This is a genomic window from Brevibacillus sp. HB1.1, assembly GCF_013332445.1.
In the GTDB taxonomy this organism is placed as follows: domain Bacteria; phylum Bacillota; class Bacilli; order Brevibacillales; family Brevibacillaceae; genus Brevibacillus; species Brevibacillus porteri.
On record NZ_JABMIV010000002.1, the window covers coordinates 922,628 to 980,298 of the forward strand.

Consider the following 57,671-nt stretch of genomic DNA (forward strand, 5'->3'; position numbering starts at 1 on the left):
GTCTATTACTCTCCAAGGAAGCCATTCAATGGTTTACCGCATTAGACGGATTGGGTATGCTGTTGGGCGGTATTTTGGCTTCCATTTACCTGGATCGCCTGAATGGTCGTTGGGTCATTACAGGTGGATTGATTTTCTTCGCTCTTTCCGTCGCGGTAGAAGTTCTCTCTGTTTGGGTATACGTCACCGCAGCGATGCGCTTTTTCACTGGAATTGGGATGGCATTTTTACAGATCGTGATCGGTATGTTCATGATCAAGCTCGTGGATGAAGCGTATATCGGACGAGTGAATGGAACGATTTCACCGCTCATGGTCGGACTCATGATGATCGGTTCCTTTGTTGCAGGTCCGCTCATGCAGATGACTTCGTTGATTACGGTATTTCTGATCGCATCTGTCATCCTTCTGCTCGCTGCATGGGGATGTACACGAATCAAGTGGGATTCGGCCGAAGTTACACCAGATGGAGCTAACCATCTTCTCGAACACAAACAAGCGTAAACTCTATCGTAAGAGAATGCGCCCAAGCAAAAAAGCTGTCCACCAAGCGGACAGCTTTTTCTAAAATAATGCTATGTTTTCACAATGAGGAGTGGTGTTTTCGTACGATGAATCGTTTTAAATGTAACACTGCCAAGTAGCGTACCTGCCACTGCACCTTGGCCATGATGACCGAGCACAACCAGTCCAGCGTCGATTTCTTCAGCCGTCTGGCGGATCACAGTAGCTGGATCTCCAACCACGACCTTGCTTTCAAACGGGATTGAGGCAGCTGCAAGCATCTCCTCGCAAGGTTTTAACGTTTCACGTCCCCAACCTTCGAGAGTATTCATGTTATCCCAGCCTACGCCATATACACCTGCGTATGTGACTGGTGGGATGACAACAGACAAGAGTGTAAACGATACATCCGGGAGGTGCTGCCCCATCTCGACGGCTTTTTTCGCAGCTTCCATCGAATGATCGGAGCCATCTACTGCAATGAGTACTTTATTCCAAGGGAAGCGGCTATCATCTGTCTCCTCCGCAATGAGGAAGACCGGAACTTTGACATCGTGGAGTGTCGGATAGCTGACACTTTGCAACAGGAAGCCTGTAATGCGGCCGTAGCCATGTGTTCCCATTACGATGGCAGCATAGTCATTCGCAGCGTGCTTTGCAATGACTTCATGCGGCTCTCCGAACTCAATCTCCAGTTCATACGTAATACCTGCTTCTTCTACGATCGACAGGAATTTTTTGAGATCATCTCTTGCTTCATCCAATTGATAATCTTCTACAACATCTCGTCCCAACCTTCTGACAACATTGCGTGAAGGGAACGGTGAGATAGCATGAAGCAATGTGATATCATGCTTATTTTTGGCGTAGGCCAGCGCGAAGCGGACCGCCTGAATGGACTGCGCTGAGAAATCGACAGGGACTAGAATACGGGACATAATGACACGTCCTTCCTCTTTTTCATCTGGCAAATGTAGTGTAGCTCTATGTATCCATCTGCCTTGAGTCCATTGTAGCCCTGTGAGCCCTACGTGTATGTAGGGGTTTTCCCTGATCTTGGTAGGGATATTCCCTGATAGGGAGTCCTATTCTTTCCAGGCCCTAGTCCATGACAGCTGTGATAAAAATAGTAGGCTTTTCACTCAAATCAATGTCCGTGATCTCATGATCATCCACCATCCGCCGATTCGCCTGCTGGTCTCTTCGAATGACCCGAACGACTGGGCGCGAAGGTAAGCCTCTATTTTGGTCAATGATCACACCGATCTCTCCTGTCGACAGCTTCAGCGAGGTTCCTGTCGGGTACATAGCAATCGAGCGCAAAAAGTGAATGACCATTTTATGATCAAAACGTTTCTCCGCGAGCCCCATAACTTTTTCGCAAGCCTCATACGCAGGCAACGTCTCTTCTTCCTCTGAAAAAGGAGAGATGAGATTATCGTAGTAGTTACAAATCGCAACAATCTTGGCGAAATCATGAATCTCATCGCCAGTCAGGCCTCGTGGCTGCCCACTACCATCCACCCATTCATGATGCTGCAAAGGGACGTGAGCGGAGACAATGCTCATCTCATGTTTTTTTCGCAACAGATCAAAGCCCAGCCACGTATGATGATTGGTCTTGCTGTTCTTTTTGTAGGCTGGAGCTTCCTTGTCGACTGACAGCTTTCCAATGTCATGCAAGAGCGCTCCGATGGCGAGCTCTTTTAGTTGAGCCGTATTATAGCCTAATCCTACGCCCATTACTGTTGCCATCATGCACACATTCAAGGAATGAATGTACATAGCGTTGTCGGTCGTGCGAATTTCTCCTAGATTCAAGAGCACGCGACGATTTCTCAAGGTTTCGTCGATGATACTTCCCACTGATTTTTGAATACCGCGAACATCAAAATTTTTTCCAGTCTGCACACACGAAATCGTTTGCGACAGATTGCGGATGGCGTCCTTCCGAGTGGTCTCTGTGATGACCTCCTGCTCCTTCACTTCATCAAGCAGCGGGTCTTTGATACTTAACATCGTGACGCCAAACCGACGCAATTTATTAATCATTCCGACTGTCAGCTGGACACCTGCATGCAAGAGCGTTAAGCCTTCACTTGTATAAATGCTTCGAGCCAAAACATCTCCTGGCTCTACTAGGTCTACATTCACATATTTCATGGGGTCTTTCCTCCTGATTCCATCCTCCCCTGATGCTTCTTCCCTATCTTCGCTTTGGAAAAACCTGTTTCGCATGATTTTGCCGAAAAAACATCCGTAATACCAGATGCCTTCTCATTTTTCACCTGTTCCTGCCAAGACCAAGCCATGTACAAAGTCCAGAAAATTGGGTACGAGCATCCTGGTAGCCTTGTCTGTAATAATGCTCCAGCTTCTCCTCTTGACGTTCAAAACCTCGTAGAATGGTACCCACTGGTGGTGCGATGACAAACGCTTTGCCTTCCTTCTGCATCTCTTTGACCTTTTCAATCGTCTCGTAATAGATACGAAAATGACGAATGAATGCTTGGCACAAGCGCGTACTTCTGGAAAAAAGACGCTCGACACGCCATAGCTGGCGCATCCACTCACCCGGAGGACAAGAAGAAGTAAGCACAATAATATGCTTTTGATTGCCATCAAGTATAGACTTCATGAAAGGGACCGGATGCACGATGCCACCATCCCATAGCTTACGTCCGTTGATCGTAACCTGGGGTGATAGAAACGGAAGACTGCACGAAGCCCGAATCACATGGAAAATATCCTCACAGTCGTCTTTCGTAAAGTAAACGGCCTCTCCTGACCCGCAATCCGTTGTGACGACGACAAATTGTTCCTTCGCTTCGCGAAACCGATCAATGGCGAACGGCTCCAGCTTGTAGGGCATCTCATTGAAAATAAAATCCATGCCAAATAGCGAGCGCTTCATGATCAAATTTTTATAGTGAAAGTATCGGGGATCGCGAATGTATTTCGTATGATAAATCTTGCCCAATCCACTCTGCCTCGCCAAGTATGCCGCTCCATTGCACGCACCTGCTGACACGGCAACCACATACGGGATGTATAGCTCCTGCTCCATGAAGTAATCCAGAACGCCAGCGGTATAAATCCCACGGCTTCCCCCTCCCTGCAAAACGAGCCCGACCTTTTCCATACCAATCACCCATTTTGATTTCGTTTACCCGTAGTATGAATGGTTGCCCAATGAAACATGCAGGGCGGGATCGTGCCAATCAAAAAACGACCCTCAAACGGGGTCGCCACTCAATCGTCTTTTTTCATCATGCTGTACTCATCACGGACCATTGCTACATTTTCCTCTTGTTGCGTCAACTCCAGCTTATAGAGGATATCGGCAAGCACCACGGCATAGATCAAGGTTAATTCCCCGGTATTGACCGGCTCTCGAAAGTAGCTCCCGATCATTTCATAGCCTTTTCGCTTATAGGATTCGGTCTCTTCCTCTTCCAGTGCTTCACATAGCTCTCCAATCAGATCATCCAGTGCCAGCCTTGCGCGCTCATAGACATCTGGCTGGTCATGTGATACAACGTCTGACTCTTTCCTCGTACCCACTTACCCCCTCCTCCTTCTACTCCTAGAGTGGGGCACGCGAAGAGGCTTTATGCAGATTCTTGTTTCGGTTTCTTCGCAGGTGGAACTCGGATTCCCGTCAACGCCTGAAACAGTACGCGTTGATACTTCATCTCCGCATCAGGATCAGGCCGATCCAGTAGTGTTCCGAGCACAGCTCCTAAAAAGCCGAGTGGTATGGAGACCAATCCAGGATTCGTCAGTGGAAAAAGTGGCTCCGCACGGATAAGTCCGGTGAGGGGATGCATAACAGTCGGTCCTAAAATGACCAGTACCACTGATGCCGTTAACCCAGTCAGGACGCCACAAATGGCTCCTCGCACGGTAAACCGCTTCCAATACAACGTAAACAACAGCAGTGGCAAATTGGATGATGCTGCTACAGCAAACGTCAGCGCAACGAGAATTGCCACGTTCATTTTTTCTGCACCGATAGCCAACCAAATGGAGATCACGCCCACTGCCACTGACGAAAGCTTTGCCATGGTGACCTGTTCTTTTTCCGATGCCACCCCTCGTCTGATCAGATGACTGTAGACGTCATGCGCAAACGCAGAAGAGGCAGAGAGCACGAGTCCTGTCACGACTGCCAATATCGTCGCGAAGGCAACGGCAGCAATGTACGCCATCAAAAACTCTCCACCGAGAGCATCCGCCAAGAGCGTGACGGTCAGATTCCCCCCGAAGCCCACATTTTTCAATGCCTCGTAGCCTACAAACGTGCTCGCCCCGAAGCCGAGAAAAATCGTCATCAAATAAAAGGCGCCGATCACCCACGTAGCGGTGTAAATCGAATTACGTGTCGTCTTTGCGTCCTTGACTGTGAATAACCGGGAGATAATATGGGGGAGTCCGGCGGTACCGAGAATCAAAGCCAGATGCAGGGAGATCGTTTCCAGCGGATCATGAAGTTGATTACCCGGCTGTAAGAACTGTTCCTGAAGAGGTGTAATCGTACTCACATGTGAAAACATCTCGGAGAAGCTCCAATCAAAACGGGCAAACACGATCAGACTTAGGATCAATGTCCCTGTCAGGAGCAAAATCGCTTTAATAATCTGAACCCACGAGGTCGCCACCATCCCGCCGAACACGACGTAAAATGTCATCAGGCTCCCGACAACGAGGACAGCCGCATCGTAACGCACTCCCAATAAATAATGAATGAGGGCACCTGCCCCAACTAATTGCGCCAGCATGTAAAAAATCGTAATTAATAGAGTCGTACAGGCAACAACACCACGCAGCCAAAGACTGTCAAACCTGACGGCAATTGCGTCTGCCAACGTATAGCGTCCCAAATTATGCAACGGCTCCGCAACTAAAAACAAAATAATCAGATAAGAGACAAAAAAGCCGATCGCATACACGAACCCGTCAAAGCCGTACATCGCAATCGTTCCTGCAATCCCCAAAAACGAGGCAGCACTCATGTAATCGCCTGCAATGGCAATGCCATTTTGTAACCCGTTCAAGCGATTTCCTGCTGCATAAAAGTCTTTCGTCGTCCCCGTCTGTTTGGCAGCTGAATAAGTGATCGCCATCGTTCCGATAATGACGGCAAGGAAAAAGATGATCGTCGTCACGGACAATACCTCTCCCTTCTTGCAAAAATGAAAAAAAGACCAGGGGTTAACCCCAGCCTTCTCTTCGTGGCATGAGCTTCCTACGATTACTGTTTCTACGCTGAATCTTTCATTCCTGTATTCGCTTTCACCAAAATTTCATCGTACTTCTTATCATCACGGGAGCTGGACATCAAGGTTCCGATCCATGCTGCCAAAAACCCTAAAGGGATCGAGACAATGCCCGGATTCGGCAACGGGAACAGCGCTTCGCCGACCAAAATGGCTTTTCCAGCTACAGGATTCCAAACGTTCGGACTCAACGCAACCAGAATGAGAGAGCTGAACAAACCAACGAGCATCCCGCTGATTGCTCCTGCCGTATTGAACCTTTTCCAGAAGATCGTGAATAAAATCACTGGTAGATTTGCACTCGCCGCTACTGCGAAAGCCAGCGCAACAAGGAAAGCCACGTTCAGATTTTGCGCAAACAAGGCAAGCAAGATGGAGACAATCGCGACACCGATTGACGCCCATTTGGCCATCTTCATTTGCTCCTTTTCTGTTGCTTTTCCTTGTCGTAATACGTGTCCGTAAAAGTCGTGCGCAAAGGCAGAAGCGGCAGTCAGCACCAGCCCAGCCACTACCGCGAGAATGGTAGCGAAGGCAACCGCCGATACGAAGGCAAACAAGAAGTTACCACCTAGTGCTTGCGCTAGCAGTGGAGCTCCCATGTTACCTGCGGGGTCCATATTCCCCGCTCCTACAAACGCTGCCGCTCCGAAGCCGAGGAAGATCGTCATGACATAGAAGGCACCAATGATCCATGTCGCGTACACAACTGATTTGCGAGCTGTCGTCGCATCTTTTACGGTGAAGAAACGAATCAAAATATGCGGCAATCCAGCTGTTCCGAGCACAAGCGCGAGATTCAGTGAAAGGGTATCGAGCCCCACTTTAAACTTGTTGCCAGGATTGAGGAATTGTTCTCCCAATGGGGTCACCGTCTTCATTTGCTCGAACATTTTCAAGAGATTAAAATCGAATTTGGCAAAAACCATCATAGAGATGATGAATGTCCCGACCATCAACAAAACCGCTTTGACGATCTGCACCCACGAGGTTGCCGTCATCCCGCCGAACACGACGTAGATCGTCATCAATGCCCCTACGATCAAAACAGATGTCGTGTAATCCAGCCCCAAAAGCAGCTTGATCAAGGCCCCTGCTCCGACCAATTGCGCGATCATATAAAAAATCGAGATCGCAATCGAATTGAGAGCGGCAACACCACGAACCTTTTTATTGTCAAAACGCGCGGCAATCATATCTGCCATCGTGTATTTTCCTAAATTACGCAAAGGCTCTGCTACCAAGTAGAGCACAACGAGATACGCGACAAGAAAGCCGATACTGTAGAAAAAGCCATCAAACCCACTCAGCGCAATCATCCCGGCAATCCCCAGGAAGGAAGCAGCGGACATGTAATCTCCCGCAATCGCGAGGCCGTTTTGCCAACCCGTCAAGCCTCCTCCAGCGGTATAAAACTCACTAGTCGTGTTCGTCTTTTTCGAAGCGTAAAAGGTGATGACAAGTGTCAAAAGAACAATGCCGAGAAAGAGTAAAAATGCAGTAACGTTCATTAGCCCCTTCCACCTGCCTCTTGTTTGATTTTCTCAACGAGTTGATCAAACTGCTCTGCCCGCCTGGTGTACAGAATACAGAGACCCCATGTCATAACGAACTGAGCAAAGGCAAATACCCACGCCCACGAAATGGCTCCAAACGCTGGTTGGTTCAGTACGGTGAAGTAAGAGGTTAAAATCGGAAGGGTAAAGTAAAACACGAAGAAAAAAATAGAAGATGGCAAAATAAACGCTTTTTTTCTTCTTAAGAGCTCTTTGAAAGTGGCTGACTGAATGACTTTTGCATAATCAACAGCATCCTTCTTTTGATCCTCGGCTTTTTTTGCCGAAGCGGATTTGCCCATGGGAACCTCCCCCTCATCTACAAAAATGTAAGCGCTTCCTACATTGTAGAGAATCCTTTTCTAACCGTGTATTTTTCTGCGTAAGATGTCGGGGAGAGTGTGTCAGTGGCAGATTTTTAGCCACGATCTGCAAACGATTGATCATCAGGCTTACTCCTCAAGACGTTTGAGCAAATCCTTGGCAGAGGTCCGAGATACGGGAATACGCGGTCTTCCTTCTCCCTTCAAAATCAGGTTGTAAGCACCGTTGAACCATGGTTCGAGCTCGCTCACAAATTGAAGATTGACCAAATAGCTCTTGTGAGTACGGAAAAAGTCGTATGCGAAAAGCTTATCCGCCAGTTGTGTCAGGGTCATCCGCGTCGAGTACGTAGCCGTTTGGGTGACGATTTGCACATATCGCTCCTCCCGCACTGCATATACAATCGTCGCTGGATCAATGACCACTAATCTGCTATTGTCTTCTACCAACAGCTTGGTTCGTTTTGTCTGGACAGGCTCTGCTTTCGGTTTGACCAGACGCTCGCGTATTCGTTGCATCGTTTCTACCAGGCGCTTGGGCTCCGTAGGCTTCAACAAATAATCGACGGCGTACAGCTTAAACGCATCGATGGCAAATTCCTCGTACGCGGTACAAAAAACGATGAGGGGATGCTGCTTGCGTGATGTGAGCATTCTTGCTGCCTGAGCTCCTTCCAGCTCAGGCATTTTCATATCCAAGAAGACGACATCCGGTTCGTGCACATCGACCATTTCCAACAGCTCTCGCCCGTTGGTGGCATAGGGCAACAATTCTACGTCTCCTTCTTGTAACAATAAATAGCTCAGTTCTTCGCGTGCTAGTCGCTCGTCTTCTGCAATCATGACGCGTATTGGCATCAGGCACTCACCTCTGTTGTCATTGGAATGGTAAAGGTAATCGTACTGCCGCCTTCTTGTTTATTGGCAAAATGAAGATGGGCCTCTTGCCCGCACAAGCTGATCAGACGTTGGTTGACATTATGGATGCCAATTCCGTTGCCCTCCTTACTCTCCATTGGCACCTTTCCCAGAACTGGCAGCAAGTTGTCGGGAAAGCCTTCGCCATTATCTTCGATTTGAAAAACAACGTGCACATCCTGCCGTTTCACATGGAGTATGATCTCACCGCCGTTCGTGATGTCGCGAACACCATGCTGAATGCAATTCTCAAATAACGGCTGCAACGTACCAGGAGGAATAAGAGCTTCCTCTACCCCCGAATCAATGATCGTGCGAACGGCGAATTGCTCGGAAAATCTGATTTTGATAATTTCCAAATAAGCATGTAGGTGATCCAACTCCTGTCTCACAGTGACAAGCGGACTCGCTGTGAGCTTCAGGTTGAATCGCATGAACACACCAAGCTGAATGGTCATATGCCGGGCTAGCTGCGGATCAATTCGTATCAAGGTTACAATTGAATTCAATGTGTTGAACAAAAAGTGAGGATGAATCTGTGCCTGTAGCATCCGCAACTCTGCATCCTTCATTAAACCTTTCATTTGCTCCGTGAGAGATAGGGTCAATTGATTGGAGATCAGGTTGCCAAGCCCTTTAGCTAGTGCTTCCTGGACTTTTCCTATTTGTTGTGGCCTCCGATAATAGAGTTTGATCAGACCGACGACGCTGTCCCCCTCTTTAATCGGCACGAGAATCGCTGCATGCAGGTTACAATTTTTGCGCTTGCACCCTACGCTCTCTCGCGTGAATCCCTTATCGATTCCACCGCTATACAGAGCCCGCTTATCGAGCTCACTATTAAGTGCTTCTCCCGGATGATGATGATCTGCCCCCACTCCAACGTGCGCAAGAAGCTGTTCTCGATCGGTTACCGCAACGGCTGCTGCTTTCGTTTCTTTTTGTAAGACGAGGGCTGCTGACTGAGCGGTTTGCGGGGTAAGCCCCCTTTTCAGGTGTGGCAAAATTCTTTCCGCTATCGTAAAGGAACGCTCCGCCTCAATGGCAGCCGAACGTTCTGCCTCTTGCAAGGCAACCCGTATCATCGTCGTAAAAATCGCAATCGAAACACTGTTCGTCAGCACCATCGGAATCCCAATCACGTTAACCATGGTTCGCGCCAACTCGGGCGGAGCTGCCATGATCAATAAAAGCGACATCTGAATAATGGGCGCGAACATGCCGATGAACATGGCTTTGGACGGAGAAATAACCCGCTCCTGTGAGAAAAAACGTGCAACGTATCCTGCCAGCAACCCCGTGATCGGGATCGACAAGCCCATCGGTGCTGCGGCGAATCCTCCCAATTGAAAGACATGAAGCCCAGCAATGACACCTGCCCCCAGGCCAACGAGAGGCCCTCCGAGCAAACCTCCAATGACGACCCCTACCAAAGTAGAATTGGCGATCATTTCGTCATACGACAAACGAAAAATCCAAAAAGCAGGGAGATAGCTCTCCCCTTGCACGACCACTCCTGCATATGTACCTGCAATCCCAAACAATCCGAACATGACCGAAAATGCGATTGACGTCCCTACGTGCAATTCACGGTCTAAAAGCTGGCGAAACAACGGTGTCCTTGTCAAAATAAATGCTAGCGTCAAAAGAATGCCCATTCTTTCAATGAGCAATAACGTGAGATTGTCCACCGTAGCCTCCCTTAGTTTAAATCTTCTATAAATTCCGCATATTACCCTCATTTCCCTGCTGGACAGACAACCTCGCTAGGCTGATTGCATACGCTGTGTGTGCAATGCTCCAGGAGAAGGGTGATCATACCATGTGTGGAATTGTAGGATGGATTGATTGGGAAAAGGACTTATCTGGTGAACGTAATGTGCTGCAAAAAATGACCCAATGCCTCAAGGATCGAGGCCCTGATGCAGAAGGCTTTTGGCTGACTCCTCGTGCGGCCCTTGGTCATCGTCGACTTGTGGTCGTAGACCCTGCTGGCGGACAGCAGCCTATGTCGGCTCTCAAAAACGAACATGCCTGCACCATGATTTACAATGGTGAATTGTATAATACCGAGGATTTGCGAGCAGAGCTGCTTGCTTGCGGACATACCTTTCAATCTCACTCGGATACGGAGGTACTTTTGCACACGTATTTGGAGTGGGGCCCAGACTGTCTGTCAAAGCTAAACGGTATCTTTGCATTTGCGATCTGGGACGAACGCGAACAAAGATTGTTTGTCGGCCGTGACCGGATGGGGGTTAAGCCGCTGTTTTATGCGCAAAGAGGCAGTTCATTTCTGCTCGCCTCCGAGCTAAAAGCCTTGCTTGCTCACCCCGAAATCAAACCAGAGCTCTCTCGTGAAGGCTTGGCGGAGGTTTTCGGAATCAGTCCCGCTCGTACACCTGGCCATGGTGTTTTTCACAACGTACACGAGGTTCGGCCCGGCTCCTATCTGTTGGTAACGCGTGATAGCCTCAAGCAAAAACGTTACTGGCAGCTCGAAAGCCATCCACATACGGATGACCTAGCGACAACTGCTGAACGTGTCAGGGAGTTAGTCACGGATTCGATTGAGCGCCAATTAGTTGCGGATGTTCCCGTATCGACCCTTTTGTCAGGTGGGTTAGACTCGAGCATTATTACAGCTGTTGCGGCAGATCATTTTCAAAAAACAGGCCGCGGAACCCTGCACAGCTACTCCATTGATTACGTAGACAACCGAAAGCATTTCAAGGCGAGTGCTTTTCAACCGAATGAGGATGAACCTTATGTGCAACTCGTTACAAAGTTTCTCGGAACCCAGCATCACACGATTGAGTTCGACACAGACGATTTGATTGAATCCCTGAAAACAGCGACACTCGCCCGCGACTTGCCGGGGATGGCTGATGTGGATGCGTCCCTCTACCTGTTTTGCCGCGAAATAAAAAAAGAGACGACCGTCGTCCTCTCTGGAGAATGCGCAGATGAAGTATTTGGCGGGTATCCGTGGTTTCATCGCGAGGAACTGCTGAATGCCGGAACGTTCCCTTGGTCGAGAGCGACGAAAGAACGTGCTTCCTGGCTTTCACCTGATCTTCGTGATTGGGTCAAACCTGAGGAATACGTTGCCATGCGATATGAGGAATCTCTCGATGAAGTCCCACATCTCCCAGGCGAAGACCCTCTCGAAGCTCGCCGACGGGAAATGTTTTATTTGAATATTACGTGGTTCATGAACACACTATTGGATCGCAAAGACCGAATGAGCATGGCGGCCAGTCTGGAAGCGCGCGTCCCGTTCTGTGATCACCGTATTGTGGAATACGTCTGGAACATCCCATGGGATATGAAGACGCACGGGAATCGGGAAAAAGGAATTTTGCGAAAAGCTATGGAAGGAATCTTGCCTGATGAGGTTTTGTATCGCAAGAAAAGCCCGTACCCGAAAACACATAATCCCGCCTATACGGAAGCCGTTCGCTCTTGGCTGCTGGATATAGTAAACGACTCTTCCTCTCCACTGCTTCAACTGGTAGATGTTCCAACGATTCGAAAAATTGCCGAGTCAGATGCACAGGCTTCGAGCATTCCGTTTTTCGGTCAGCTCATGAGTACACCTCAGTTGTTCGCCTATCTCGGCCAGCTGGATTATTGGCTGCGGGAGTACCGTGTTTCCATTCGAACCTAAATACAAAAAGCTCCTCGCCCCTTATGATTCGGGGGAATTGAGGAGCTTTTCGTTACTTTTTGGTTCTTCCCCGTTGCTTGGTTCTAGGTGCCGATTGTGGCTTCGGGTTGAGGGGAATGGTAGCAAGTGATTGATATCTCAGATCAAACTGCTCGCCTGAGCGTTTCATGATCGTGAACGTTTTGGTTGCGCCGACTCGGATCAAACGGTAGTCCACTCTTGTTTTTCTCCCTCCCCCGCTCAGTATCGCAGCTACGGTCCGATGATCCGGCAGATTCACTTTTATCTGCAACGACAACACAGTTGCAGGAAAAGGTGGGATTTCACGATAAGGAACACAGAGCTTACCTTTTAGTATCCGCAAATGGAGATTCCGAATCATCACTTCCGTCAATTGCTTTCCCCAATACCGGCGGAAAATACGGGAGATTTTTCGTTTAGTGTTGTATTTTTCGGGCAATGGCGTGTAATCCACACCGTTTACGGTATAAACAGGCTTTCCTCTCGGCGAATTCGCGATCTGAGTCCAGACATGCTCTGCTGAAGTGATAAACTGCTTGAGCCTCTGCAACTCATCCAAGGATTTCACCTCCTCCATAAACCGTATGGTGGTGGGCTTATGCTAGTACGCCCGATTTCAGCGTTCTAAACACAATGGACAATAATTCTGAACATACATATAAATTGCAATCATATTATCGAGATGATAGAATATAAACCGCTTTCACTTCTCTTGTCGGGGAGTGCGTTTTTTTGCCTTTTAAGTTTAGCACTATTTAATTTCTTGGAGGTTGTAATGAATTTCATCATTCCCATCGCTGGCTTACTCATCGTGATTGGGTTAGCATTATTAGGGAGCAATGGACGTAAACAGGTCAAATACAAACCGATCATCGTCATGATTGCTCTGCAATTTTTGCTTGCCTTTCTTCTTCTGCACACCAAGTTTGGGTTTATATTCGTTTCAGCCATTTCCAAATCGTTTGAAAAGCTTCTTGCCTTTGCTGCGGAAGGAATCAATTTCGTATTTGGTAATCTGGCAAACGACGGACAAATGTCCTTTTTCCTTGGTGTATTGCTCCCAATCGTCTTCATTTCCGTCCTCATCGGTATTTTGCGACACTTCAAGATTTTGCCGATTATCATGAAGGCAATTGGCTTTGTATTGAGCAAAATCAACGGCATGGGTAGACTGGAGTCATACAACGCTGTCGCTTCCGCTATTGTCGGCCAAAATGAAGTTTTCATCACTGTAAAAAAACAGCTCGGTTCCTTGCCAGAGCATCGTCTGTATACGTTGTGCGCATCAGCCATGTCTACTGTTTCGATGTCGATTGTCGGTGCGTACATGACGATGATTGAGCCGAAGTACGTCGTCACGGCCCTGTTCTTGAATCTGTTTGGCGGCTTTATTATCGCTTCGATCATCAACCCTTATACAGTGAACGAAGAAGAAGATTTACTGGAGATTCAAAGCAATGAAAAGCAGTCCTTTTTCGAGATGCTCGTCGAGTACATCATGGATGGCTTTAAGGTAGCAGTAGTCGTGGGCGCAATGCTGCTCGGTTTTGTTGCCTTGATCGCGGCTGTGAATAGCTTGTTCGGCATGATTTTCGGCTGGACGTTCCAAGAAATGCTCGGCTTCGTCTTCGCTCCTTTTGCCATCCTGATGGGCATTCCTTTTGCGGAAGCGATGACGGCTGGTAGTATCATGGCGACGAAGCTCGTAACGAACGAGTTTGTAGCGATGATCGAGCTGGGCAAAGTCGTATCTGAACTGAGTCCACGTACAGTAGGAATTCTCTCTGTCTTCCTCGTTTCGTTCGCGAACTTCTCCTCCATCGGCATTATCGCTGGTGCGGTGAAAGGTCTGAATGAGAAACAATCCAATGTAGTCGCTCGCTTTGGGTTGAAGCTGTTGTTTGGTGCCACGCTGGTTAGTCTTTTGTCTGGTGTCGTCGTCAGCTTTGTCCTGTAAGTGATAGGAGAAAGTGTCCCTCTGCCATGTGCAGTAGGGACACTTTTTTTATGGTTTGTTTGACGCTTTTAAAATTTCATAGGTTGGGGGCCATAAACTCTTCCGCTACCTTAATATCTTTTGCAAGCAGTAACTCTGGATATTTTCTGTCCACTCTCTTTATGCATTCGATAAAATCCTGACTGTTAACTCTTGCTGAGATATCCTCAAAAATTTCACTAAGCCAATACGCTTCTTGCTCTGTGCAGGTATCGAAGAACTCGATGGTTTCTAGAACATTGGCACTCAGTATTTCAGTCAACTTTCCCAAAAATTCATTTACTTTCGGATCATTCAGGTGAAGTTCTGAACGTTCTTTAATCAGCCGCTTTATTTGATTGGAATCAAGCATAAAGAAACTTTCTCCCCTGTTAGTGTTCCGCTACATTCACGAAAAAATGGAGCAGCGAGTGCCCTGCTACAGTCGGGCACTCGCTGCTTTTATCGAATAATCTTTTCCACATCAACCCGTCCAGAGAAAAACGTCGCGCCTCCGCCCATATCCGCGATTCGGTCCGGTGTGAGGGCATTTACATAATGCTTCGGACCTTCGTTGTCTGCCCATAAGCCTTGGCTCACAACGACACCCGAGAGAACATTTTCACCCACAGCCGCCACGAGCTCGCACTCTCCCCGCTCATTCCATATGCGGACCGTATCTCCATCACAAATGTCTAGAGCACCAGCATCCGCCACATTCATGTGTAAACGAGGTATTTTTTCCATCTTCTTATGTTTTTCATTATTCGAGAACGTGGAGTTCAAATAATTGTGATTGGGCCCTGGGACAAATAAATACGGGAAATCCCCATCATTCACCAATGGCGTGTACGTAGGTAATGGGGGCAGCCCTCGTTTTGCCATTGCTTGCGAGTAAAGCTCAATTTTTCCACTTGGGGTGGGAAGGTGTTCCAAAAAGAAAGGTTCCAGATTTGCTTTGGCATATTGCTTTTTTACCAAAGTTTCAAACGTGATTCCTTCCAAATGAGGATTGCCGTGCCCCTCTAACGCCTGTCTGACCATCTCTGTATCACTGTCTTGAAAAGCAGGTTCGTCATACCCCATGGCAGCAGCCAGCAAGCGGAAAACATCCGTGTTGGACTTGCTCTCTCCAAATGGGGCGATCACCGGCTGCTGAAGTTGAATGTAATGATGCCAATACGACGTGTAAAAATCAGTATTTTCATAAGAAGATGTCGCTGGCAAAACGATATCGGCATAAAGAGCCGTCTCCGTCAAAAATAAGTCATGTACGACCGTAAACAAGTCCTCTCTTGCCAGGCCTTGCCGCACTTTGTTTCCCTCCGGTGCGACAATGGCTGGATTACTCGTATAGACGAAGAGCGATTTCACCGGTGGATCTGTATCGAGCAACGCCTTTCCAAGTTCATTCATGTTGATGACTCTCGTCTGTTTATTTGCCAACAAATCTGGTCGCTGCACGGCAAGCTTGTTGTGCTCCAGGAAACCTTTGTTCCCTTTATTGGCCCCACCGCCTTTGACAAGCCACTGCCCTGTCAGGGCCGGAAGACAAGCAATCGTCCTTACACACATTCCACCATTGTCGTGATGCTGAATGCCATTTCCAATGCGAACAAAGGAGGGGGATGTCGTGCCATACATTCTCGCCAATTTGTAAATATCGTCGATAGGGACACCCGTTATGGCTGATACGGTAGCAGGATCGTACGTCTGTACATGCTCCCTGAGCTCTTCATGTCCTACCGTATACTTCTCCATAAAGGCTGAATCCACCAAGTTTTCAGCAAAAAGCACATGCATGATACCCAAAGCCAAAGCTGTGTCTGTTCCGGGTAAAATCGGGATAAACCAATCAGCCCATCGACCCGTCTGATTTTTATGGACATCAATCACGACGATTTTCGCCCCATTTTTTCGAGCCTGTTCCGCAAGCACCACTTGATGCATGTTGGTGCTAACCGTATTGATCCCCCACATGATGAACAGCTTGGTATGAACGGTGTCTTCCGGATCTGTTCCAAAGGCTCCGCCCATCGTGTAGCTGTACCCTACAGCCCCTGCACTGTTGCATATCGTACGATCAAGTTGACTAGCCCCCATACGATGGAAAAAACGGCGATCCATTCCTTCCACACTAATCCGCCCCATGTTTCCGTAAAAGCTATAAGGCAAAATACTCTCGGGACCGTCTGAGTCGATCAAGTCACGCCAGCGTTCGGTTATGGTAGTGATGGCTTCCTCCCAACTGATTCGAACAAACTCCCCGCTCCCTTTTTTGCCAATACGCTTCAACGGATGGGTGAGTCTCTTGGGATCGTAAATGCGCTCTGTCATGTTGCGGACTTTGTTGCAAATATTCCCCTTCGTCACCGGATGGTTCGGGTCCCCTTCAATTTTGACGATTTTCCCCTCTTTTTTATGAAGGAGCAATCCACATTGGTCCGGGCAATCAAGTGAACAGACTGCTGGAAAAACACCGTTTTCCTGGGTCGTATAAGTCATGGAGGTTCCCTCTTTCTCATAACTGTAACTAGCTTTTTACGCTATTATAATCGATTGAAAAAAGAAGGGACTACCCCTGCTGAATGAGAAGTTACTGATTTTTATTTACCAATCGTCTCATTACGATTTCTAATGGGCCGTTCAGCTTATGTTTTTCTAAAATCGTGGCCAATGCAGAGAAAGCATCCAAATACCCACGGCAATCAAAGCAGCTATCCTGTTACTAACATGTCCCCCTAAATCAAGTGCTACTGGTGACAAGAAAAGAACAAGCATCGCTTCATTCCATACAAAGAAGGTTAATTTACAAAACACTTTTGTATATAAGGAAGGTGTAGACTTATTTTACTATGATCTTCCTTTTGTCTAAAAAAACTATTCCGAAAAGGTACCTTTTCGGAATAGTTTAATGTCTTATCGAGGGATCACTATCGGTCCCCCACAGTTAGCGGTTGTATAAAAGTACAGCGACACAAATTTACGCTATCTTCTTGGATACGACTGAGGTGCGAGTCGTTGTTGATCCTTTTTTACAGGAGGTACATACGGTTCAATAGTCACTGGAATACCAAGTCTCTGTTTGTGTTCGTCCAACGTCGGAGTATCAGGATATATGTTGTCTCGAGTAATTTTGAATGGTTCTTCGAATTTTCCCCTATACGGATTATATTGGAGGGGCATATTGAACGACCCACCGCCGTAGCTGCTCGTCGTTGTATAGGTCGTCTCTTCATAATGTATCCTAGTTGGTTCAACTGTAAAGGTCATCTGAACGTCTGGACCATCCGATTGTCTCGATGATTTGGAAGGCTTTTTGACCGTTTTCTTTGGTTGCTTTTTTGATGCCGTCTGTACGGCCTTTGTCGATGACTGCTTTTTCGCTTCTGTGCCAGGCATGCTTGCTACCAACTCTGATGGGGTTGACTGAACTACTGGTTGTTCAACCGGATACGCCGATACATTGGGTGGCCTCGTCCCTTGATTGGCTAAATCAATAACCGGAGTCGAAACTGACAAATGCGAAGCCGAAGCCGTTTGCGGTGCTTTTTGGACATTCTTCGCGTTTTTCTGATCGGCTTTTACTTCTTTAATCAACGTTGGCCACAGGTATGCATTGAAACCTAGCAACGCTACCATAAGCGTGATTCCTGCTACTTTTTTCATTATCACATTCTCCGTTGCTGTTTGATTTGAAGTGTAAAAAGTATGAGAACTATAGAACTATAATATGGAAATTATACGTTATCAGGCTAATGATTTCCAGAATAATAGCCTGAACCCTATTTCTACGCTTTAACAAACGCTGTTCTAATCCTGGATATATGCTTCTAGTAATGCAATCATTTCACGATTCCCCAACATTCTTGCCTCTGCGATTGGGGTCCCCAACTTGGTTGGGTGTTTAGGAGCATACTGTGTTGCAAGTATCGGATCGGCTCCGTAATCCAATAATAGCTGTACAAATTCTAAACGGTTGTCCTGAACTGCACGCATTAGGGTCCATCCCAGCTTTCAAAAATAAACGTAGCCTATCTTTATGATTATTCTTGGTGATAATTATGTTTCTTGAACCTATGTTACTAGATCAACGAGACAAACCGTTTCAGTTGTCAAGAGGCCCCCGAGAACAATGAAAAGGGCCCCATCAGTGTGATGGCGCCCCTTTTGTCTACGAGTTTAGAAATCCCAATCCAGCAAGTCCTCCAGCAGTTCGCGGGAAAATGCTAATTGCTCAGGTGTGTATTTATCCAGAAAGCGCATAAATCGCTGTTCAATGTCCTGATGCATCCGGTGATGAATCTTATACAGCTTTTGTCCCTTTGCCGTTAGCCGATAGTACACTTCTTTCTTATTATCAACCAGCTGTTGCCTTTTAATGAAATCAAGCTTCCATAGCTTCTTGCTAATTCGGGTTATGGACCCTTTCGTTAAGTTGACTTTTTCCGAAATCGTGGTGACATTGATGGGACCATGATCCCCGATACAAGCAATGAAATGAATTTCAGATAGCGTAAGGTTTAGCTTCATCCCCATCTCGGATTCCAGCATCTGCATCTCTTCTGCCATTCGCGCAGTCAATTTGCTTTCTCGCAGCTCTTGCTGCGTGACTAGCTGAATATAAAGCTGTATGATCCTCTGCTTGGAAAGTTCTGTGCTTTGCATATCATGTCTCCTAGATAACCATCTCCTCTCCATTATACACTGATTGTTTCGAGAAAAACAATTTCATTTTGTTTTGCACAAAACAATCCTGTTGCAATCAATCATGTCCGCACCAGTGGATGACTCCTTTCCGAATCGCTTCCATCGGATTAGACTCCTCCTGGGAAACTGCCCATGCGATATATCCATCCGGTCGAATCAACGCTGTATGCACGTCAAGCCAATCAGCAGCCCCCTTAGCAAGCGACGCGCGAACTACATGGACATGCTTGTATTTCGACCAATCTAAAGCAGCGTCCAATCGTTCATCCGAGTCAAAATGTAGCAAGAGGAATGAACCAGAATGAAAAAGCTCGTATGCATTCTGGCACTCACCGTTCTCCAGATGCAGATTCAGCTCTGTAAAACGTCGACCGTTCAATACATGCGGCTGCGTCTCTCCATTCGGTTCATACTGGACATGGAAGGCAGAGATTTGGGTAGCCAGCCGATAATTTGCCTCGGGTATTTGCAGCAGGGTGGACAGCATATTCCTCAAAGCTATGACGGATGGAGAGAATTCCGAACTACCGAACAGCAGCGATTGCACCTGTGTATTTGTTAGCAATTCAGTATTGATGGGGAAACGCTCCATATGATAGCTGTCCAACAGCCAATCCGGTGCCCAGCCTTTTAATTGGGCCGCCAGCTTCCAACCTAGGTTGATTGCTTCTTGCAGACCAACGTTCATCCCCTGTCCACCAGCTGGAAAATGAATATGCGCTGCATCTCCCGCCAGGAAAATTCGTCCCTCCCGATAACGCTGAGCCTGCAAGGTCGCATTGCCAAAACGAGTCATCCAAAACGGATCGGAAATCCCCAAATCGTCTCCAAGAATACGCAGTAAACTAGCACGCAGTTCCTCCAATGAAACTGGTTCTTCCTTTGGCACTGCCATTCGCTCCGGATCGATCAACACCACCCGATGCATCCCTGCTGGCAAGGGTACAATCATGACCAAACCTTGCTCATTAAAGTAGGAAGGAATTCCTGATTCCGGCGGATTTTTCAAAACGACATCCCCTTGCATAGCCGTAAAAGTCGCATTCTTACCGATAAACGGAATGCCTGCCTGCTTGCGGACAATGCTGGCAGCGCCGTCTGCACCGACCACATAGAGTGCCGTCAGCACAACCTTTCCATTCGGCCCGACAGCCTCAACCTCAACCCCGTGCTGATCTTGGTGTACGGCCACTACCTCCTCTTCCCTGCGTATTTCCACTCCAAGGCTTTTTGCCCACTCCTCTAGTACCTTCTCCGTGTCATGTTGGGGAATAATCAGTGTGTAGTTGGAGGAAGAATCTAAGACAGAAAAATCCAAGCGCGTATCCAGTGCTGCAAAATGCCCTGTCGTAATCGGCTTTCCTTTATCAAGTAATTTCGCTTTCAACCCGCGCATATCCAGGATTTCCAGAGTCCGTGGATGTAAAGTGAGTGCCCGTGAATAAGGGGTTGTTTCCCTTAAGCGCTCAAGCACGCACACCTTCACTTTGGCCAACGCCAGCTCTGCAGCCAGCATCATTCCAACTGGTCCACCGCCAACAATAATCACTTCATAATCGAATTGCATGAGAACCACTCCTTGCTTTTGTTTTGCACGAAACAATTTGAATATATCACATCCTCTTTTAATTGAAAATGTTTTTCAATTAAATACTTACTCAAGACTATCCTGACAAATGAAAAAGCGACCCCTTCTCGAATCGAGTAAGAGATCGCCTTTTTTATTTTCTTATCGTTTGGCTACGACAATCACATATACGTGACCTTGATCGTTTGTCCACAAATCCACTTTATCCTTGGAGGAAAGATCGCTTTCTTTCAAGTCATTACCGTTGTAGTATTTGATCTTCGCGTCTTCTGTCATCTTCAAGCTCGTCGATACATCATTGAAGAATACGTATTTGTCTTTGTTCACACGGGATTCAATTCCGACGAAGCTCACGTTTTCCTTCGCCAGCTTTCCACTGACGGAAGCAGCAATGACATCGCCGTCACGATCAAGGGTCAATGTCACGTACTCAAATTGATCGACGTCTTCAATCGCATCCTCATCCGTTACATCGTACGTCTTGCCGTTAACCTCAACTTTCGCGGAAGTCACCTTGCCGTCATCGTTTCGAACCTCAACAGAATCAACCACGCCGCTTACTTTCCTAGGCGCACCTGTAACGGCCTTTACTTTGCCAGCGTTATTGAGTGTCAGCGTGTACTCGGTGTCGTTGGATGCTGCATCGCTGTCAATCGTGACGCCGGACAAGAGCTCATACACCTTCCCGTTCACGGTAATTTTGGAACCGGATTTTTTCGTCACGTAGCCTTTTACGGTTTGCTTTTCCAATGTCAGCTCCACAATGTCATTCGTGCCGACGTTGTATTTCCACGTAAGGATACGGTGGTCATTAAACTGATCGGTTTTAATCGTCGTTGGAGATACGGAGCTGCCATCTACAGTCAGCTTCGCATTGGTCAAGATGTCGTAGGTTTTCCCGTCGATTTTCACAGTTGCCAGTTTTCCTGCTTGATATGCGGTTGTGTCTGAGACCAGCTTGTTCGTAGCTGCACCTACACCCTGCTCTACTTTGATCAGATTTCCATTCTTGTCAAACGTAAGAACTGCAATTTGACCGCTCGTCAACTCATCTAGTTCATCTACTTCGTCTTCGTCTACGAACAACTCGGTATCTTCATGCACCTCGTAATTAACGCTGCCAACGCGAATCCGGTTCTTGTCTGTATCAACGGTGATAGTATCCGTGAGGCTCAGCTTTGTGTAAACAAGCTCAGATACTTTGCCGTCCACGTTGAGTGTCAGCTCGACTAAGTCATCTTTTTCGATGTCAGCGAACGAAGCACTTGTTTCTTTTGCTTCTGGATGCGCCTTGCCTTTGATCGTTGCTTTGGAATCCAGAACATAGGTCGTACCGTCTACTCTTAGTTCATTCTTCGAGTTGGAACCGCTCACGGAAGATACTTTTTCCACAATTCCTTTTGTCGTGTTGTCGCTAATCGTGATGGACTTGATCTTGCCATTGTCGCCGACGACTGCCACAAACTTTTGGCCGATGTGAGAGCGGCTTACATTTACGCCATCTTCTACTTCCAAAACGACTTCTCTTCCATTAACGATTGCCTTGAATTTCTTCTCATCGCCTACAGCCGTTGTAAAATTAAGGCCAGTCTTCACGATTCCTTCGACGATTTCGGAGTCAGAAGTAACAACGGTGAGGAACGCCACTCGGCCGTTTTTCGCAATGTATTCCACCTGCGCGCCTACGACCAGATTGCCGTATACTTGCGCGGAATCAGCTATTTCGATTTCTTTGTTTTGTCCGACTAGTTTCAGCTTTTTGTCAGACTTGTCATACGAAGCAACTGCACCCTTTACTACTGGCAGCTTCTGAATGGTTCCTTTTGCATTGCCATCTTTGTCATAGTAAGCGCCGCTTGCGTATACAGGTGTTTCCATAAACTTATCTGTATACTTTGCCACAATATCACGCGGAGCTGCTGCTGTCGGTGTTTCTTTTGCATCGTAAATACCAGCTCTGTCTGCTTCCAGTAAGTACGGGATGTACCACTCGCTTGAAGCTGATGGACGAACGTCGATCTTCAAGCCTTGAACGTATACGGTCAGTGCTTCCGCAATTTTTACGTTGTTGTTAGGTTTGAATGTACCATCCGGATAGCCCTTGATGATGCCTTGCGATACGGCTAGATTGATATAGCCTGTCGCCCAGTGATCTGCAGGCAGGTCTTTAAAGGCTGTCTTTCCTTGCAAGAGCTTTGCTTGTGCATCTGTGTACCCGAGTGCCAACACCGCAACTTTGGCGAACTCCGCTCTCGTCACTTCTTTATTCGGCTTGAACGTGCCATCGGTATACCCTTTTAACACACCAGCATAATTCAATGTCAGAATCGCGTCTTTATTTACGTTTCCTCCGATATCGGAGAATGGCAGTGCCGTAGCAGCCAATCCGGTACCCGGCAACGCAAGCGATCCAGCCAGAACAGCTGTCGCCAATAATTTTTTGAAATCCTTACTTGCTCGATTCTTTTCTTTTTGCAAAATAAACCCCTCCATCAATGTAACAGTTTTATCAGTTCATTCTCTCCAGCAGACACTCCCATTTGAAGAAATGATGGAATTGTCCGCAGTAGAACTGTTTTCTTCGGCCGAATGCTCTTTTTAGACGACAAGATTTCCGAAAAAGTTTCAGAGCTTGTTCACGGTAAATCATTCCACTGTTCTTCAAACATGGATAGGTAGCGGGTTCACGATATTTCGCAGAACGTAAAAAAACCACCTGAGATCTCAGGTGGTTTTACATTTCATTCCAGCAGGAAATGCTATAAGCCAGGTTCTGTCTCTCCCGTGCTTCAAGCGGGGCAATCCCTCGCACCAAGAGTGGTAGCCATCTATCTATGGCATCCGAAGATACCATCCGTCCTTTCCGTTTGATTCCTTCAGGACGGTTCCCCTACCTAATTTGGGTTTCTCGCTCGCAGGGTTTACCGCGTTCCATCTTTTCTGTCGCCAGAAAAGCTACGTTTCTGTGGCACTTTCAGCGTACTCGGGCCTCAGAGAGAGCCCTTTCCACGCCGTCAGCAAGGCTTGCACCTCACTGCCCTGGCTTGCACCAGGTACGAACACTCCAGGCATCTCAGCCTGGGCGAGCCTGGACTTTCCTCTACCGCCAATCGTCGAAACGATTGCGGCAGCGACTACCCACATTTCCTGCACATCAGAATCAATAACATTTACTCTATCACATGCCTCATGCATGGTCAACAAGCAGGATTTGGAAGCTCCATTTGTAGTACAATAGAAATGGCTACAAGGAGGTAGGACGATGATAACCATTACTCCAACTGCAGCAGTACGTCTTGCACAAATGATCGCGGAAGAAGCGGATGCTGAACAGCTCGGAATCAGACTCGTCCCGACTACGACGGGTTGTGGTAGCTATACATATAGCATCGCCATTACGGAAGCGGACAAATACGATATTGTCCAAGATATTAGTGGGATTCATTTCTTTTATCAAACGCATGAGATAGACAAGCTCTCCGGGACAGTCATCGACTGCGATCCTGCAACTGGCCGCTTCTCCATTTTCCATCCGCGCCCGATGCAAACAGATTGCTCGCTTACTCATTGATTAGGAGGTTACTATGCTGCTCTTATCATTTGAAAACATCAAACCAAAGATTCACCCTACTGTTTTCCTGGCAAAAGGCTCCGTCGTTTCTGGCGATGTCGAAATCGGAGAGGATTCTTCTATTTGGTATAACACCGTGATCCGCGGGGACATCGCTCCGACTGTCATTGGAAAACGCGTCAGTGTGCAAGACAACAGCACCCTGCATCAAAGTCCGAACAACCCGTTGATCCTCGAAGACGAGGTGACCGTTGGACATAATGCCGTTCTACATAGCTGCGTGGTACGACGCGGTGCATTGATTGGAATGGGTGCGATTGTTTTGGATCGTGCGGAAATCGGGGAAGAAGCCATGGTTGCTGCGGGTGCACTCGTTCCTCCAGGCATGAAGGTGCCTCCCCGCTCGCTTGTTGTCGGCAATCCAGCGAAAGTAAAACGCGAACTTAACGAGGCAGACTTGAAAGAATTCGTACGCATTCGCCAATCGTATGTAGATAAAGGAAAGATGTATCGCCAACTGGAAGAAAGCCCGCTAGAACGGGAATAGGAAAAGAAACAGGGAGGTCGAGGGCGCACATGCACCTTCTATCCTCCCTGTTTTTTATGATTTACGAATTTCCAAATAATGCGTAGCGCCCACTAAAAACCGAAAGTTCGTCGGTTCCAGACTGGCTGTGTGACCGAACCGTTGTATTTCTTCCATGAGCTGTGGCAGCTTGCTATATGGTTTGCGATCCAATCCGATTAACGGATAGAGTCTGATTCGACCGCCAGGCTGACAAATTCGCAGCAATTCTTTGATCGCGTTCAAGTGAAATTGCTCATCGAGCTGTTGCTGGTACAAAAACAAGAAGTGACTGCCAAGCACCAGTGAAAAGTGATCGTCTGCAAAAGGCAATTCCGGTAACAAGCCTGCGAAGTAGCTTTTACCGATGCCTTCATCGGCACGATACGCGGCAATGAATTGCTCCAGTGACCTTTCTCTGTTTTGATGATGCTGGCCAAGCGAGCCGTAATATTCCCAATGAAGGGTGTGTGCGATACCAGCCAGCTTTTGCGTCGATTCCTCGATCTCTCGCTTCCCCTTCGTATAAATCTCTTCAGGCTTCATTTCATAAAGCGGATCGACTGCGATTGCCTCTCGTCCATGTTGGCATGCCTCCGATGTAAAAGAGGACGCTCCTGCACCGACATCAAGGATCGGTCCCATCGCCAAGATTTCGTCTGAAAGTGAAAACATATCCACATACTCTTGATAGGAACGACATGTCATTGCCACTCCCACTTGCTCGTATACCCCTACATCCTGTTCTTTTCTCATCTCGTCTCGGCTCTCCTCATCTCATATTCCTCGATCCCTTTTCAAAGGAAATGGGATGAGTTGAGCAAATATTACCAAAATACTTTTCAGGATTCAATGTCACAACCAACCTGCGCATGGAACAAAAAAAGCGGCGTATCCATAGTGGAAACACCGCTTTTTCCTTACGAAGCATTCTGCAATCGATCCACTTCGCGAATGTGCTCAAATAGCATATACGAGCGGATCGCCGTCTCTAAATGAAGCCGATCCGGCTCTTTGGTCGTGCTGTATTTTTGAAAGAAAGCCGATAGCTTGTAAAGAAAACCGAAATATTTACGCACGTAGCGATCCCCGAGCATGCCCACAAGCAGTCCTACTACCCCACATGCGACACTCCATTCTAAAGGTAAAAAGAATACGGACAAAATGAACCCCGTAAAAAACCACACGACCAGATTCGTCGAGCAACCGTCATTCACGATATCTGCCCGTTGAATCTCTTTCAGTGCTGCTAGCGACTTCTTACCGCCATAGCTAAACACTTTATGTTCCGCACCGTGAAATTTTTTCATCATTCTCGGAAAAACGAAGTGAAAGCCTGCGATGTATACAGCTACCCACATCGGATCGATGATGGCCCAGTCAGGCTTCACGATCGCTGCCAGTACATAACCAGCAAGCAGGAGGTGAAACAATTGATAGTACCACGGAAAGGAGAAAAATATTCGATACCAGAGCTTCCCAATCGTTTTCAATGTGATTTTTTCCGCCCACATATGAATCACGCCGTCTTTTACTTCCGCGCAAGCCAGCACATTTCGATCATGAAAAAGCACACCGCGTCCAAAAGACATCCCCATAATCATCTCGTTAGCTATTCTCCTTCCGCCCTAATGTCGTTATAATAGGTTGAGTTGTACGCAGAATGAAGGAGGTTTCCACAATTGATCCGCATGGTTCCAACTACACCATTAACACCTATACACGATCCATGGGAGCCGTTGTTCAATGCGACACCCCCCGCCTATAAACTTACCAGCGTCGAGTTTACTGTAACGAATCTGTGCAATCTCCGCTGTGAGCATTGCGCGGTTGGTGATACATTGCGATACAAAGACGATCCCGCTCTCCCTGTCGATCTCATACTCCGTCGTCTCGATGAAGCGAAAGACCTGCTTACTATCAGTATAACAGGCGGAGAACCGATGTACAGCGAGCGCACCGTGAAAACTGTGATCGCGCCTATTCTACAATATGCAGCAGATCGTGGGCTGCGGACGCAAATCAACTCCAACATGTCCATGCCGTTTTCTCGGTATGAGTTGATCCTGCCTTACATCGACGTTATGCATATTTCATGGAACTGGTCTACTCCCGAAGAATTCCATGATATTGTTTACGCAAAAGCACGGCAGCCAGTTTCAATCAAAAGAGCGGAAGCACAGTTTCAAGAGATGATGGAAAATGCTCGCAAGCTCTCGGAAGCTGGTGTATTTGTCTCAGCCGAAACGATGCTGAATCATCGCACATGGACAAAGCTCGATACCCTCCATCGTCAGATTCAGGAGATGGGCAGCAAGCGACATGAGGTACACCCGATGTACGCGAGTGATTTTGCCCGTGATCTGGATGTACTTTCACTCGATGAGCTTCGTCAAGCCATTCATCGGATGCTCGATGTACGCAATGAAGATTTGTGGATGCTTTTCGGGACGCTTCCGTTTTTCGCTTGTAGTTCTGAAGCGGCAGACAGGGAATTGATCAGCAGACTACGCTCAGCGAAAAATGTGACGACTCGCAATGATCCTGATGGTCGCAATCGTCTTAACATCAACATTTTCACCGGCGATGTCATCGTGACCGATTTCGGGGATGTAGAGCCATTGGGCAATATTCAAACCGACCAGCTCCAGTCGATGTTTGGAAAATGGCAAGAACACACGCTGAATCAGAAGATCAATTGCTTTTGCCCTGCTGCAGGATGTGCAGGACCTAACCTGCTCGTTGCTAATACTTACTATCAGGAGACTGATTTCACTCTGCGCAAAGCACTCGTCTAATTGGGCACACTAGGGCGTGAGGTGATCTACCATGAGCAGACGCAAACGCCCACTCGTCCCCGAGGCGAGAAAAGGACTGGACGCCCTAAAAGCGCAGGTTGCACACGTTGCTGATCCCGCGCAAGCCAAATTCGAGGTCGCAGAAGAAATTCATGTTCCATTGCAGCCCGGCTACAATGGACAATTAACCTCTCACGATGCCGGTCGAATCGGAGGACGCTTGGGCGGCAGTATGGTCAGAGAAATGGTTCGGATGGCAATGGAAGGCATGAATAAAAAACCGTGATTCCATTATTTGGGAACCCCGCTATTTGAGTTATGCGAATGGCGGGGTTCTTTGTCGAGCAATCGAGTATTGCCGATTAGAACACTGGCTATCAAACTGATTCCAATTAGAATTAATCCAGTGACAAAGACACCGTGCATAGCTTCACTAAACATCATTCCTGCCCGCATTCGCCATTCTACAATGGTCCCAAACACACTGATTCCAATCGTCCCCCCAATGGAACGAAATAATTGCGATGTCGACATAGCAACGCCCCGATCTTGCGGTTTTACAGCGCTGTGTGCGGCTGTACCGAGTGCCGGATAGATTGCCCCCATGCCTAGACCTGTGACAATCATGTAGCTAACGAGTTGTGTGTTGGTTGTCTCTCCATCAATCGTGCTCAGAAGGAAAAAGCCTGTCGCCATGATGAGTAAGCTGGGAATCAAAATCGCCCGAAATGAAGTTTTTTCCATCCATCTTCCCCCACCCGTCGAAGAAATCGCTGCGGACAGCATGAGTGGCACTAAAAGGAATCCAGCTTCTGAGGGACTCGCACCGCGTACCCCTTGAACGAACAGAGGGATATAGGCGATGGCACCGAACAAAGCGGCACTCACAAAGAAACCCACGAGATTGCCATATCCGATGACCGGAATGCGAAATAGGGAAAGCGGAAGCAGGGGCTCCTTTGCTTTGGTTTCAATCCAGATGAACAAACCGAGAAGGAAGATACCCGCTCCCCCTAACCCGATCTTGTATTCCCTCCCCTCCATAACAAGGGACAGCAGGATGAAAATGATGGCTGCACTCAAGCTAGTCGCTCCATACCAATCAATCACTGGCTTCTTATCATAGTGCCGCTGGTCACGAAAGGCTAGAGCAATGATCAATAAAGCAGTGATACCGATAGGAAGGTTTATAAAAAAGATCCATCCCCACGGCAGATGCTCCACGAGAATTCCTCCCAACGAGGGACCGAGTATACTCGTCATGGCAAAGACAGCTCCGAAAAGTCCTTGAAATTTGCCTCTCTTTTCGGGTGGATACAGTTCACCCACAATGATGAACGCAACCGGCATTAATGCCCCAGCGCCCAACCCTTGAACTCCTCTTGCGGCAATAAGACCCGTCATGGAATTAGCCATGCCGCACAGGAGAGATCCCACAAGAAACAGAAACAAACCGATCACATACATTTTTCTCGGTCCAAACAAGTCCGCCATTTTCCCATAGATGGGCATGCTCGTGGTCGATGTAAGCATATAAATGGCGAACACCCAGCTATAAAGAGAAAGACCTCCCAGCTCTTTGGTAATTGTCGGCATGGCTGTTGATACAATCGTCTGATCCAATGATGACAAGATTAGCCCCATCAGCACTCCACTCGTAACCAATCCTACGCGACGCTTTTCCTTTTTCAACTCCATCACTCCCCTTTTTGAAGTCAGTTGATAACAGCTCCAAAAATATAAGGGAATTTCCAAAAAAAGAGTAGACTTTTTCTTTCTGATGAGTTATTCTGATGATAGAGTCTGCCCCTAAGAACTACAAATAAATCATAAATAAAAACCGCCTCCATTATGGACGCGGTTTTCTTGTTTTTCCATTCATCTCAGCTTGTCGAGCTTTTTGGCACTTGCCTTACGAGGTCCAAGCATCGCCTTTCCTATGTTGCCCACTTTGTTTACAGAGTCAAAAACTTGGTCGATCACATCCACCAGTTCACGAATCTGCACCACTTTTCCATAGACGCCCATGAAATGGTGTCGGACGTTTTTTCCATTTAACCCTAGCATGGCCGCACCTCCTCTTAATCCTCTCGTATCACTTTATGCAGGATCAGGCGAAGAGGAAATAGCGATGTGTGGAAAATTATTCGGCCCTCTATCCGGCTGCTTAGCGTGGGCGAGGCGTGCCGGTCGGACGTGGGCGCGGAGGTTGTGTCGGCGTAATGGCCCGCTCTAGACGAGTGACACGGTTCTCCAACCGATCTACTCGATTATCCAGCCTGCGAAAATCTTCGCGAAGCGCATCTACTCGATTCTCCAGTCGATTCAAACGACGCTCGACATCCCCACCAGGAGCTGGTGTCGGAGTCGGAGTAATCGGGATATACAAATTTTGACCAACGTAAATGTAGTAGGGATAGGCGATATTATTCACGCGGATCAATTCCTGAACAGATACACCAAAACGAGCCGCAATACTGTTTAACGTATCCCCCGAACGGACTACATAGTTCACGAATCTCACTCCTTTTTTCTGTGATCATTCGTTATTAACCTATGCCCGCCCTGGTACACGCGCAATAAACCAATACCCATTTTCGCAAAGAATAGTCAAACACCCAGTACAAACGCCGTTACAAACCTGAAAGAACAAGGCTCAGTCCCATCAACACTTGGAATAGACAGTCACACCCTCAAGAAACACTTCTTCCACTTGCTTCAATACCTCAATCTCTTGTAGTGGATCCCCTTTTACCACAAGCAAATCTGCAAAATAACCTGGCGCTAACGTACCGATCTTGTTCCCTTGGTCCAGCACCTCAGCAGCGTTTTGGGTAGCAGCCTGGATCGCACGAATTGGCTCCATTCCCAGCTCCACCATCAGCTTGATCTCTTCTGCCACAGGGGTAATCGGATAGCCTTCCAATACGATATCCGTACCCGTAGCGATCTTTACGCCAGTATTTATCAATTGTACGAAGTTTTCCCGGTACGCCTTTTCCGATTCGATGAAAAAGGCTCCCTGCTCGATAAGCCCTTCGCTCAATATGCCTTGATTCGCCTGTTGTTGCTCATTCCAAATATGTTTGTAATAATCAGCAATCTGGAAAAAGGTGACCATGGTCGGTACCCATACCAGTCCTTTTTCTTTCATCTGTTCTGCCTGTTCGACGGTCATAAACGTCGCATGCTCGATCGTATCAAATCCCGCATCAATCGCCATCTGGATCGCAGGTTGGATCGAGGCATGCACACAGCATTTCCGTCCCAAACGATGCGATTCATCAACCGCCGCATCCAGCTCCTCTTGCGTGAACTCCGGCGTTGGTGTACGGTGACTCGTCATGAGCTTGATCCAGTCGGCTCCTGCTCTCACTTGTTCACGCACGGCTGTCCGCACTTCCCACGGACCATTTGCTTCTCGCAAGGCACCCTCTAATTGCCAACCGTGCCCCCCGGTCATAATAATCCCTTGGTTGACCTGAAAAAGACGAGGGGAAACAATGAATTTGTTCTTGGCCGCCAACTTCAGCGTACTGCACAATCCATCTGGTGCTGCTACATCGCGGATCGTCGTAACCCCCAAGGAAAGTGCCTCTTTCAAGTTCGCTGTCGCAAGTAAAGCCACCAGTCCATCGTTGTTGCGATACTCAGCGGAGTCTGGTTTACTCCACCAATACCCGATATGAACATGTAAATCGATTAAGCCTGGCAAAATGGAGCATCCGCTGTACCGCTTTACCTCTCCTTCCGAAATGGAATCCGTAAGCTCTGATTCTGTCCCCACTGCGACAATTTTTCCTCGCTCATCAATCCCAACAACGCCTTGTTCGATTACATGCTCTCCATCTCCGATAATAACGCGATCAGCAATCAACCATTTCATTTCTGTCCCCCCTGTCAAAAATGAAAATCCATCTGTCCGCAATCCTGGTTAGTCCCTCGAAAGTTCATCATGCATCCAACCTTTTCCTCCTTGTTTCTTGGCCTTGTAAAAAATAAAAAAACCTCCGGCTACACAGAAGTGCGCCAGAGGTTTTCCTTTTATCCCTTATTTAAATACAGGTGCAGCAAATTGAGCCAGTCTCTCTGCAGACGTTTTCTCGACATCCGCATGCAAGCTGTTGCCATGCGCATCCATCGTTACGATTGCCGCGAAGCCTTTTACATTCAAGTGCCACATTGCTTCTGGAATACCGAATTCCATGAAGTCAACACCGTTTACTTTTTTGATGCAGCGTGCGTAGTATTGTGCTGCCCCACCAATTGCATTGAGGTAAACAGCACCATGCTCATTCAATGCTTTCAGTGTTTTTGCACCCATTCCGCCTTTTCCGATAACGGCGCGGATTCCGAATTTCTTGATGATTTCGCCTTGGTAAGGCTCCTCACGGATGGAAGTCGTCGGACCAGCCGCTTTTACATGCCACTCACCCTCATGATCCTTCATCATAACTGGACCGCAATGGTAGATGATGCCACCATTCAGGTCCACTGGACAGTCATGATCCATCAGGTAGCTGTGCAGCGCGTCGCGTCCTGTGTGCATTTCTCCGTTGATGATAACCACATCGCCCACTTTCAGGCTGCGGATTTGTTCTTCCGTGATCGGCGCTTGCAGAACAACTTCACGAGGCTCATCGTCTGTTTTGTCCGCAGCTGCTACTGGCGTCAAGTCCATCGCCACTTCTTCATCTTTATACAGATAACGAAGGATTTCGCCAGTCTCCGGGTTCAGGCGAACACCTTGACGGCGGAAGGCCCAGCAGTTGTAGGCAACGGATACGAAGAAGCTTGCTGGCAGGCGGTTTTCCACGCCGATTTTACAGCCGAGCAGAGTCGCGTTTCCACCAAAGCCCATCGTTCCGATTCCTAGTTGGTTTGCGGTTTCCATGATGTAGTCTTCCAATGCAGCCAAATCAGCGTTTGGATTGACATCTTCTACTTTGCGGAACAATTGATGCTTTGCCAGTGCATAACCGGAGGTGCGATCGCCACCGATTCCTACGCCGATGAAGCCGGCACTACAGCCTTGTCCTTGTGCTTGGTATACTGCGTGCAAAATGCACTTGCGAATACCATCCAGGTTGCGGCCCACTTTGCCCAGGCCTTCGAGTTCACAGGGCAGGGAGTATTGGATGTTCTTGTTCTCACAGCCGCCGCCTTTGAGAATCAGCTTGATTTCGATTTCATCCTCTTCCCATTGCTCGAAGTGAATGACAGGAGTACCTGGTCCGAGGTTGTCCCCTGTATTTTCACCCGTCAAGGAATCTACGGAGTTGGAACGCAGCTTACCTGTTTTGGTTGCTTCTGCAATCATTTCTTTGATGGCTTGTTTAATGATCAGCTGGTTTACTCCAACCGGAGTTTTTACTTCGAAAGTTGGCATCCCCGTATCTTGACAGATCGGAGAAACATTTTCTTCTGCCATGACGACGTTTTCCGCAATCGTAGACAAAGACAGCGCTGCACGAGTGCCAAGATCCTCTTTCACTTTAGCTGCATTGACGGCACGACGCACGTCTGGTGGTAGATTCGTAGAAGTATCCGTGATGAGTTCCAGAATGCTTTGCTTCAAGTTTTCCATCTATGACGCCCCTTTTGACGTAGTGGTGTAAATGGTAGCATAAACCGCCTATTATTATAGCACACGCTCCCCCACCTGTCCGTAGATTGCTGTCCAAAGAGTGCGTGAAACATTCCGTAATCGTGCTTCGTCTTATTACCGACAACAAATTTTGGCAAGAAGCAGATATGAGGGGGATCAAAATGAAAAGAACATTTGCCGGGCTTCTCGCCTCCATGATGGTGGTGACCGCTATACCCTTCCTGTTCGCAACAGGTACAGTAGCGGAGCCAACCGTTCAAGCCGCATCTACAGAAGAGTTGCCAGTAGTCGGTTCCTATGCGGAGCTAAAAAAGCTCATCCAGTCATCAGACCTGGACAGCTACCATTACGCCACCATGGAAACGACTGCCGCTATGCCAGTAGCAGCACCTAGCACAGCCAACAAAGTAGCGGACACTTCCAGTGGCGCTGTTCGCGGTGATTTTTCCACAACGAACACACAAGTGCAGGGCGTCGATGAAGCAGATATCGTAAAGTCAGATGGAACTTATCTTTATCAATCTACGCAAAATGAAGTACGCATCATCAAAGCGTATCCAGCCACCGAGATGAAGGTCGCAAGCCGTATCAGCTATGACAATGGAAAATTCGTACCACAAGAAATGTACGTAGACGATCGTAGACTCATCGTAATCGGGCAAGCGGATGAGACCATCTCCTATCCTCCAGGTCCTGCTTCCAAAAGAGGCATCCCCCGATACCAAGGAATGCAATCCGTGAAAACCATGATCTACGATATTACGGACAAAAAACAGCCTCGGCTCATTCGTCAACTGGAGCTAGAAGGCCAGTACATGTCGTCCCGCAAAATCGGCGCGAGCTTGTACGTGACAGCCAACCATTACATGGATACGTATCGTATTATGCAAGAGAAAGCAGAAGTGCCAGGTCCAACGTATAAAGACAGCGTCCATCATAACCAATACCAAACCATTCCCTACAGCGAGATTCGTTACTTCCCGGATCACTTTCGTCCAGAGTATTTGATCGTCGCCGGCGTGAATCTGGATGATGCAAAACAAAAGATGTCATTGAATACGTATCTTGGTGCTGGCGAGAACATCTATGCATCCACCAAAAATCTATATGTAGCCGTCACCCAGAACAGTGCTCAGCCAGTAGCGGTTAAGCAAAAAGGAGCGACAACTCCTTTGATTGCACCTCCCATCGAGTCTGATACAACCATTTATCGTTTTGCCATGAACAAGGGAGACATTCGGTATACGGGAAAAGGGTCGGTGCCTGGACGCATTCTGAACCAGTTTTCTATGGATGAAAACGACGGTTATTTCCGAATCGCCACCACGAGCGGGAACATGTGGCGAGACGATGAGCTTACGTCAAAAAACAACTTGTATGTTCTCGACAACAAACTCGAGGTATTTGGCAAGCTGGAAGGCATCGCTCCAGGAGAACGCATTTACTCTGTCCGTTTCATGGGAGATCGTGCCTACATGGTGACCTTCAAAAAAGTCGACCCGCTGTTTGTTCTCGATCTGAAGAAGCCTTCTGCTCCAAGCGTACTAGGTGCCCTCAAAATTCCAGGTTACAGCGACTATTTACACCCGTATGATGAAAACCATATCATCGGTTTTGGCAAAGAAGCAGAATCTGATAAAGACTGGGCGTACTACCAAGGGATGAAAATTGCCCTCTTTGACGTCAGTGATGTAACGAAACCGAAGGAAAAGTTCAAGACTGTTATCGGGGACAGAGGAACAGACTCCGAGCTATTGCGCAATCACAAGGCTCTGCTGTTCTCCAAAGAAAAAAATCTGCTAGCTTTTCCTGTATCCGTCCACGAACGGACAGCTGAACAAAAAGCCAAAAACGATATGCGCGAGTATGGCCACTTTACTTTCCAAGGTGCCTATGTATATCAGCTCGATCTGCAAAAAGGATTTCAACTGACAGATCAGATCACCCATCTGTCGAAGGAAGATGTCGCGAAAGCAGGCGAAGGCTGGTACGACAGCTCCAGTAACATTAAACGGATACTCACGATTGGCGACACACTCTATACCGTTTCTGACGATTACGTCAAAACACAGCAGCTCTCTACCCCCAAAAAAGAGAATATCTTGCCATTGACGAAATAGCGGTAATGCTCTGTCATGCGGACAGGTTCTGTGCTAAGATGGGGTAATAGATGCAGCGTAAATAGAGAGGGTGTCACTACGTGGAGTATTTGAGTTTTAATTTGACATCAACGCTGGCAGGGATTGCGGCTGTGCTGTTGGTTATGTTTATTCGCCTGCACTGGCCCTTCCGCTTTCAGTACATGGCCAATCTATTCAAACGCCGTTTGAATATTCGATTGCGCTGGCTGGAGGCTTCCTATCGGAAGAACCGTTCCCGTGCTGTCGCTATGCTGGATAAATCAACACATGAGATCATGCTTGGCAATTATGAAATGGCCGAAAAATATATCGTTCAAGGAATCAACGTTTGCAAAGAACGACCAACGTTATTCAATCAAGCGATGATTCACTACTTGTTTTACAACCTGGCGATCGTTTACTATTCATCCGAACGATACAACGAATCATTGGAAGTGGCGTTTCGTATTTACCAGCGTGATCAGGGAATGACTGATTCCTTAGCTCTTATTGCCTGTTCACACGCCCGCCTGGGTGAAGTAGAGAGTGCGATAGAAGCTTACCAGCTGATCGCAAGCAAACGATCGGCAAAAGACTGGAAGCTCTTCTGCTTGGCAGAGATTGAAGCTGCCAAAGGAAATTACGAGCGAGCCCTTTCCCATCTCAAGCAATTGATGGACAAATCAGCCAGTCTGTTGCATCTGAATCACACCGTACTGGAAAAACGCTTGGAAGAGTGGAAAAAAGCCTCTACACAAGCCAGCTAATCGATTGACGACCGCACATTGCTTTATGTGTGCGGTTTTTATTTTCCTGTCCCCGTAACGCTGCTCTATGCACAGTCGTAGAACTATCATGAAAGTGAGGTATTTTTAATGAAAAAATTCAATGTATCTATACTTGCTGTCTCAGCACTTGTACTCGGTCTCGCTGTAGCGGGCTGTACACCTGGAAAAGATTCTGCTTCTTCCTCTACAGAGGCACTGGCTAAAGTAGGAACAGTCTCTATTTCTAAAGATCAAGTATACGAGGCTATGAAAAAAGAAGCTGGGAAACGCGTGATGTCTGATCTCATCATAAAGGAAGTATATAAACAAGAAGCGGTTGCACAGGGAGTCACGGTAAGTGATCAGGAACTGGACGCAAAAATTAACCCAATCAAAGAAAAAATGGGGCCTGAGAAATTCCAAGAGTATTTGACTGAAGAAGAAATTACCGAAGATGAATTGCGTGAGAGATCACGTTTGATCCTGTTAAGGGACAAGATGTTCGAGAAAGCTTACCCGATCACGGAAGAGCAAATCAAGGAATACTATGAGAAAAACAAAGAAAAGCTCGAAGGTACGTTGGAAGAAGTACGTCCAAAGGTAACGGAGAAAGTCAAAGATAAAAACAAACGCTCCAACATGAGCACGTGGATCAAGGAATTGAAGAAAAAGCATAATGTTCAAATTTTGGACAAAGCATTTGAAAAAGTAGAGGATACAGAGAAAGAAACGGACAAAGCAGAACTTCCTGCTTCAAAATAAATCGGACAAAAAAGACTTGTGTCAGCCTGTTGAGGCGCACAAGTCTTTTTTGTCCATATTACCTACGTGCAATGGCAATGAGTTCCTGCAAAAACACCTTAATTTCGCCTTGAAGAATGGGGCCATGACCAGTGGCTAAATACTCAATGGGCCAATCCTGCAAAATCTCCAAGCCCTCCGTAAACTCCGCCGCTCGCTCTGGTTCACGTGCTACCCATTGCTTCAAGTGTTCTTGATAAGCTGTCCGACAGTCCACTTCTCCGCCAACGATTTGACCGAGTTCTGTGTTTTCAAAGCACAAATGATCGCCAACAAAGCAAATTTTCGTCTGGGGATCAAAGAAGGCAACAGAGCCTTCTGTATGAAAAGAAAGCTGTCGGAAACGCAGGGAAGGCAGATCTCCCCCACTACCTGTAAACGTATGGCCGAATAGCGTCTGTGAAAAATCGTCCAGTCCGTAATAATCGTCGAGGTGAATCCAATTGTTTCGAGAAGGGAACATATCGGCATTTCCAATATGATCAGCATGTCGATGAGTGAAGTAGACATATTCCGTTCGCTCTGGCTTGACCCCGATCTCTTCCAACGCCTGTTGAAAATAAGAGCGTTGCTTGCGCTGGTGAGAATCAATCAATACAAAGGCATTCCCTTGTTTGATCACATAGCTGTTTACGAAGCTATTCCACGCTTCCTCATAGGTGATGATCGCCCAGGTGGAGTCTGTGATTGGTGCAATCACATTGTTCATGCCTCCATCTCTCCTCTCCTCCCAGATACAATTTCTTATTGCTATTATACACAATCATGCACAACCGTGCTGATTCGTGCCCAAACTTATCCGACACAATCAGACTGTCGCCTCTTCCCCTAAGCTTACCCAAGATCTTCCTTGCGAGCGTTGAATGTGAACAGGTACACCGAAAAAGCTTGTCAGACGCTCTGCCGTCAGGACCTCATCTGTTGTTCCAGCCTGGTCTACTTCTCCCGCTTTTAGCAGCAAGGTATGCGTGAAGCAAGGCAAAATTTCTTCGATGTGATGGGTGACATAAATGAGAGTTGGTCCGTTTGGCTGTTTGGCGATTTGTTCGATCATGGCCAACAGCTGTTCTCTTGAAAGCAAGTCCAGTCCAGTGCAAGGCTCGTCTAGGATGAGTAATCGAGGGGAAGCCATCAATGCACGAGCAATCAGTATTTTTTGTCTCTCCCCTTGCGATAAAGCCGCAAAACGTCTGTTTTTTAATGCACGGCATCCAAAAGTATCGAGTAAATCCGACGCTTTCTCTACGTCTGCCTCCTCTGGAACGGAATACAAGCCGATGGTTGCTTCTCGTCCACTCAAGACGACACGGAGTGCGGTTTCATGCTCGTGAAGCTGTGCCATCAGTGCTGTGCTTACCCAGCCGATTGATTTGCGCACCTCGCGTAAGTCGACTGTTCCGTAAAGATTGCCTAATACACTGACCTCTCCCTTTGTCGGCCACACATAGCCACAAATGATATTCAACAGACTGGTTTTACCAGAGCCGTTTAAACCGACCAAACACCAATGCTCCTTGTCTTGCACTTGCCAGGCAATGTCTCGCAGAATCGTTGTTTCATCCCTTTGCCAGGTAACCTTTCTCACATCAATGATCATGCTCTCTCCACTCCTGACTCTCACAGTTGTATGTGAAAAGAACCTCCATGGCATATGGAAGCACACGGAGGCCCTAACACAAAAACAGTTTCGTTAAAATTTGCCTTGAAACTTAAATACAATCTCCGCAAACAGCGTAGCGAAGAGGAACGTGCCGGTAAAGACGACGAGAGACACGACTACGATACGCCAGCTAAGCTGTTTGAATAGATGAACGTCTTTTCCGAGTGATAGACCTGCATACGCGAGAATCGGCGTGGCCAATGCGAGCAGATTGATCTTGGCAATCGCAGCAGCCGTATATTCGTTCCCTGGAAAAAACGGGGATGTCGCAAGCATCGCAAACAAAGAGATCCATACAATGACGGGAGATTTGAACGGTAGAATGCGAGTGAAGCCCATTCCGATTAACGTAATGACCGCCAAGAGCAAAATACCTGGCAAAGATTCCATGAATGGTACTTTATAACCGATCCAGTTACCGATGAGTGCAATGAAGCCAATGATAAAAATCGTCAAGATTTGATTCATGCGCTTTTTCTCCCCCCTTCTGCTGCAGAAGAAGCACCTTTGCGCCCAATAATAGGCTCAAGCCATGCGTACAGCTTTTGTGTGACCGGCAAGGAGAAGAAGATACATACGTACGTTCCGACGATACTCATCATCAAGTTTGCCGCTCCAGAATAAAAGGCAATGTCTTTTTGCGCTTCTGGGAAAATGACAGCCAATGAGCCTGTTGCTGCTGCCATCATACTACCGGAACCAACCGCGGCTCCCATCGCCAGAGAAATCGGGTGAAACAACCCACTGCTTCCTAAAATACTTGCAAGAATTGACATATAAATGGCACCAAACAAGGTTCCGCAAATATATACGCCCAGCGCGCCGCGAGCTTCGGCAGAGTTTGCTCCAAACTTTTCTACGATAATCGCCAAGTTTGGCTCACGGTCGAGAGAATAAGTAGCCCCAATTGCTTCACGCTTCAGACCCAGCCACAATGCGACTGGCAAACCAAATGCGATTGTCCCTACAATGTGTCCCATCTCTTGAACAATCAAAGATACACCAGAACCAAGTAGCTTAGGCAGCTCAGGACCGATATTGGCTCCCAGCTTCGCAATAAAGATCAAGAACGAAACACCCAAAATATTGGCTGCGACGTTCATTTCTTTTTCGCTCAAAAATTTAAACTTTGGCCAGCTGATTGCCCCGCCTAAAACAAGGGCGTAGAGCATCGGAAACAGAGCGATAACCCCGATGCCAATACTGATTTTCTTTGTCCCGATAAATTCTGTCAATGCGACGAGAACAAGTACGATAAAATGCAGCTTGTACTCATTGACGCGTCCCTCTGCCATACAACATCCCCCTCACTCTATCTTGCTCTACTCCATGACGACTTTTTGAGCTGCCCGAACAAACAATTCTACGCCGCGTACCATTGCATCCTCATCAAAATCAAAACGTGGATGATGGTGCGGATACGTAAAGCCTTTGTCTGGATTGCCAGCACCCAATTGAATAAAACAGCCTGGAGCTTTTTTCAAATACTCAGAGAAATCTTCACCCGGCATCAAAGGATCAATGTAAATAATCTCTTCTTCTCCCCAACGCTCGCGGATCGTATCCTCCATCAGCTTCGTCACCTGCTTGTCGTTGACAACCGATGTGTAGCCATGTGAGAACGTCAATTCATAACTTGCGCCATGCGCTTCCGTAATTCCTTTGACAATTCGTTCAATCCACATCGGAATATTTTTGCGAATCTCCGCATCGAAACATCGCGTGGAGCCTGTCAGTGTCATCGAATCCGGAATGATGTTATAAGCTGTCCCTGCATTCAGCATCGTCACCGAAATAACGACCTTGTCCAACGCACTGACATTGCGGGATACAATTTGTTGCAGGCCAGTAATAACCTGTGCCCCAATGACGATCGGGTCAACCGATGCTTCCGGTTGCGAGGAGTGCCCGCCTTTGCCTTGAATCTTGATATCGAAGCGATCTGTCGATGAAGTAAGTGCCCCGTAAAGTACACCGAATTTCCCGACAGGCATGTACGATGCCAAATGAATGCCGATAATCGAATCCAGTCCGTCTGCTGCACCAGCTCTTACGATTTCAGCAGCACCACCTGGCGGCAGCTCCTCGGCATGCTGGAAGAAGAAACGAACCTCGCCTTTAATTTGATCCTTGTACTGGGACAAAATTTTTGCGGCTCCCAACAGCATCGCTGTATGACCGTCATGTCCGCACGCGTGCATCACGCCAGCTTTTCCTGATGCATATGGCACATCATTTTCTTCATGGATGGGGAGCGCATCAATGTCAGCACGAATGCCAAGAACTTTTCCTGGCTGTGATCCGATCAGTCGAGCGACGACACTCGTTTTAGTTGGCCGCGAAAGCTCTAAATTCCCGAAAGATTCCAACGTTTCGTAAATAAATTGAGACGTCTTCTCCTCTTCAAACGACAATTCTGGATGCTGATGGAGATATCTTCGCCATGAGACTACCTGCTCAGCTACTTCATCCGCCCATTTCTTCGTTTCCAAACTCACACGATCACTCCTTTTTCTGCTTTCTTCCTCAAAATCTTCCGAATCAGTTAAGTTTAACTAAAAAAAATATCGTTTTGTGAATTCTATCACGGAACGATGAAAATAACAAATGTCCATTCCACAAGGACAAAGCTGTCGAATCTACATCTGTAACTGTCTATTTATTTGTTATTTTAGAATTTTCCACCGATAATGTCCATGTAAAATATACTATTTGTAACAATAAAAACATTTGCTCTGCTAGAGTGGGAGCTTTTCTAGAGAAAAGCCCTTGTCCTATTCTACATTTACTGCAAAAACGACAAAGCGATTCGAAAATTGTCCCAGCCACATTTCTCCATTCCCTACCATCACGCCTTGATCATTGACAAACGTATCTGTTACCTTTTGCTGTAAAAACGCTTCCTTTACCTTCCCCGTCATGATTCGATCATACTCTTCCAAAAATTGCTGTTCATCTCGGATAAAATGGCTTTTTCCGTCTTCGTTCACACGCAGTGGATACCTGATATGCTTGGCTACTTCTGTCTTGTCATTTTTTTTGACCGCCTCTTGAAGTTTTCCATAAAAGGATTCGAATGCGCCTGCATTTGTAATACCCGCGACTTCATACCGATTCGAGGTATTTCCTTCACGCACATATCCGCCATACCCACTCACCTGTGGAACCAAACTCGTCGTTGCGTGAGCCATCAGCGCGATTCCCATTGCAAGCAACACCCATCTCATTCTTTTCATCGCGTTCCTCCCATATGTATTTCTATTTCCTTCCTACTGTTAGCTTTTCGTCCTCTGCCATTCGTTATGCAAAATCACCTTCTACGAAAAAAAGCCCTTATGCCAATACTGACATAAGGGAGGCTCTGCCAACTTCTTTTCCATTAGGAGTCCCGAAATTTCGCTTCCTGACGTTTAATGTCTTCCTCCGAATTGCCCAGCGCAGCTTGCGGGCCTTTGAAATGCTTCCGGTAATAAGCCAAATCCATGATCAGAAGCACCAAAAACATGGCTATCAAGGCATACCCAGCTGTTTGATTGGGTGGAATCACCATCATAATCGAGATGAAGAGGATCCAAATCAAGCTCAGCACATTAATGGGTTTACTCCAGTTCCCCAAATGCCAGGGACCGTAATGCTTCCGTTGAAATAGTCCTCGCGATTCCGCCCGGAGCTTGAGGTACAAGGGGATTCCGTAGGCGACATAAAGCCCAACGACACTTACCGCCGTAAGAAATGCCAAAGTGGTATACGTCGTATTCGGATTGATGCTTTTCACGATGTAATCGAACAAGGCAAGCGCAAAGGAAAGAATGATAACCAGCCAAATTGCTTTTGCTGGCGTTCTGTACTTGGTCGATATTTCCGCCCACTGGTGGCTCCACGGCATTCCTTTGTCACGTGAAAACGCATACAACATTCGCGAGAAGGAAGTAATGGACGCCAAGCCACAGAACCACATCGCAAAGGTAACCAGCCACAACACCACTGAACCAAATGTACCTCCTAATGCCTCGCTAATCACGTAAATAAATGCATTTTCCGCTTCACTCGCAGCCGCTGCGTTTTTGATGGATAAGGTGACAAAAGCAAGCATGATAAATCCAAAAATAAAGGAAAAGGCCACAGACGTATAAATCCCCCAAGCAGCACGAACCCGCGGATTAATCGTTTCTTCAATCGTATGCGCAGATGCATCATAGCCAGTAAACGTCCACTGCGCTTGTAACAACCCAATTAAAAAAGCAATCGCGTACGGCTTGTCAGAAAAGGTTTGACCGACCTGAAAGAGGTAATCAAGCGGTTGCAAATCATGACGGGAAAAAAAGACGAGACTTCCGACGAGTATGACGACGACGCCAATATGGTACCAAGCGGAGAAGTCATTTAACCGGGCCACGAGTCGAATTCCAATGTGGTTAAACGTACCGTGCAAAAGGAGTGTGATCCCGAACAGGATTAACGTGGTTGTTTCTGTTGAGGTATAACCAAACGCACTCGCTAGCAGTGGGTCCGCAAACAAAGAGAACGAATAGTCAATACCTGCGACTATCCCGATTTGGCCAATGAGATTGATCCACGCTGTGTACCACCCCCACCGTTTGCTACCTAAAATGGCTGCCCAGTGATACAGCGCTCCAGCTGTAGGGATCGCTGATGCGAGTTCAGACATCGATGCGGCAATCAGGATGACAAATAACGCTACCAAGGTCCATCCGAAGCCCATCATGCCAGAACCGCCATACAGTAATCCGTGCCCGTACAAGGATACTGCACCTGTCAAAATAGAGATAATCGAAAATGAGATCGCAAAGTTCGAAAAGCCACCCATATCCCTCAGTAATTCCTGCGCATAACCAAACTTGTTCAGGTCTCTCTTGTCCTCGAGTAATTGCTGTTCTTTTTCCTGCCGCATTTCGTTATCCCTCCCTTCCCTTCTCTGCTTGGGAACCGATAAAGCTTTCATGCGCGCTTTCATCAAATTGCCGGACGCTTTCGTTTGCCCGATACCCAATGGCAATCGCAACTCCAATGGTAAACAGCAATAAGACGACACCTAGAGCCAGCATTCTCTCCCTCCTTTCGTCCTAGATGCAATTCCTTGACAAGTTAGCAGGAATAGTACATTTTACGTGCCAATTTGACAGCTATACCACCTCATTTGGCTGGCAAATGCAAAACAAAAGAGCAACTCATGAGAGCTGCTCCTCTTGTTTAACTAGCGCCTTTTTGGGCTTGCAAATAAAAGGCTACGTCTTCACTCGATAACGGTCTGCTGAATAAATAGCCTTGAACTTCTTCACACAGATGCTCCTGCAAAAACGCAAGCTCCTCCTTTGTCTCGACCCCTTCCGCGATCACACGCAGTTGCAAATGATGCGCCATGGAAATAATCGTGGATACGATGGCCTGATTGGAAGGGTGTCCGATCATGTCGCGCACAAACGAGCGATCTATTTTCAAACGATTCAACGGAAATTCTTTCAGATAGTAGAGAGAACTGTAGCCCGTTCCAAAATCGTCAATCGCAACGTGCACCCCTAATTGCTTCAGTTCCTTCAATGCCTGTGTGGCGCGTTGGACGTCGATCATGCTGCTTTCTGTGATTTCCAGCTCCAAGTATTCCGGTGCCAACCCTGTCTGGTGTAGAATCTCAGCGACCATCTGGGTAAAGTCTTGTTTGAGAAATTGACGCGCAGATAGATTAACGGCTACCCGAAGCGACATGAGTCCCTGCTCTTGCCATTGTTTGTTCTGTTTGCAGGCCGTCCGCAGCACCCATTCTCCAATCGGTACGATCAACCCGGTTTCTTCTGCTACAGAGATGAATTGGTCTGGCAAAAGCAATCCTCGTTCAGGATGATTCCAACGAATCAACGCTTCTACACCAACGATTGCGCCTGATTTGGCACATACCTGTGGCTGGTAATGCAATAAAAATTCTTTCCTAGCCAAAGCGCGATTCAATTCATTTTGAATATTCATTTTGTCATTCACTGCTTGTTCCAGATTCGGTACGTACAGGTGGAAACTGTTCTTCCCTTTGTCTTTGGCTGCATACATTGCCGCATCTGCATTACGCATCAAGACACCTCTGTCTTGCCCATCTTCTGGATATCGAGAAATCCCGATACTCGTCGTTATGTACAGCTCGTGCCCATGGATAAAAAATGCCTGTTCAATCCTTTGGTTGATTTCATTCGCTATGGATGAAACTTCTTTTTCCATGACATCCGTTAGAATCACCATGAATTCGTCTCCGCCAAGCCTGCTCACCGTTCCTTTTTTGCCCACACAATCCTGCAAACGCAAGGAGGCTTCCTGAAGTAACAGGTCACCAAAATCATGCCCCAAGGAATCGTTTACCAGCTTGAAATGGTCGAGATCCAGAAACAACACGTATACTTGCTGATCCTTTTTTTGTGCCTCCATGATCGCCTGATCCAGTTGCTGTTCGACAAAACGGCGATTCGGCAAACCAGTCAACGAATCGTGAAAAGCGAGATAATTGATTTTTGTCTCGTATTCTTTCTTATTGGTAATGTCTCTCACAATCATAAAGACACCCGTAATCTGCTGATCGACAAACACGGGGGTATGGGTCATGTTCAGATGAAGCTGACGACCCTCGCTCGTGGTCAAGGTGATCTCGTAGTTGTGCGCCTCACCTTGCACTGCATTTGTAAAGTTTGTCGATATGAGCTCGGCATCTTTAGAAGCACACATCTTCATTAATTTTTCGAGAGGCAAGCTCCGTTCCTTTGTCAATCGCATTGCCGCAGGATTCATGACGCTTTGGCTACCATCGATCGAGTAAAAGATCACCCCGTCGTAATTGTGATCAAATAGCGATTTATAGCGTTGATCACTTTCTAGCACGCGCAAGCTCTTCCCTGCGAATTGCTTGTCCACGTATACAGAAGCCAATGTCACGACCAGAATCATTACGATGACAATGCCAATCATAGTAGCGATCAGGCCCGAATCATCATGCGAGATCACTGCGATTGTCATGTGCTCGTGAGCGACGAATGTGGTGGCGTACATACCAATGTAATGCATACCTGTAATGGCTGCCCCCATCAACAGCCCTGCAATAATTTTACGCCAGAGACCTTTTACTGGGTCCACCGAACGCAATTGAAACGTAAGAATCAACGCAACCATCGAAACCAAGATGGCAACGAAAATAGATATGGTAAACCATAGCCAATCGTACAGAATAATGGCGTTCATCATCATCGCTGCCATCCCTGTATAATGCATTCCGGCGATACCAGACCCAATGACAACCGATCCTGTTACTACCCTCGTTTTGGACATGGACTGCTCGCTCACGATCCATAATGTAAGCGCTGATGATAAAACGGCCAAAACAATCGAGAAAAATACAATCAGGTTATCATATTGGACGGCAATCGGCAGATGCAAGGCAAGCATGGCAACAAAATGCATAGCCCAAATACCAAGCCCCATGGAGACGGCTCCAGCACATAACCAAAACACACGTCCCCTGCCTTTTGCAAAATGGAGACGTGCGCCTAGATCTAATGCTGTGTATGACGCCATTGCTGAAATAAAATAGGAGAGAAAAACCAGAGTCATACTATAGGATTGGTCAAGACTATTCATTACATTCTCCTTCAAAAACCTCTACCGAAGTTTACTCACAAGGAACGTCCGCGCTTTCACGGAAAGTTAATTGGCGTACCTGTGACATTCTCCCATCTTATCCGTTTTATAATTCTCTGGCAAGAAGCCGACGACGTTCCCCTTTTGGAGATACTACAAAGGAATGCTGCTGCAAAGGAGGGAGATTTCCTTGATCCGTATGGGCTATGCCTGCATCAGTGTAAAGACGAAGAACAATCCAAACAAAAAAACGACGGTTGCCCAAGTAAATAAATTAGATCCCCAAGCTCGGTTAAAAAAGCTGCGGCAAGTTATGCAGGCAAACTTTTTCAATTTAATGGATTTGCTTGCTTATAATGTTGAAAATCATATCTTTTTGTATCGACTTCCTTCTGAATTTGTTCCACTCGCTACTCATCCAGTTGCAGCTGAATGGGATTGGGCAAAAGAATTCGCATGGGACTTCCAAAAAGCAGGGAAATATATCCGCAATCATGGCATTCGTTTGACAGCTCATCCCGGACATTACAGCATATTGAACAGCGACAAGCCTTCTGTGCTGGAATCGACGATTGCCGATTTTTCCTACCATGCAAAAGTGTTTGATTTACTGGGGCTCGACGATAATTCCGTCTTGGTGACGCACGTGGGAGGAGTATACGAAGACAAAGCCTCTTCTCTCGATCGTTTTGCATCCAACTTCGAGCTGCTTCCTGAAAACGTCAAACGTCGCTTAGTCGTGGAAAACGATGACATGTCTTTTACCATGCGCGAGGTACTGGAGCTGTGCGAACGGATCGGTGTGCCGATGGTGCTCGATATTCACCATCACAACTGCCATTCTGATGGCGAAGATTGGGCGGAATACCTTCCACGCATTATTCAAACCTGGGGAGAGCGCACACCGAAGATGCACATGTCCTCGCCTAAGTCAGCAAATGACTTTCGCGCTCATGCAGACGATATTGATCCCGAGGCGTTCCTGACATTTGTCAGTGCGCTGGCGGATTACAATGTGGACATCATATTGGAATGCAAAAACAAAGATGATGCCCTGCTTACTTTAAGGCGCGAGTTAAAGAAAAAAGGAGTCGCTGTTGAAGCATTTACGAATTGAGTATGGAAAAGGACGCCGCTTAATTAGCTGGCGTCCTTCCTCGTGCGTTCAAAATGAACATCCGCAGTCACACCCACGCCCTCGTCTATGACCCCTTCTCTGTCGGCAATTGTATCCGGAGGAAGAGCTACCGCCACTCGAAGATGATGAGCCTCGACCAAAGGAACTGCTACCGTCATTCCATAATTGGCAACGGTCATGATAATGATGCATTCTCCGTTCATGATGTTTGTAATGTCTGCGGTATTCCATGTATTTGCGGCGATTTTCACGATGCTCATCGCATTTGTGGTGGAAATACTGCATCCGGTCCATATGGAACTGGAATTTAAACAGGTACAGCTCCAGATCCCTTCCTATGTTCTCATTCGGTCGCGCATTCGGCCTGACATTCGGTCTAATATTCGGTCTAATATTTGGTCTTAGATTTGGCATCATGTTTGGACTTTCATTCGGTCTAATATTTGGTCTGATATTCGGTCTTAGATTTGGCATCATGTTTGGACTTTCATTCGGCCGCACATTTGGTCTGACATTCGGCCTTACGTTCGGTCCGACATTTGGCCTCATGTTTGGACTTTCGTTTGGCCGGACGTTCGGTCTGACATTCGGTCTCATGTTTGGACTCTCATTCGGTCGCACGTTTGGTCTCACATTGGGTCTTACATTTGGCCTCATGTTTGGGCTCTCATTTGGCCTGACATTCGGTGAAGCGTTAGGCATAGGGTTTGCCGGCATCCGGTTCGGTGGCATTGGCATTGGATTCGACGGTTTGAGGTTTGGTGGCATCGGATTTGGCGGCTTGAGATTTGGTGGCATTGGATTCGCTGGCATCCGATTTGGCGGCATTACGTTCGGCACGTTCGGGTTAGCCAGATTGGGAGCAGGCATGATCGGTTTTTGCGGCATTGGGCGCGCAGGAATAGAATGATTCGGATTGATTGGACTTTCCGACTTGGGCTTTTCAGGAGAAGGCTTCATAGGTGACGGCATCGATGGAGACGGCAATGGCATCGCTGAAGAAGGCGGTTTCGGCATTTCTTTAGGACGCCTTGGGAGTGCGGTAGGCATAGGCGGCATCTTACGTCGCTTTTCCACGGAAACTACACGTCCTTTCGGATGAAATAACACAGTACATGGTATGACATTTATCCAACTCGAGAGACGACTCTCGCCCAGTTTGAAAAAAAGGACTAAGCCCGTTTTTTACACTCTAGGGAAGTCGCCGTGACAAGATCATCTTGACTGCACGTAGGCATTTGATACAATGATAGCAATAGCTAAAATAATCAGACAGTTGCACATGAACGAAAGTGAGGAAGAACGTATGCCGCCACGAATGCAGGCTTGCACGTTTTCATCCAATCACATACATGCTCTCGAGCGAGGGGTTAGGATATGATATCCTAACCCCTCGCTCTTTTCGTTCTCTGCTCTGCTAAAGGAGGAAATTACAGATGAATCAGCAAGCAAATGTTGTAAAAGTAGATGGGGATCAATTACGTATCGAAGATGTTGTTTCCATCGCAAGAAGCGCCACCCACATCCAATTGACCGAAGAAGCATTGAATCGTGTTCGTGACTCACGTGCCATGGTGGAGAGAATGGTATCGCAGCAGGAAGTCGTATACGGAATCACCACTGGCTTCGGAAAATTCTCCGATGTCATGATCCACGATGAGGACGTAAGCAAGCTGCAAGAAAATTTGATTATGAGTCATGCTTGCGGGATGGGGGACCCTTATGCCGTTGAAGTTGTCCGTGCGATGATGGCTTTACGCATCAATGCGTTAGCAAAGGGTTATTCGGGAATTCGGGAAGAGACATTGCTTCAGCTTGTAGAACTATGCAATCGAGGGGTTCATCCGATTATTCCTCAACAAGGTTCCCTTGGTGCAAGCGGCGACTTAGCCCCTCTCGCTCATATGGTACTGGTTATGCTCGGCAAAGGTGAAGCGCTCGTCAATGGCAAGCGACTATCCGGAAAAGAAGCACTGAGTGAAGTAGGTCTCTCCCCAATTCGACTGGAGGCAAAAGAAGGTCTGGCTCTGATTAACGGTACACAGGCAATGACTGCACAGCTTTGCCTCGCCTTGTATGATTCGCGAGTTCTGCTTGAAAGCGCTGAATTGATTGCTGCCATGACGATTGAAGCGCTGCGCGGAATTCCAAAAGCCTTTGATCCCCAGCTCCATCTCGTCCGCCCGCATCCAGGACAGCAGGAATCAGCAAAGCGCTTGCTCCAGCACTTATCCGGCAGCAAACGTACAACTGCGCAGGGTGAGCTACGTGTCCAAGATCCATATAGCCTTCGTTGCCTCCCTCAAGTACATGGTGCAACTCGTGATACGCTGGAGTATGTATGGACCACGGTTACACGCGAATGCAATAGCGTCACCGATAACCCTATCCTTTTTACAGAAACAGGCGACGTTATCTCCGGCGGAAATTTCCATGGTCAGCCAATGGCATTCGCAGCTGATTTTCTTGCCATTGCCATGGCTGAGCTTGCAAATATTTCCGAAAGACGCACAGAACGTCTTGTCAATCCACAGCTAAGTGGTCTTCCCGGATTCTTAACCGAAAATGGCGGACTCCATTCTGGATTTATGATTACACAATATGTAGCCGCTTCCATCGTTTCTGAAAACAAAGTGCTCTGCCATCCCGCATCAGTCGATTCGATTCCGTCATCTGCCAATCAGGAGGACCATGTCAGCATGGGAACGACTTCTGCTCGCAAGCTTCGTACAATCGTATCGAATGTCACCAAGGTGCTTGCCATTGAATATTTGGCAGCAGCTCAAGCTATCGATTTTGGCTCGGGAGATCTCGGGACAGGTACAGCGCGAGCCTATGAGCAATTGCGTCGGGTGATTCCCCGCCTGCATGAAGACCGAGAAATGCATCCTGATCTCGTAAAGGCAGAAGAGCTGATCCAACAAGGCACACTCGCATTTGTAACGGAATAATCGTTCGTGTATAGGAACCATTGTCTTTCTCTGCTAGAATGGAGCTAAGGATAAGCATGTAGTCAAACCACTAGATGTATGGAGGGCTGTCTCATGAAAGCAGGCAGAGAACTGGACCATCCTGAGTACCTGTTGCTGTTTGATGGGGTTTGTCATCTGTGCCACGGTGCTGTGCAGTTTATTTTGAAGCGTGATCCGCATGGACACATTCACTTTGCTTCCTTGCAGTCACAGAGAGCGCAGGAAATTTTGTCTCATTACAACTATCAGGAAAAAGACATGTCATCCGTGGTCTTTATCGCCAACGGACAGCTATATACAAAATCGGATGCGATCTTGCATGTTGGCCGCAAGCTTCAAGGTGGATGGCCTCTGCTGTCAAACGTAGCTCGGCTCATCCCGAGACCTGTCCGCAATCCAATTTATGATTGGGTCGCGAGAAATCGCTATCGGTGGATGGGCAAAGCAGAACAATGCATGCTTCCTACCCCACAGATCAGATCCCGCTTTTTAGATTAAAAGGAAAAGGAGAAGTCGCTGTCCTACCGCGGCTCCTCCTTTTTTTATTCGCTGTGCCCAATCATTCGTTCTTGAATGACAATCCCTTTTCGTTCAATGCTGTCCGAAGTTTCGGCATAGATGCTGGCCCCATCCCATGAAATTTCAGGATCTCTTTTTCGCTGTAACTAGCAAGCTGTCCCAGCGTAGTGATTCCATTGTGTTCCAGTACCCTTCTAGCTGGTGCCGAGAGCAGAGAAAGAAATCCTGTGTCCGGTTTGCGTTCTTGCTCACAGATTGGACAAGTCGGACAATCACTGCTTTTCATGTATGAATGACCATTCGCGCAAGTTCTTACCGTTTTTTTGGAAGTTGTCATGGCACATATCCTTTTTATTTCGACGTCGCTAGTGGATGCTCATCGCTCACATAGTCAGCCGCTTTGGCATTTGCCTCTACCTGCGATGGACTCTTGCTGCCTGGGATCACAGTGGTGACTGCCGGATGCTTGAGGCACCACGCCAATGCCCATTGCGCCATATCCATACCTTCTGGAACTTCATTTTTCTTGATTTCTTCTACTTGGAGCAACAGCTTGTTGACATGCTCCTGATCGTGTCGGTGTCGTACATCGTTTCCACCGAATACAGAACCCGGCTTATACTTTCCGCTCAAATAACCACTCGCCAACGGAACGCGCGCCAGCACACCCAAATCTTGCTGCTGGCAAGAAGCAAAAACAGCTTCTTCCGGCTTTTGATCCAAACGATTGTACACCACTTGGATTGCTTTTGCATTCACCGAAGTAGCGGCAGATGTTTGATGCATGTTGTCGTTTTTCGCAATCGAGAGGCCAAGATGACGGATCGTTCCTGCCTGCACCTGTTTGTCGAGGTAAGTCCACAAGCCATCATTATCAAATGCCTCGTCAGGTCCCGAGTGGAATTGGTACAAGTCAATATAGTCGGTCTGCAAGGCTTGCAGCGATTTTTCTAATTGCTGCTGAACTTCACTTGCTCCGTAATGATTGGTTCGAGAAAATTTGTCATGAAAATGATGCCCGAATTTCGTCGCCACAATCCAGTCTTCCCGGCGGCTTTTTTTCAAATATCCTCCGATAAGCTGTTCGGACAGATGATCTCCGTAGCATTCCGCTGTATCAATCAAGTTGATGCCGAGATCTTTTGCTTTGTCGAGAATCTGGTCAACAGCTTCTTGCGAGAAATCCATTCCCCACTCCCCGCCAAATTGCCACGTACCTACACCAATTACGGATACGTTCAGATCCGTTTTTCCTAATCTGCGGTACTTCATTGCCCGATTCCTCCTCATTATGGATAAACGAGAATCCCCTGAACGAATGTTCGTTCAGGGTGAAGACTAAAAAAAATTATATGATTTTCTCGATGTTCAATTGACTCACAAAATCTTGCAGATTCCCTTTTCGTTCTTTGCGCATTTTCTTGCGCTCATCCGCAGTTGCCATCAATCTCTCTTCTTCCTCTGTTTCAGGGGCAATGGCTGGCACATCAGTCGGATTCCCTTCCTCATCTAGGGCAACAAAGGTGAGAAATGATGTCGCGGTCAAAATGCGCTTGCCGGTCTGGAGATTTTCCGAGATGACTTTTACGAAAATCTCCATAGATGTTCTACCTGTTGACGAAACAAACGCTTCCAGGCAGATAGAATGCCCCATTTTGACGGGAGCAAGAAAGTCAATCGAGTCAATTGATGCTGTCACAACAGGGCGACGCGAATGTCGCATCGCAGCGATTGCAGCTACCTCATCTATATAAGCCATCATCGTACCACCAAAAATAGTTCCATGGTAATTCGTATCAGATGGCTGAACCAGTGATGCCTGAATTGTACGAGATTCTTGAGTTGTCTTGACGTTCATCGCTGTTGCTCCTTTATCAATCTACTTGATGCATACATCATCATATCACAAGGCATTCAACGTTCCAATTGATAGCTGCTCGCAAGCATGCCTTCTATTCTTTCTGCATCTTCTTGCAAAATGTAACGTAACAAAGGGAGATTCCACTCATAGGCTGGGCGATAGCCGTCTAAAGCAAACAACTTGTCATCTATGTGCGTGGCAAGCTTTCGGCGGGCCGGACTGGCACAGTAAAACTGCTCCAAATAATCCGTACCCCATCTGGAAAAGGAGGACGTTTCGTTGGTAACGGCCGTTAGCAGGATCCCTTCCCCTGTATCAATCAAATCGATTGGATACAGTTGACAGCTAAATGGCTTGAGCGGCTCAACTTCACGACCAGCCTGCTCGGCATAAGCATGAATCGCACAGCCGTAGCGCCCATTGTTTTCTTGATAAAACAAACAATTGCCATGTCGCATGCGAATAGTTCCTGGCGGCTCATTACGATCCCAAACCCCATGAAGAAGCCAATGATTGCGTTCAGACCTATCTTGGAGTCCAGCAGAGATAGAGGGGATCTCCCCCTCCATGATTGGAATCTGCCACTCTTCTACGGCGTAAGGCTGTCCACCCTCACAGCAGGTCTCGCGATGAACCGTCCTGCAATTCCAACAGTCCAAGTGAAACAAGGCCTGGAGGGCTGTAACATCAACCAAATATTGTCCCGCTCTCACCAAGGAATGCTTGTTTTTCTTTATATATTTTTCGCAGTGGTACGCCTCTTTATCAGACATGGGATCGGGCGTACCTACATAACGAAAAGCTCGCTTCGTTTTCATTTTTGCAAAACAATCTCCGATTCTGTTCCAAAAATACGCAAATGGCCTTCCTCATAGCTAGCCAAATCCACTTCATCACCTGGAATTTCCATCAGGATTTCCATTTCTTCTCCCTCTGCTGTCGTAAACACGAGCAGGAGATCTTTTTCCTCAAATTCGTTGTCAGTCAGCTTGACTTCGAGGAGCTCGGCTTGGAATTGTGTTACCTCTTCCTCTTCTTCACTATCAGTATCCCATTGGGTAAAAGCTACGGAAGCCTTTTGATTTTTATACTCCGCCAACAGTTGAATCAATTGCTCGTGTTGCTGAATGTCCATCTTGTAATCCCTCCGAAATGGTTCATACTGCCCATCATAACAAAGTAGCTCTTAAAAAGCCAAAAAGAAATACCGCTTCGCTGTGGGAAGCGGCTATTTCTCTTCTGCCTGTTAGCTTACTTTGCTAATGGTCTGGGCTAACGCAAAATCTTTACCGGTTAAACCTTTTGCCTCGCGGGTGGCTAACATAAACGTGACCGTTCCACCTGCCAAATGAATTTCCACGTGCTGATTGTCATGCTCAAGCATTTCTGCCACACGGTTGACGAAACTGATCGCAGTGGAAAAGTCACGACAGTGGTATGTGCGTGATAGTGCCATTCGGTCTTCTACCAGCTTCCAACCAGGTACTTTGCTCAGATACAATTTGACCTGTTCTAAAGACAGCTTGCTCATTTTAGCAATGCCCCCTTTTACCCGATGAATGGTTGTTACACCATCATATTCACGAGACGTACAGGTTATCCGCACCCTATTGCTTTACGGCATAAAAAATCATACGAGGTGATTCATTCGCCACATATTCTTCAAATTGATAATTTCCAAATACTTGAATTTTTTCGAATCCAGCCTCTGTCAGCATCGCAATCATTTGCTGGGCAGAAAACAAGCGAACCTGCTCCATATACTCACGAGGTTCATTCGACGACTCGTCGGAAATCAGTATCCGCTTTTTCACAAACCCATCCTGGATCCAGCGTTCTTCTTTAATCAACATCCCACTGACTTCCTTCGTAGAGTGCGGCACGAGATTATCGATGACGTACGCTGCATTTAAGAAATCGATGACCACTTCACCTTTTGTTTTGAGTGCTTGTGCCATGTTACGAATAACGTTAGCATTTTCTTCATCTGTGGAGAAATAACCAAAGCTGGTAAACAAATTCACCACGATATCAAATTCTTCGCGAAACGGAATGTCGCGCATGTCACAGCGGGCAAAACTTAGCTGTGGATAGGTGTTTTGTTCCTCGGCTAACTGTAAAAGAACAGGCGACAAATCCACACCAACTACTTCATACCCCCGGCGAGCCAGCGCACGCGAATGACGCCCGCTCCCGCAGCAAAGATCAAGTACGCGTCCTGTGTCCTTTACCGGCAATCTTTCCAACAGATTAGCGATCTCTCCATCTGCTGCCGAATCGTCCCTATGACGATACACAAGCACATAATCTTCGCGAAAGCTGCGTTCAAACCATTCTTCTGCCATGTCTGAGCCCCTTTAATTCCAAGATGTTCTTATTATACCACAGCGGGGTTTATCCGTAGCCGATTTGCGTGTGGCAAAGTGTACGAGAGCTTTGTTGAAAAATATAGAAATTACTTTACATACATACTGTATGTATGTTAAATTGACGTCATCCACTTGTAAGGGAGAGATCCATAATGAAAGTGAACAGCTTTTATCCTGTCATTTTGACAGAACAAGTTGCGGCTAGCTCGAAGTTTTATCGCGAGCACTTTGGATTTGAAATGGTTTTCGAAGCAGACTGGTATGTGAGCTTGCAAAATCAGAGCAGCACTCCGGCATTTGAGCTAGCCATCTTAGATCCTTCACACAACACGATTCCACAGGATTTCCGAAAGCCAGTAGATGGTGGTCTTATCCTTAATTTCGAAGTCGATGATGTTGATGCTGAATACGAAAGACTTATAGTGAAAGCAGGTCTTCCTCTCCATCTCGACATGAAAGACGAGGAGTTCGGTCAGCGGCATTTTATTACATCCGATCCGAACGGCATTTTACTTGATATCATAAAAGTAATCCCGCCCTCTGAAGCATTTGCTGAAAGTTATGTTGACCCTGTATAATCTGGCATGAAATAAGTAAGGAGATCGCATAGCATGAAGATGTCCAAAGCAGAGCAAAAACAGCAGACGATGCAAAAACTGATCGAAGTGGCAAGAGAGATGTTCTCCAGGCAAGGCTACGCGGATGCCGCCATGGAAGACATCGTGAAACAAGCCGGGGTGACCCGTGGCGCACTGTACCACAACTTTGGGAGCAAAGAAGGATTATTTGAGGCAGTACTGGCTTCTGTCCAACAAGAAATCGGAGAGCGCGTAGAAGCTGAAGCTGCGAAAAGTGAGGATCTTTGGCAACAATTGATCTTGGGTTGCCTGGCCTTTGTTTCCTCAGCCGTCGAACATCGCAACAAGCGGATTTTGCTTATCGATGGCCCTTCTGTCATCGGGTGGGAAACGTGGCGCCGAATGGACGAGGAAAACTCCATGCGGCATCTCAGGGAGCAGCTTCAAACGATGCAGGAGCAAGGATACCTACGACCCGTTTCTATCGATGCTCTGACGCATTTGCTGTCTGGTGCGATGAACGAAGCGGTGCTCTGGATTTCGGAGACGCCTGATCACGAAAAGTCCCTTGAGGAAATTTCAGCAGCGATAACCCTACTCTTGGAAGGATATCGCACCAAATAAAAACAAAGCACCCCTGCTTCCGCCTCTTACCGGCAAAATGCAGGGGTGCTCTGTTATTGTAAAGGGTTTTTATGATGAAAAGCGGGTAGCTCGTCCAATTCGAATTTTTTCAGCAGCCCGAGCAATAATGCTTTCTACCGAGGATGGGTCATCCACAACATCGTATTCGTTGATATTGACCCGCAAAATCGGACAGGAAGTAAAGGAGGCAATCCAGCTATCATAGCGACCAAACAAATCCTGCCAGTAATCTACTGGCGTTTGTTGCTCCATCGGACGCCCGCGCTCTTTTACGCGGTCAATAATATCATCGAAGCTTCCCTCTAAATAGATCAAAATATCCGGATGCGGGAAGTAAGGCGTCATGACCATCGCTTCAAAAAGTTCTGTATAAGTGCGGTAATCTTCTTCTGTCATGTTGCCTTGCTCGTACAGCATACGGGCAAAAATCCCGGTATCCTCATAAATGGAGCGATCTTGGACAAAGCCGCCGCCATAATCAAACATCCGTTTTTGTTCCTTAAAGCGTTCTGCCAAAAAGAAAATTTGCAAATGGAAGCCCCAACGCGATAAATCGTTATAGTAACGGCCCAAATACGGGTTATTATCAACCTTTTCTACGGACACACGAAATCCGAGCTGATCTGCCAAGGCATGCGTAAAGGTGGATTTTCCTACCCCTACTGTCCCCCCGATCGTAATCACTGCGTTGCTCGGTATCCCGTATTTTTCACGAAGCGTGCTGTTTTGAAACCTCGACATGTACGCAACTCCTTATCCCCATGCTTACTTTTCCTTTTGTTCCCTATCCTTCTTATCCCATCAACTCTTGAATTCGTGGTGCAATTCGATCCAGTACAACCTTCAAATCTTCTGGTCTATGTACGAAATCCAAATCGTCACAATCGAATTTGATGACAGGCGTATCCGGATGATGCTTTTCAAACGCTTCCATAAACTCGTTGTAATCAGCAATCAGATTCTCCATATAGGTGACATCCATGCTACGCTCCATTTCGCGATCGCGCATCGCAATCCGCTTCATCACGGTCTCAATCGAAGCTGTCATGTAGATCACCAAATGGGCCTGAGGCAAATCCTCTGTTAGGATATCATAAATTTTGAGGTACTTTGGCAGGTTATCTGCTTGTAACGTTCGTTTGGCAAAAATCGTATTTTTGAAAATATTGTAATCAGAAACAACGGAAATTCCTTGATTCAGGAACTGTGAATGAATATCCTGCAACTGCTTGTAACGATTGCAGAGGAAAAACATCTCGAGTTGAAAGCTCCATTCGGCAATATTTTCATAAAATTTACCCAGGAACGGGTTTTCGTAGACGATTTCTTCCAGTAGCTGCAAGTTGCATGCACGGCTTAGTTCCCGCGATAAAGAGGTTTTCCCAATACCAATAGGTCCCTCAACGGTAATCAATATGGACTTCATGTATGCTTCGATTCCTTTCAAGAAAATGAGAGCACTCCGTATTGTAGCATGTATGTAAGCGTTTGTCGAAAACATTCACACCGTGTCGTTTGGTATCATTT

General features: G+C 47.1%; 60 protein-coding genes, 1 other RNA gene and 1 pseudogene (1 of these 62 cut by a window edge). 17 read left to right on the plus strand and 45 right to left on the minus strand.

All coding sequences use genetic code 11. The features are described 5' to 3' along the window. Positions 1-503 carry the final stretch of an MFS transporter gene (locus HPY27_RS09325; protein WP_173624301.1) on the plus strand. It extends 733 nt beyond the left edge of the window, so only the last 503 of its 1,236 coding nucleotides appear in the window; the start codon falls outside the window, past its left edge; the stop codon is at positions 501-503. Positions 504-574: 71 nt separating this feature from the next. Here HPY27_RS09325 and HPY27_RS09330 read toward each other — a convergent pair whose 3' ends face one another. The 9 genes from HPY27_RS09330 to HPY27_RS09370 form a co-directional block, all read right to left on the minus strand. After that, complete coding sequence (locus HPY27_RS09330; RefSeq protein WP_017247864.1) at positions 575-1,441, minus strand: universal stress protein; 867 nt, start codon at positions 1,439-1,441, stop codon at positions 575-577. A 163-nt stretch (positions 1,442-1,604) separates the two neighbouring features. Continuing rightward, on the minus strand, positions 1,605-2,666 hold the full coding sequence (locus tag HPY27_RS09335) for an HD-GYP domain-containing protein (RefSeq protein ID WP_017247863.1): 1,062 nt from the start codon (positions 2,664-2,666) through the stop codon (positions 1,605-1,607). A gap of 121 nt (positions 2,667-2,787) precedes the next feature. Beyond that, positions 2,788-3,645, minus strand: coding sequence for a patatin-like phospholipase family protein (locus HPY27_RS09340; RefSeq protein WP_173624300.1), 858 nt, complete (start codon positions 3,643-3,645; stop codon positions 2,788-2,790). A gap of 110 nt (positions 3,646-3,755) precedes the next feature. Further along, positions 3,756-4,067, minus strand: coding sequence for a hypothetical protein (locus tag HPY27_RS09345; protein ID WP_173624299.1), 312 nt, complete (start codon positions 4,065-4,067; stop codon positions 3,756-3,758). Between the two features lie 47 nt (positions 4,068-4,114). Beyond that, entirely contained in the window at positions 4,115-5,677 is a 1,563-nt protein-coding gene (locus tag HPY27_RS09350) for a solute symporter family protein (RefSeq protein ID WP_371814315.1), read from the minus strand. Positions 5,678-5,766: 89 nt separating this feature from the next. Further along, entirely contained in the window at positions 5,767-7,293 is a 1,527-nt protein-coding gene (locus HPY27_RS09355; protein ID WP_173624297.1) for a solute symporter family protein, read from the minus strand. Beyond that, the gene (locus tag HPY27_RS09360) at positions 7,293-7,640 is read right to left on the minus strand and encodes a DUF485 domain-containing protein (protein WP_017247858.1); all 348 of its coding nucleotides are present in this window, start codon (positions 7,638-7,640) and stop codon (positions 7,293-7,295) included. Before HPY27_RS09360 ends, HPY27_RS09355 begins: the two co-directional genes overlap by 1 nt. 150 nt (positions 7,641-7,790) lie before the next feature. Beyond that, positions 7,791-8,519 (minus strand): LytR/AlgR family response regulator transcription factor, encoded by a 729-nt coding sequence (locus HPY27_RS09365; protein ID WP_174224834.1) that lies wholly within the window; start codon positions 8,517-8,519, stop codon positions 7,791-7,793. Further along, positions 8,519-10,270, minus strand: a complete 1,752-nt coding sequence (locus HPY27_RS09370) for a LytS/YhcK type 5TM receptor domain-containing protein (protein WP_174224835.1) — start codon at positions 10,268-10,270, stop codon at positions 8,519-8,521. Before HPY27_RS09370 ends, HPY27_RS09365 begins: the two co-directional genes overlap by 1 nt. A gap of 131 nt (positions 10,271-10,401) precedes the next feature. On the opposite strand from HPY27_RS09370, the gene asnB reads away from it, so the two are divergent. Next, positions 10,402-12,249, plus strand: coding sequence for an asparagine synthase (glutamine-hydrolyzing) (gene asnB / locus HPY27_RS09375; RefSeq protein ID WP_174224836.1), 1,848 nt, complete (start codon positions 10,402-10,404; stop codon positions 12,247-12,249). A 52-nt stretch (positions 12,250-12,301) separates the two neighbouring features. Here asnB and HPY27_RS09380 read toward each other — a convergent pair whose 3' ends face one another. After that, positions 12,302-12,838 (minus strand): hypothetical protein, encoded by a 537-nt coding sequence (locus HPY27_RS09380; RefSeq protein WP_083261742.1) that lies wholly within the window; start codon positions 12,836-12,838, stop codon positions 12,302-12,304. Positions 12,839-13,045: 207 nt separating this feature from the next. Between HPY27_RS09380 and HPY27_RS09385 the strand changes: the two genes are divergently transcribed. Beyond that, a complete protein-coding gene (locus HPY27_RS09385; RefSeq protein WP_069852303.1) occupies positions 13,046-14,227 on the plus strand; it encodes a NupC/NupG family nucleoside CNT transporter in 1,182 nt (393 codons plus the stop codon). A 76-nt stretch (positions 14,228-14,303) separates the two neighbouring features. On the opposite strand, the gene HPY27_RS09390 is transcribed toward HPY27_RS09385, so the two are convergent. The 9 genes and pseudogenes from HPY27_RS09390 to rnpB all read right to left on the minus strand — a co-directional run bounded on the left by HPY27_RS09390 (position 14,304) and on the right by rnpB (position 23,689). Then, complete coding sequence (locus HPY27_RS09390; RefSeq protein WP_174224837.1) at positions 14,304-14,618, minus strand: hypothetical protein; 315 nt, start codon at positions 14,616-14,618, stop codon at positions 14,304-14,306. An 89-nt stretch (positions 14,619-14,707) separates the two neighbouring features. Further along, positions 14,708-16,750: a molybdopterin-containing oxidoreductase family protein gene (locus tag HPY27_RS09395; RefSeq protein WP_017247851.1), complete on the minus strand. Its 2,043-nt coding sequence runs from the start codon at positions 16,748-16,750 to the stop codon at positions 14,708-14,710. Between the two features lie 91 nt (positions 16,751-16,841). Then, positions 16,842-17,053, minus strand: a pseudogene (locus HPY27_RS30090) (DUF418 domain-containing protein); the annotation flags it as partial. Between the two features lie 180 nt (positions 17,054-17,233). Continuing rightward, positions 17,234-17,914, minus strand: a complete 681-nt coding sequence (locus HPY27_RS09400; RefSeq protein WP_174224838.1) for a hypothetical protein — start codon at positions 17,912-17,914, stop codon at positions 17,234-17,236. A gap of 144 nt (positions 17,915-18,058) precedes the next feature. After that, complete coding sequence (locus HPY27_RS09405) at positions 18,059-18,244, minus strand: ankyrin repeat domain-containing protein (protein WP_254476431.1); 186 nt, start codon at positions 18,242-18,244, stop codon at positions 18,059-18,061. A gap of 183 nt (positions 18,245-18,427) precedes the next feature. Further along, positions 18,428-18,913, minus strand: a complete 486-nt coding sequence (locus tag HPY27_RS09410) for a MarR family transcriptional regulator (RefSeq protein ID WP_017247848.1) — start codon at positions 18,911-18,913, stop codon at positions 18,428-18,430. A 97-nt stretch (positions 18,914-19,010) separates the two neighbouring features. Further along, positions 19,011-20,522: a monooxygenase gene (locus tag HPY27_RS09415; RefSeq protein ID WP_174224839.1), complete on the minus strand. Its 1,512-nt coding sequence runs from the start codon at positions 20,520-20,522 to the stop codon at positions 19,011-19,013. A 162-nt stretch (positions 20,523-20,684) separates the two neighbouring features. Continuing rightward, positions 20,685-23,021, minus strand: a complete 2,337-nt coding sequence (locus HPY27_RS09420) for an S-layer homology domain-containing protein (RefSeq protein ID WP_017247846.1) — start codon at positions 23,019-23,021, stop codon at positions 20,685-20,687. A 279-nt stretch (positions 23,022-23,300) separates the two neighbouring features. Next, positions 23,301-23,689: RNase P RNA component class B (gene rnpB, locus HPY27_RS09425), an RNA gene on the minus strand. 116 nt (positions 23,690-23,805) lie between these two features. Between rnpB and HPY27_RS09430 the strand changes: the two genes are divergently transcribed. Together HPY27_RS09430 and HPY27_RS09435 are read left to right on the plus strand one after the other, a co-directional pair. Next, positions 23,806-24,114, plus strand: coding sequence for an iron-sulfur cluster biosynthesis family protein (locus HPY27_RS09430; RefSeq protein ID WP_017247844.1), 309 nt, complete (start codon positions 23,806-23,808; stop codon positions 24,112-24,114). Between the two features lie 13 nt (positions 24,115-24,127). Beyond that, complete coding sequence (locus HPY27_RS09435) at positions 24,128-24,661, plus strand: gamma carbonic anhydrase (protein ID WP_007724325.1); 534 nt, start codon at positions 24,128-24,130, stop codon at positions 24,659-24,661. A 54-nt stretch (positions 24,662-24,715) separates the two neighbouring features. Here the strand turns inward: HPY27_RS09435 and HPY27_RS09440 are convergent, their stop codons facing one another. Together HPY27_RS09440 and HPY27_RS09445 are read right to left on the minus strand one after the other, a co-directional pair. Next, entirely contained in the window at positions 24,716-25,435 is a 720-nt protein-coding gene (locus HPY27_RS09440) for a class I SAM-dependent methyltransferase (protein ID WP_174224840.1), read from the minus strand. Between the two features lie 164 nt (positions 25,436-25,599). After that, positions 25,600-26,283 (minus strand): DUF1385 domain-containing protein, encoded by a 684-nt coding sequence (locus tag HPY27_RS09445; protein WP_174224841.1) that lies wholly within the window; start codon positions 26,281-26,283, stop codon positions 25,600-25,602. Positions 26,284-26,361: 78 nt separating this feature from the next. Between HPY27_RS09445 and yfkAB the strand changes: the two genes are divergently transcribed. Continuing rightward, on the plus strand, positions 26,362-27,477 hold the full coding sequence (gene yfkAB / locus HPY27_RS09450) for a radical SAM/CxCxxxxC motif protein YfkAB (protein WP_174224842.1): 1,116 nt from the start codon (positions 26,362-26,364) through the stop codon (positions 27,475-27,477). Between the two features lie 31 nt (positions 27,478-27,508). Next, positions 27,509-27,763, plus strand: a complete 255-nt coding sequence (locus HPY27_RS09455) for an alpha/beta-type small acid-soluble spore protein (protein WP_007724320.1) — start codon at positions 27,509-27,511, stop codon at positions 27,761-27,763. A gap of 5 nt (positions 27,764-27,768) precedes the next feature. Here the strand turns inward: HPY27_RS09455 and HPY27_RS09460 are convergent, their stop codons facing one another. The 5 genes from HPY27_RS09460 to HPY27_RS09480 all read right to left on the minus strand — a co-directional run bounded on the left by HPY27_RS09460 (position 27,769) and on the right by HPY27_RS09480 (position 33,064). Continuing rightward, on the minus strand, positions 27,769-29,175 hold the full coding sequence (locus HPY27_RS09460) for an MDR family MFS transporter (RefSeq protein ID WP_174224843.1): 1,407 nt from the start codon (positions 29,173-29,175) through the stop codon (positions 27,769-27,771). Positions 29,176-29,355: 180 nt separating this feature from the next. Then, a complete protein-coding gene (locus HPY27_RS09465; protein WP_017247839.1) occupies positions 29,356-29,544 on the minus strand; it encodes a hypothetical protein in 189 nt (62 codons plus the stop codon). A gap of 100 nt (positions 29,545-29,644) precedes the next feature. Further along, positions 29,645-29,992: a LysM peptidoglycan-binding domain-containing protein gene (locus tag HPY27_RS09470; RefSeq protein WP_017247838.1), complete on the minus strand. Its 348-nt coding sequence runs from the start codon at positions 29,990-29,992 to the stop codon at positions 29,645-29,647. A gap of 150 nt (positions 29,993-30,142) precedes the next feature. After that, the gene (locus HPY27_RS09475) at positions 30,143-31,363 is read right to left on the minus strand and encodes a metal-dependent hydrolase family protein (protein ID WP_174224844.1); all 1,221 of its coding nucleotides are present in this window, start codon (positions 31,361-31,363) and stop codon (positions 30,143-30,145) included. Positions 31,364-31,528: 165 nt separating this feature from the next. After that, positions 31,529-33,064, minus strand: coding sequence for a fumarate hydratase (locus HPY27_RS09480; RefSeq protein WP_017247836.1), 1,536 nt, complete (start codon positions 33,062-33,064; stop codon positions 31,529-31,531). Positions 33,065-33,246: 182 nt separating this feature from the next. Here HPY27_RS09480 and HPY27_RS09485 point away from each other — a divergent pair, with 182 nt between their 5' ends. The 3 genes from HPY27_RS09485 to HPY27_RS09495 all read left to right on the plus strand — a co-directional run bounded on the left by HPY27_RS09485 (position 33,247) and on the right by HPY27_RS09495 (position 36,734). After that, positions 33,247-35,205 carry a beta-propeller domain-containing protein gene (locus tag HPY27_RS09485; protein WP_174224845.1) on the plus strand — a complete coding sequence of 653 codons (1,959 nt, stop codon included), beginning with the start codon at positions 33,247-33,249 and terminating at the stop codon, positions 35,203-35,205. A gap of 80 nt (positions 35,206-35,285) precedes the next feature. After that, the gene (locus HPY27_RS09490; protein ID WP_048032371.1) at positions 35,286-35,972 is read left to right on the plus strand and encodes a tetratricopeptide repeat protein; all 687 of its coding nucleotides are present in this window, start codon (positions 35,286-35,288) and stop codon (positions 35,970-35,972) included. A gap of 108 nt (positions 35,973-36,080) precedes the next feature. Further along, positions 36,081-36,734 (plus strand): SurA N-terminal domain-containing protein, encoded by a 654-nt coding sequence (locus HPY27_RS09495; protein ID WP_026043010.1) that lies wholly within the window; start codon positions 36,081-36,083, stop codon positions 36,732-36,734. Between the two features lie 58 nt (positions 36,735-36,792). On the opposite strand, the gene HPY27_RS09500 is transcribed toward HPY27_RS09495, so the two are convergent. The 9 genes from HPY27_RS09500 to HPY27_RS09540 form a co-directional block, all read right to left on the minus strand. Next, complete coding sequence (locus tag HPY27_RS09500; RefSeq protein ID WP_017247833.1) at positions 36,793-37,482, minus strand: MBL fold metallo-hydrolase; 690 nt, start codon at positions 37,480-37,482, stop codon at positions 36,793-36,795. A 99-nt stretch (positions 37,483-37,581) separates the two neighbouring features. After that, the gene (locus HPY27_RS09505; protein ID WP_173624283.1) at positions 37,582-38,370 is read right to left on the minus strand and encodes an ABC transporter ATP-binding protein; all 789 of its coding nucleotides are present in this window, start codon (positions 38,368-38,370) and stop codon (positions 37,582-37,584) included. Positions 38,371-38,463: 93 nt separating this feature from the next. Then, entirely contained in the window at positions 38,464-38,901 is a 438-nt protein-coding gene (locus HPY27_RS09510; protein ID WP_017247831.1) for a hypothetical protein, read from the minus strand. Continuing rightward, positions 38,898-39,728 (minus strand): DUF3100 domain-containing protein, encoded by an 831-nt coding sequence (locus tag HPY27_RS09515; protein ID WP_017247830.1) that lies wholly within the window; start codon positions 39,726-39,728, stop codon positions 38,898-38,900. The genes HPY27_RS09510 and HPY27_RS09515 overlap by 4 nt, the downstream gene beginning before the upstream one ends. 27 nt (positions 39,729-39,755) lie before the next feature. Continuing rightward, positions 39,756-40,931 carry an amidohydrolase gene (locus HPY27_RS09520; protein WP_017247829.1) on the minus strand — a complete coding sequence of 392 codons (1,176 nt, stop codon included), beginning with the start codon at positions 40,929-40,931 and terminating at the stop codon, positions 39,756-39,758. A 276-nt stretch (positions 40,932-41,207) separates the two neighbouring features. After that, a complete protein-coding gene (locus HPY27_RS09525; RefSeq protein WP_174224846.1) occupies positions 41,208-41,669 on the minus strand; it encodes a hypothetical protein in 462 nt (153 codons plus the stop codon). Between the two features lie 143 nt (positions 41,670-41,812). After that, the gene (locus HPY27_RS09530) at positions 41,813-43,345 is read right to left on the minus strand and encodes an amino acid permease (protein WP_017247827.1); all 1,533 of its coding nucleotides are present in this window, start codon (positions 43,343-43,345) and stop codon (positions 41,813-41,815) included. A gap of 4 nt (positions 43,346-43,349) precedes the next feature. Continuing rightward, a complete protein-coding gene (locus HPY27_RS09535; protein WP_017247826.1) occupies positions 43,350-43,499 on the minus strand; it encodes a hypothetical protein in 150 nt (49 codons plus the stop codon). Between the two features lie 145 nt (positions 43,500-43,644). Continuing rightward, complete coding sequence (locus HPY27_RS09540) at positions 43,645-46,062, minus strand: EAL domain-containing protein (protein WP_174224847.1); 2,418 nt, start codon at positions 46,060-46,062, stop codon at positions 43,645-43,647. A gap of 190 nt (positions 46,063-46,252) precedes the next feature. Here HPY27_RS09540 and uvsE point away from each other — a divergent pair, with 190 nt between their 5' ends. Beyond that, a complete protein-coding gene (gene uvsE / locus HPY27_RS09545) occupies positions 46,253-47,179 on the plus strand; it encodes a UV DNA damage repair endonuclease UvsE (RefSeq protein WP_017247824.1) in 927 nt (308 codons plus the stop codon). 23 nt (positions 47,180-47,202) lie between these two features. On the opposite strand, the gene HPY27_RS09550 is transcribed toward uvsE, so the two are convergent. Next, the gene (locus HPY27_RS09550; RefSeq protein WP_017247823.1) at positions 47,203-47,460 is read right to left on the minus strand and encodes a hypothetical protein; all 258 of its coding nucleotides are present in this window, start codon (positions 47,458-47,460) and stop codon (positions 47,203-47,205) included. A gap of 215 nt (positions 47,461-47,675) precedes the next feature. On the opposite strand from HPY27_RS09550, the gene HPY27_RS09555 reads away from it, so the two are divergent. The 4 genes from HPY27_RS09555 to HPY27_RS09570 all read left to right on the plus strand — a co-directional run bounded on the left by HPY27_RS09555 (position 47,676) and on the right by HPY27_RS09570 (position 50,670). Next, positions 47,676-48,110: a hypothetical protein gene (locus HPY27_RS09555; protein WP_254612849.1), complete on the plus strand. Its 435-nt coding sequence runs from the start codon at positions 47,676-47,678 to the stop codon at positions 48,108-48,110. 6 nt (positions 48,111-48,116) lie between these two features. Beyond that, entirely contained in the window at positions 48,117-48,302 is a 186-nt protein-coding gene (locus HPY27_RS09560; protein ID WP_017247822.1) for a hypothetical protein, read from the plus strand. A gap of 334 nt (positions 48,303-48,636) precedes the next feature. Next, positions 48,637-50,151, plus strand: a complete 1,515-nt coding sequence (gene hutH, locus HPY27_RS09565) for a histidine ammonia-lyase (RefSeq protein WP_173624278.1) — start codon at positions 48,637-48,639, stop codon at positions 50,149-50,151. Positions 50,152-50,229: 78 nt separating this feature from the next. Further along, the gene (locus HPY27_RS09570; RefSeq protein WP_017247820.1) at positions 50,230-50,670 is read left to right on the plus strand and encodes a thiol-disulfide oxidoreductase DCC family protein; all 441 of its coding nucleotides are present in this window, start codon (positions 50,230-50,232) and stop codon (positions 50,668-50,670) included. Between the two features lie 61 nt (positions 50,671-50,731). Here HPY27_RS09570 and HPY27_RS09575 read toward each other — a convergent pair whose 3' ends face one another. From HPY27_RS09575 to HPY27_RS09605, 7 genes are all read right to left on the minus strand, one after another. Then, positions 50,732-51,028, minus strand: coding sequence for an RNA polymerase alpha subunit C-terminal domain-containing protein (locus tag HPY27_RS09575; protein WP_174224849.1), 297 nt, complete (start codon positions 51,026-51,028; stop codon positions 50,732-50,734). A 14-nt stretch (positions 51,029-51,042) separates the two neighbouring features. Then, positions 51,043-51,963 (minus strand): aldo/keto reductase, encoded by a 921-nt coding sequence (locus HPY27_RS09580; RefSeq protein WP_174224850.1) that lies wholly within the window; start codon positions 51,961-51,963, stop codon positions 51,043-51,045. A gap of 76 nt (positions 51,964-52,039) precedes the next feature. Further along, positions 52,040-52,549, minus strand: coding sequence for an acyl-CoA thioesterase (locus HPY27_RS09585; RefSeq protein WP_017247817.1), 510 nt, complete (start codon positions 52,547-52,549; stop codon positions 52,040-52,042). Positions 52,550-52,605: 56 nt separating this feature from the next. Continuing rightward, positions 52,606-53,370, minus strand: coding sequence for a DUF3109 family protein (locus HPY27_RS09590; RefSeq protein WP_017247816.1), 765 nt, complete (start codon positions 53,368-53,370; stop codon positions 52,606-52,608). Next, entirely contained in the window at positions 53,367-53,687 is a 321-nt protein-coding gene (locus HPY27_RS09595) for a hypothetical protein (protein ID WP_017247815.1), read from the minus strand. The genes HPY27_RS09590 and HPY27_RS09595 overlap by 4 nt, the downstream gene beginning before the upstream one ends. Positions 53,688-53,798: 111 nt before the next feature. Beyond that, positions 53,799-54,083 carry a 4a-hydroxytetrahydrobiopterin dehydratase gene (locus tag HPY27_RS09600; protein WP_017247814.1) on the minus strand — a complete coding sequence of 95 codons (285 nt, stop codon included), beginning with the start codon at positions 54,081-54,083 and terminating at the stop codon, positions 53,799-53,801. A gap of 76 nt (positions 54,084-54,159) precedes the next feature. Beyond that, the gene (locus HPY27_RS09605) at positions 54,160-54,897 is read right to left on the minus strand and encodes a class I SAM-dependent methyltransferase (protein WP_069852376.1); all 738 of its coding nucleotides are present in this window, start codon (positions 54,895-54,897) and stop codon (positions 54,160-54,162) included. A gap of 176 nt (positions 54,898-55,073) precedes the next feature. Between HPY27_RS09605 and HPY27_RS09610 the strand changes: the two genes are divergently transcribed. Both HPY27_RS09610 and HPY27_RS09615 read left to right on the plus strand, forming a co-directional pair. Further along, positions 55,074-55,499 carry a VOC family protein gene (locus HPY27_RS09610; protein ID WP_174224851.1) on the plus strand — a complete coding sequence of 142 codons (426 nt, stop codon included), beginning with the start codon at positions 55,074-55,076 and terminating at the stop codon, positions 55,497-55,499. 33 nt (positions 55,500-55,532) lie between these two features. After that, positions 55,533-56,123 (plus strand): TetR/AcrR family transcriptional regulator, encoded by a 591-nt coding sequence (locus HPY27_RS09615; RefSeq protein ID WP_017247811.1) that lies wholly within the window; start codon positions 55,533-55,535, stop codon positions 56,121-56,123. A gap of 69 nt (positions 56,124-56,192) precedes the next feature. On the opposite strand, the gene HPY27_RS09620 is transcribed toward HPY27_RS09615, so the two are convergent. Beyond that, positions 56,193-56,885, minus strand: a complete 693-nt coding sequence (locus HPY27_RS09620) for a deoxynucleoside kinase (RefSeq protein WP_017247810.1) — start codon at positions 56,883-56,885, stop codon at positions 56,193-56,195. Between the two features lie 52 nt (positions 56,886-56,937). Further along, positions 56,938-57,570: a deoxynucleoside kinase gene (locus HPY27_RS09625; protein ID WP_174224852.1), complete on the minus strand. Its 633-nt coding sequence runs from the start codon at positions 57,568-57,570 to the stop codon at positions 56,938-56,940. Between the last annotated feature and the right edge of the window lie 101 nt (positions 57,571-57,671).

Coding starts and splice junctions, on each gene's coding strand:
- HPY27_RS09395 (WP_017247851.1), bottom strand. CDS start 16,750: ATGACTTATACGACCCAGGAAAACGGTGTTTTTCCAGCAGTCTGTTCA.
- HPY27_RS09505 (WP_173624283.1), bottom strand. CDS start 38,370: ATGATCATTGATGTGAGAAAGGTTACCTGGCAAAGGGATGAAACAACG.
- HPY27_RS09480 (WP_017247836.1), bottom strand. CDS start 33,064: ATGGAAAACTTGAAGCAAAGCATTCTGGAACTCATCACGGATACTTCT.
- HPY27_RS09620 (WP_017247810.1), bottom strand. CDS start 56,885: ATGTCGAGGTTTCAAAACAGCACGCTTCGTGAAAAATACGGGATACCG.
- HPY27_RS09525 (WP_174224846.1), bottom strand. CDS start 41,669: ATGAAAAGAATGAGATGGGTGTTGCTTGCAATGGGAATCGCGCTGATG.
- HPY27_RS09465 (WP_017247839.1), bottom strand. CDS start 29,544: ATGCTAGGGTTAAATGGAAAAAACGTCCGACACCATTTCATGGGCGTC.
- HPY27_RS09360 (WP_017247858.1), bottom strand. CDS start 7,640: ATGGGCAAATCCGCTTCGGCAAAAAAAGCCGAGGATCAAAAGAAGGAT.
- HPY27_RS09365 (WP_174224834.1), bottom strand. CDS start 8,519: ATGCCAATACGCGTCATGATTGCAGAAGACGAGCGACTAGCACGCGAA.
- HPY27_RS09385 (WP_069852303.1), top strand. CDS start 13,046: ATGAATTTCATCATTCCCATCGCTGGCTTACTCATCGTGATTGGGTTA.
- HPY27_RS09530 (WP_017247827.1), bottom strand. CDS start 43,345: ATGCGGCAGGAAAAAGAACAGCAATTACTCGAGGACAAGAGAGACCTG.
- HPY27_RS09555 (WP_254612849.1), top strand. CDS start 47,676: ATGTTTGGACTTTCATTCGGCCGCACATTTGGTCTGACATTCGGCCTT.
- HPY27_RS09445 (WP_174224841.1), bottom strand. CDS start 26,283: ATGATTATGGGGATGTCTTTTGGACGCGGTGTGCTTTTTCATGATCGA.
- HPY27_RS09335 (WP_017247863.1), bottom strand. CDS start 2,666: ATGAAATATGTGAATGTAGACCTAGTAGAGCCAGGAGATGTTTTGGCT.
- HPY27_RS09515 (WP_017247830.1), bottom strand. CDS start 39,728: ATGGCAGAGGGACGCGTCAATGAGTACAAGCTGCATTTTATCGTACTT.
- HPY27_RS09340 (WP_173624300.1), bottom strand. CDS start 3,645: ATGGAAAAGGTCGGGCTCGTTTTGCAGGGAGGGGGAAGCCGTGGGATT.
- HPY27_RS09610 (WP_174224851.1), top strand. CDS start 55,074: ATGAAAGTGAACAGCTTTTATCCTGTCATTTTGACAGAACAAGTTGCG.
- HPY27_RS09475 (WP_174224844.1), bottom strand. CDS start 31,363: ATGAAATGGTTGATTGCTGATCGCGTTATTATCGGAGATGGAGAGCAT.
- HPY27_RS09440 (WP_174224840.1), bottom strand. CDS start 25,435: ATGAGAAAAGAACAGGATGTAGGGGTATACGAGCAAGTGGGAGTGGCA.
- HPY27_RS09595 (WP_017247815.1), bottom strand. CDS start 53,687: ATGGACATTCAGCAACACGAGCAATTGATTCAACTGTTGGCGGAGTAT.
- hutH (WP_173624278.1), top strand. CDS start 48,637: ATGAATCAGCAAGCAAATGTTGTAAAAGTAGATGGGGATCAATTACGT.
- HPY27_RS09455 (WP_007724320.1), top strand. CDS start 27,509: ATGAGCAGACGCAAACGCCCACTCGTCCCCGAGGCGAGAAAAGGACTG.
- HPY27_RS09590 (WP_017247816.1), bottom strand. CDS start 53,370: ATGAAAACGAAGCGAGCTTTTCGTTATGTAGGTACGCCCGATCCCATG.
- HPY27_RS09600 (WP_017247814.1), bottom strand. CDS start 54,083: ATGAGCAAGCTGTCTTTAGAACAGGTCAAATTGTATCTGAGCAAAGTA.
- HPY27_RS09500 (WP_017247833.1), bottom strand. CDS start 37,482: ATGAACAATGTGATTGCACCAATCACAGACTCCACCTGGGCGATCATC.
- HPY27_RS09495 (WP_026043010.1), top strand. CDS start 36,081: ATGAAAAAATTCAATGTATCTATACTTGCTGTCTCAGCACTTGTACTC.
- HPY27_RS09550 (WP_017247823.1), bottom strand. CDS start 47,460: ATGAGCATCGTGAAAATCGCCGCAAATACATGGAATACCGCAGACATT.
- HPY27_RS09390 (WP_174224837.1), bottom strand. CDS start 14,618: ATGCTTGATTCCAATCAAATAAAGCGGCTGATTAAAGAACGTTCAGAA.
- HPY27_RS09570 (WP_017247820.1), top strand. CDS start 50,230: ATGGAGGGCTGTCTCATGAAAGCAGGCAGAGAACTGGACCATCCTGAG.
- HPY27_RS09510 (WP_017247831.1), bottom strand. CDS start 38,901: ATGAATCAAATCTTGACGATTTTTATCATTGGCTTCATTGCACTCATC.
- HPY27_RS09540 (WP_174224847.1), bottom strand. CDS start 46,062: ATGAATAGTCTTGACCAATCCTATAGTATGACTCTGGTTTTTCTCTCC.
- HPY27_RS09410 (WP_017247848.1), bottom strand. CDS start 18,913: ATGCAAAGCACAGAACTTTCCAAGCAGAGGATCATACAGCTTTATATT.
- HPY27_RS09615 (WP_017247811.1), top strand. CDS start 55,533: ATGAAGATGTCCAAAGCAGAGCAAAAACAGCAGACGATGCAAAAACTG.
- HPY27_RS09435 (WP_007724325.1), top strand. CDS start 24,128: ATGCTGCTCTTATCATTTGAAAACATCAAACCAAAGATTCACCCTACT.
- HPY27_RS09400 (WP_174224838.1), bottom strand. CDS start 17,914: ATGAAAAAAGTAGCAGGAATCACGCTTATGGTAGCGTTGCTAGGTTTC.
- HPY27_RS09535 (WP_017247826.1), bottom strand. CDS start 43,499: ATGCTGGCTCTAGGTGTCGTCTTATTGCTGTTTACCATTGGAGTTGCG.
- HPY27_RS09430 (WP_017247844.1), top strand. CDS start 23,806: ATGATAACCATTACTCCAACTGCAGCAGTACGTCTTGCACAAATGATC.
- HPY27_RS09405 (WP_254476431.1), bottom strand. CDS start 18,244: ATGCGTGCAGTTCAGGACAACCGTTTAGAATTTGTACAGCTATTATTG.
- HPY27_RS09415 (WP_174224839.1), bottom strand. CDS start 20,522: ATGCAATTCGATTATGAAGTGATTATTGTTGGCGGTGGACCAGTTGGA.
- HPY27_RS09625 (WP_174224852.1), bottom strand. CDS start 57,570: ATGAAGTCCATATTGATTACCGTTGAGGGACCTATTGGTATTGGGAAA.
- HPY27_RS09460 (WP_174224843.1), bottom strand. CDS start 29,175: ATGGAGTTGAAAAAGGAAAAGCGTCGCGTAGGATTGGTTACGAGTGGA.
- HPY27_RS09575 (WP_174224849.1), bottom strand. CDS start 51,028: ATGACAACTTCCAAAAAAACGGTAAGAACTTGCGCGAATGGTCATTCA.
- asnB (WP_174224836.1), top strand. CDS start 10,402: ATGTGTGGAATTGTAGGATGGATTGATTGGGAAAAGGACTTATCTGGT.
- HPY27_RS09355 (WP_173624297.1), bottom strand. CDS start 7,293: ATGAACGTTACTGCATTTTTACTCTTTCTCGGCATTGTTCTTTTGACA.
- HPY27_RS09605 (WP_069852376.1), bottom strand. CDS start 54,897: ATGGCAGAAGAATGGTTTGAACGCAGCTTTCGCGAAGATTATGTGCTT.
- HPY27_RS09585 (WP_017247817.1), bottom strand. CDS start 52,549: ATGAACGTCAAGACAACTCAAGAATCTCGTACAATTCAGGCATCACTG.
- HPY27_RS09485 (WP_174224845.1), top strand. CDS start 33,247: ATGAAAAGAACATTTGCCGGGCTTCTCGCCTCCATGATGGTGGTGACC.
- HPY27_RS09580 (WP_174224850.1), bottom strand. CDS start 51,963: ATGAAGTACCGCAGATTAGGAAAAACGGATCTGAACGTATCCGTAATT.
- HPY27_RS09330 (WP_017247864.1), bottom strand. CDS start 1,441: ATGTCCCGTATTCTAGTCCCTGTCGATTTCTCAGCGCAGTCCATTCAG.